61 protein-coding genes (1 of these 61 cut by a window edge) are annotated in these 57,671 nt (G+C 47.3%); 19 read left to right on the top strand and 42 right to left on the bottom strand.

Translation table 11 applies throughout. The features are described 5' to 3' along the window. Positions 1–85: 85 nt before the first annotated feature. The 20 genes from NKT06_RS06310 to NKT06_RS06215 all read right to left on the bottom strand — a co-directional run bounded on the left by NKT06_RS06310 (position 86) and on the right by NKT06_RS06215 (position 14,613). A complete protein-coding gene (locus NKT06_RS06310; RefSeq protein ID WP_017690162.1) occupies positions 86–544 on the bottom strand; it encodes a phage tail tube protein in 459 nt (152 codons plus the stop codon). Between the two features lies 1 nt (position 545). Beyond that, positions 546–1,862: a phage tail sheath family protein gene (locus tag NKT06_RS06305; RefSeq protein ID WP_253431457.1), complete on the bottom strand. Its 1,317-nt coding sequence runs from the start codon at positions 1,860–1,862 to the stop codon at positions 546–548. Beyond that, positions 1,862–2,071 (bottom strand): YqzN/YkzM domain-containing protein, encoded by a 210-nt coding sequence (locus tag NKT06_RS06300; protein ID WP_253431455.1) that lies wholly within the window; start codon positions 2,069–2,071, stop codon positions 1,862–1,864. Before NKT06_RS06300 ends, NKT06_RS06305 begins: the two co-directional genes overlap by 1 nt. A gap of 123 nt (positions 2,072–2,194) precedes the next feature. After that, entirely contained in the window at positions 2,195–2,614 is a 420-nt protein-coding gene (locus NKT06_RS06295) for a phage tail terminator family protein (RefSeq protein WP_253431452.1), read from the bottom strand. Between the two features lie 37 nt (positions 2,615–2,651). Further along, complete coding sequence (locus NKT06_RS06290; protein WP_253431449.1) at positions 2,652–2,936, bottom strand: hypothetical protein; 285 nt, start codon at positions 2,934–2,936, stop codon at positions 2,652–2,654. 17 nt (positions 2,937–2,953) lie between these two features. Further along, the gene (locus NKT06_RS06285) at positions 2,954–3,457 is read right to left on the bottom strand and encodes a hypothetical protein (RefSeq protein WP_253431446.1); all 504 of its coding nucleotides are present in this window, start codon (positions 3,455–3,457) and stop codon (positions 2,954–2,956) included. Then, positions 3,457–3,765, bottom strand: coding sequence for a hypothetical protein (locus NKT06_RS06280; RefSeq protein WP_253431443.1), 309 nt, complete (start codon positions 3,763–3,765; stop codon positions 3,457–3,459). Before NKT06_RS06280 ends, NKT06_RS06285 begins: the two co-directional genes overlap by 1 nt. Next, on the bottom strand, positions 3,766–4,080 hold the full coding sequence (locus tag NKT06_RS06275; protein ID WP_253431441.1) for a tail fiber protein: 315 nt from the start codon (positions 4,078–4,080) through the stop codon (positions 3,766–3,768). Beyond that, on the bottom strand, positions 4,080–4,670 hold the full coding sequence (locus tag NKT06_RS06270; RefSeq protein WP_253431438.1) for a YmfQ family protein: 591 nt from the start codon (positions 4,668–4,670) through the stop codon (positions 4,080–4,082). The genes NKT06_RS06275 and NKT06_RS06270 overlap by 1 nt, the downstream gene beginning before the upstream one ends. Positions 4,671–4,807: 137 nt before the next feature. After that, on the bottom strand, positions 4,808–5,947 hold the full coding sequence (locus NKT06_RS06265; protein ID WP_253431435.1) for a baseplate J/gp47 family protein: 1,140 nt from the start codon (positions 5,945–5,947) through the stop codon (positions 4,808–4,810). A 4-nt stretch (positions 5,948–5,951) separates the two neighbouring features. After that, positions 5,952–6,407 (bottom strand): DUF2634 domain-containing protein, encoded by a 456-nt coding sequence (locus NKT06_RS06260; protein WP_253431432.1) that lies wholly within the window; start codon positions 6,405–6,407, stop codon positions 5,952–5,954. Next, a complete protein-coding gene (locus tag NKT06_RS06255; RefSeq protein WP_253431429.1) occupies positions 6,400–6,810 on the bottom strand; it encodes a hypothetical protein in 411 nt (136 codons plus the stop codon). The genes NKT06_RS06260 and NKT06_RS06255 overlap by 8 nt, the downstream gene beginning before the upstream one ends. Continuing rightward, entirely contained in the window at positions 6,803–7,789 is a 987-nt protein-coding gene (locus NKT06_RS06250; RefSeq protein WP_253431426.1) for an XkdQ/YqbQ family protein, read from the bottom strand. Before NKT06_RS06250 ends, NKT06_RS06255 begins: the two co-directional genes overlap by 8 nt. Beyond that, positions 7,786–8,415 (bottom strand): LysM peptidoglycan-binding domain-containing protein, encoded by a 630-nt coding sequence (locus NKT06_RS06245; protein WP_253442419.1) that lies wholly within the window; start codon positions 8,413–8,415, stop codon positions 7,786–7,788. The genes NKT06_RS06250 and NKT06_RS06245 overlap by 4 nt, the downstream gene beginning before the upstream one ends. 54 nt (positions 8,416–8,469) lie before the next feature. Next, positions 8,470–10,221 (bottom strand): hypothetical protein, encoded by a 1,752-nt coding sequence (locus tag NKT06_RS06240; protein WP_253431424.1) that lies wholly within the window; start codon positions 10,219–10,221, stop codon positions 8,470–8,472. Between the two features lie 182 nt (positions 10,222–10,403). After that, complete coding sequence (locus tag NKT06_RS06235) at positions 10,404–10,838, bottom strand: phage tail assembly chaperone (protein ID WP_017690174.1); 435 nt, start codon at positions 10,836–10,838, stop codon at positions 10,404–10,406. A gap of 136 nt (positions 10,839–10,974) precedes the next feature. Continuing rightward, a complete protein-coding gene (locus NKT06_RS06230; protein ID WP_105600731.1) occupies positions 10,975–11,382 on the bottom strand; it encodes a phage tail tube protein in 408 nt (135 codons plus the stop codon). Positions 11,383–11,626: 244 nt separating this feature from the next. After that, positions 11,627–13,090, bottom strand: coding sequence for a phage tail sheath subtilisin-like domain-containing protein (locus NKT06_RS06225; RefSeq protein ID WP_253431420.1), 1,464 nt, complete (start codon positions 13,088–13,090; stop codon positions 11,627–11,629). Continuing rightward, positions 13,090–13,290 carry a YqzN/YkzM domain-containing protein gene (locus NKT06_RS06220; protein WP_017690177.1) on the bottom strand — a complete coding sequence of 67 codons (201 nt, stop codon included), beginning with the start codon at positions 13,288–13,290 and terminating at the stop codon, positions 13,090–13,092. The genes NKT06_RS06225 and NKT06_RS06220 overlap by 1 nt, the downstream gene beginning before the upstream one ends. A gap of 399 nt (positions 13,291–13,689) precedes the next feature. Beyond that, entirely contained in the window at positions 13,690–14,613 is a 924-nt protein-coding gene (locus tag NKT06_RS06215; protein ID WP_253431417.1) for a hypothetical protein, read from the bottom strand. Positions 14,614–15,051: 438 nt separating this feature from the next. Between NKT06_RS06215 and NKT06_RS06210 the strand changes: the two genes are divergently transcribed. Next, a complete protein-coding gene (locus NKT06_RS06210) occupies positions 15,052–15,396 on the top strand; it encodes a YfjL-like protein (RefSeq protein ID WP_253431414.1) in 345 nt (114 codons plus the stop codon). A gap of 4 nt (positions 15,397–15,400) precedes the next feature. Here NKT06_RS06210 and NKT06_RS06205 read toward each other — a convergent pair whose 3' ends face one another. Continuing rightward, the gene (locus NKT06_RS06205) at positions 15,401–17,251 is read right to left on the bottom strand and encodes a DUF4127 family protein (RefSeq protein ID WP_253431411.1); all 1,851 of its coding nucleotides are present in this window, start codon (positions 17,249–17,251) and stop codon (positions 15,401–15,403) included. Between the two features lie 345 nt (positions 17,252–17,596). Between NKT06_RS06205 and NKT06_RS06200 the strand changes: the two genes are divergently transcribed. Continuing rightward, on the top strand, positions 17,597–18,079 hold the full coding sequence (locus NKT06_RS06200; protein WP_253431408.1) for a hypothetical protein: 483 nt from the start codon (positions 17,597–17,599) through the stop codon (positions 18,077–18,079). Positions 18,080–18,174: 95 nt separating this feature from the next. On the opposite strand, the gene NKT06_RS06195 is transcribed toward NKT06_RS06200, so the two are convergent. The 7 genes from NKT06_RS06195 to NKT06_RS06165 form a co-directional block, all read right to left on the bottom strand. After that, a complete protein-coding gene (locus NKT06_RS06195; RefSeq protein WP_253431405.1) occupies positions 18,175–19,134 on the bottom strand; it encodes a hypothetical protein in 960 nt (319 codons plus the stop codon). A 296-nt stretch (positions 19,135–19,430) separates the two neighbouring features. Then, complete coding sequence (locus tag NKT06_RS06190; RefSeq protein WP_253431402.1) at positions 19,431–20,066, bottom strand: VOC family protein; 636 nt, start codon at positions 20,064–20,066, stop codon at positions 19,431–19,433. Beyond that, positions 20,063–20,524, bottom strand: coding sequence for a VOC family protein (locus tag NKT06_RS06185; RefSeq protein WP_253431399.1), 462 nt, complete (start codon positions 20,522–20,524; stop codon positions 20,063–20,065). Before NKT06_RS06185 ends, NKT06_RS06190 begins: the two co-directional genes overlap by 4 nt. 30 nt (positions 20,525–20,554) lie before the next feature. Further along, positions 20,555–21,130 carry an NADPH-dependent FMN reductase gene (locus NKT06_RS06180; protein ID WP_253431396.1) on the bottom strand — a complete coding sequence of 192 codons (576 nt, stop codon included), beginning with the start codon at positions 21,128–21,130 and terminating at the stop codon, positions 20,555–20,557. A 193-nt stretch (positions 21,131–21,323) separates the two neighbouring features. Next, positions 21,324–22,058: a response regulator gene (locus NKT06_RS06175; RefSeq protein ID WP_253431390.1), complete on the bottom strand. Its 735-nt coding sequence runs from the start codon at positions 22,056–22,058 to the stop codon at positions 21,324–21,326. An 18-nt stretch (positions 22,059–22,076) separates the two neighbouring features. Continuing rightward, positions 22,077–23,741: a GAF domain-containing sensor histidine kinase gene (locus NKT06_RS06170; RefSeq protein ID WP_253431387.1), complete on the bottom strand. Its 1,665-nt coding sequence runs from the start codon at positions 23,739–23,741 to the stop codon at positions 22,077–22,079. Between the two features lie 96 nt (positions 23,742–23,837). Continuing rightward, positions 23,838–24,320: an ArpU family phage packaging/lysis transcriptional regulator gene (locus NKT06_RS06165; RefSeq protein WP_253431384.1), complete on the bottom strand. Its 483-nt coding sequence runs from the start codon at positions 24,318–24,320 to the stop codon at positions 23,838–23,840. 704 nt (positions 24,321–25,024) lie between these two features. Here NKT06_RS06165 and NKT06_RS06160 point away from each other — a divergent pair. From NKT06_RS06160 to NKT06_RS06150, 3 genes are all read left to right on the top strand, one after another. Continuing rightward, positions 25,025–25,468, top strand: a complete 444-nt coding sequence (locus NKT06_RS06160; protein WP_253442417.1) for a helix-turn-helix domain-containing protein — start codon at positions 25,025–25,027, stop codon at positions 25,466–25,468. A 42-nt stretch (positions 25,469–25,510) separates the two neighbouring features. Then, positions 25,511–25,927 carry an ImmA/IrrE family metallo-endopeptidase gene (locus NKT06_RS06155; protein WP_253431381.1) on the top strand — a complete coding sequence of 139 codons (417 nt, stop codon included), beginning with the start codon at positions 25,511–25,513 and terminating at the stop codon, positions 25,925–25,927. Between the two features lie 172 nt (positions 25,928–26,099). Beyond that, on the top strand, positions 26,100–27,899 hold the full coding sequence (locus NKT06_RS06150; protein ID WP_253431378.1) for a 5'-nucleotidase C-terminal domain-containing protein: 1,800 nt from the start codon (positions 26,100–26,102) through the stop codon (positions 27,897–27,899). 600 nt (positions 27,900–28,499) lie between these two features. On the opposite strand, the gene NKT06_RS06145 is transcribed toward NKT06_RS06150, so the two are convergent. Continuing rightward, entirely contained in the window at positions 28,500–30,284 is a 1,785-nt protein-coding gene (locus NKT06_RS06145) for a proline--tRNA ligase (protein WP_253431374.1), read from the bottom strand. A 485-nt stretch (positions 30,285–30,769) separates the two neighbouring features. Between NKT06_RS06145 and NKT06_RS06140 the strand changes: the two genes are divergently transcribed. Then, on the top strand, positions 30,770–31,441 hold the full coding sequence (locus NKT06_RS06140; RefSeq protein WP_253431371.1) for a 3'-5' exonuclease: 672 nt from the start codon (positions 30,770–30,772) through the stop codon (positions 31,439–31,441). A gap of 57 nt (positions 31,442–31,498) precedes the next feature. Here NKT06_RS06140 and NKT06_RS06135 read toward each other — a convergent pair whose 3' ends face one another. From NKT06_RS06135 to NKT06_RS06125, 3 genes are all read right to left on the bottom strand, one after another. After that, on the bottom strand, positions 31,499–32,470 hold the full coding sequence (locus tag NKT06_RS06135; RefSeq protein ID WP_253431368.1) for a helix-turn-helix transcriptional regulator: 972 nt from the start codon (positions 32,468–32,470) through the stop codon (positions 31,499–31,501). Between the two features lie 164 nt (positions 32,471–32,634). Next, the gene (locus NKT06_RS06130; RefSeq protein WP_253431366.1) at positions 32,635–33,339 is read right to left on the bottom strand and encodes a hypothetical protein; all 705 of its coding nucleotides are present in this window, start codon (positions 33,337–33,339) and stop codon (positions 32,635–32,637) included. 207 nt (positions 33,340–33,546) lie between these two features. Then, entirely contained in the window at positions 33,547–33,714 is a 168-nt protein-coding gene (locus NKT06_RS06125; protein WP_253431364.1) for a hypothetical protein, read from the bottom strand. A gap of 331 nt (positions 33,715–34,045) precedes the next feature. Here NKT06_RS06125 and NKT06_RS06120 point away from each other — a divergent pair, with 331 nt between their 5' ends. From NKT06_RS06120 to queF, 6 genes are all read left to right on the top strand, one after another. After that, positions 34,046–34,501 (top strand): hypothetical protein, encoded by a 456-nt coding sequence (locus NKT06_RS06120; RefSeq protein ID WP_253431362.1) that lies wholly within the window; start codon positions 34,046–34,048, stop codon positions 34,499–34,501. 18 nt (positions 34,502–34,519) lie between these two features. Next, a complete protein-coding gene (locus tag NKT06_RS06115) occupies positions 34,520–35,224 on the top strand; it encodes an AIM24 family protein (RefSeq protein ID WP_253431360.1) in 705 nt (234 codons plus the stop codon). Positions 35,225–35,589: 365 nt separating this feature from the next. Further along, positions 35,590–36,270 carry a 7-cyano-7-deazaguanine synthase QueC gene (gene queC, locus NKT06_RS06110; protein ID WP_253442415.1) on the top strand — a complete coding sequence of 227 codons (681 nt, stop codon included), beginning with the start codon at positions 35,590–35,592 and terminating at the stop codon, positions 36,268–36,270. Then, entirely contained in the window at positions 36,267–36,758 is a 492-nt protein-coding gene (gene queD / locus NKT06_RS06105; RefSeq protein WP_253431357.1) for a 6-carboxytetrahydropterin synthase QueD, read from the top strand. Before queC ends, queD begins: the two co-directional genes overlap by 4 nt. Further along, positions 36,751–37,524, top strand: coding sequence for a 7-carboxy-7-deazaguanine synthase QueE (gene queE, locus NKT06_RS06100; protein ID WP_253431354.1), 774 nt, complete (start codon positions 36,751–36,753; stop codon positions 37,522–37,524). Before queD ends, queE begins: the two co-directional genes overlap by 8 nt. A 149-nt stretch (positions 37,525–37,673) precedes the next feature. Next, complete coding sequence (queF, locus tag NKT06_RS06095) at positions 37,674–38,165, top strand: preQ(1) synthase (protein ID WP_017690202.1); 492 nt, start codon at positions 37,674–37,676, stop codon at positions 38,163–38,165. A 136-nt stretch (positions 38,166–38,301) separates the two neighbouring features. On the opposite strand, the gene NKT06_RS06090 is transcribed toward queF, so the two are convergent. Further along, a complete protein-coding gene (locus NKT06_RS06090; protein ID WP_253431351.1) occupies positions 38,302–38,514 on the bottom strand; it encodes a hypothetical protein in 213 nt (70 codons plus the stop codon). A gap of 207 nt (positions 38,515–38,721) precedes the next feature. Here NKT06_RS06090 and NKT06_RS06085 point away from each other — a divergent pair, with 207 nt between their 5' ends. Then, positions 38,722–39,996 carry an MFS transporter gene (locus NKT06_RS06085; RefSeq protein WP_253431347.1) on the top strand — a complete coding sequence of 425 codons (1,275 nt, stop codon included), beginning with the start codon at positions 38,722–38,724 and terminating at the stop codon, positions 39,994–39,996. 423 nt (positions 39,997–40,419) lie between these two features. Here the strand turns inward: NKT06_RS06085 and NKT06_RS06080 are convergent, their stop codons facing one another. The 8 genes from NKT06_RS06080 to abnA all read right to left on the bottom strand — a co-directional run bounded on the left by NKT06_RS06080 (position 40,420) and on the right by abnA (position 50,183). Continuing rightward, complete coding sequence (locus tag NKT06_RS06080; RefSeq protein WP_253431344.1) at positions 40,420–40,908, bottom strand: prolyl-tRNA synthetase associated domain-containing protein; 489 nt, start codon at positions 40,906–40,908, stop codon at positions 40,420–40,422. A gap of 61 nt (positions 40,909–40,969) precedes the next feature. Beyond that, positions 40,970–41,815 (bottom strand): EcsC family protein, encoded by an 846-nt coding sequence (locus tag NKT06_RS06075; RefSeq protein WP_253431341.1) that lies wholly within the window; start codon positions 41,813–41,815, stop codon positions 40,970–40,972. A gap of 195 nt (positions 41,816–42,010) precedes the next feature. Then, positions 42,011–42,991, bottom strand: coding sequence for a glycoside hydrolase family 43 protein (locus NKT06_RS06070; protein ID WP_253431338.1), 981 nt, complete (start codon positions 42,989–42,991; stop codon positions 42,011–42,013). A gap of 1,353 nt (positions 42,992–44,344) precedes the next feature. After that, positions 44,345–45,766, bottom strand: coding sequence for an arabinan endo-1,5-alpha-L-arabinosidase (locus NKT06_RS06065; protein ID WP_253442413.1), 1,422 nt, complete (start codon positions 45,764–45,766; stop codon positions 44,345–44,347). 56 nt (positions 45,767–45,822) lie between these two features. After that, positions 45,823–46,665 carry a carbohydrate ABC transporter permease gene (locus NKT06_RS06060; protein WP_036611483.1) on the bottom strand — a complete coding sequence of 281 codons (843 nt, stop codon included), beginning with the start codon at positions 46,663–46,665 and terminating at the stop codon, positions 45,823–45,825. Between the two features lie 26 nt (positions 46,666–46,691). Further along, positions 46,692–47,582, bottom strand: coding sequence for a carbohydrate ABC transporter permease (locus NKT06_RS06055; RefSeq protein ID WP_036611613.1), 891 nt, complete (start codon positions 47,580–47,582; stop codon positions 46,692–46,694). A gap of 156 nt (positions 47,583–47,738) precedes the next feature. Then, entirely contained in the window at positions 47,739–49,082 is a 1,344-nt protein-coding gene (locus NKT06_RS06050; RefSeq protein ID WP_253431335.1) for an ABC transporter substrate-binding protein, read from the bottom strand. A 132-nt stretch (positions 49,083–49,214) separates the two neighbouring features. Then, positions 49,215–50,183, bottom strand: a complete 969-nt coding sequence (gene abnA, locus NKT06_RS06045) for an arabinan endo-1,5-alpha-L-arabinosidase AbnA (protein ID WP_483311610.1) — start codon at positions 50,181–50,183, stop codon at positions 49,215–49,217. A 338-nt stretch (positions 50,184–50,521) separates the two neighbouring features. Here abnA and NKT06_RS06040 point away from each other — a divergent pair, with 338 nt between their 5' ends. From NKT06_RS06040 to NKT06_RS06025, 4 genes are all read left to right on the top strand, one after another. Further along, positions 50,522–51,439, top strand: coding sequence for an ArsR/SmtB family transcription factor (locus NKT06_RS06040; protein WP_062832986.1), 918 nt, complete (start codon positions 50,522–50,524; stop codon positions 51,437–51,439). A 278-nt stretch (positions 51,440–51,717) separates the two neighbouring features. Further along, complete coding sequence (locus NKT06_RS06035) at positions 51,718–52,635, top strand: helix-turn-helix transcriptional regulator (RefSeq protein ID WP_253431332.1); 918 nt, start codon at positions 51,718–51,720, stop codon at positions 52,633–52,635. Positions 52,636–52,717: 82 nt separating this feature from the next. Next, positions 52,718–53,227, top strand: coding sequence for a DinB family protein (locus NKT06_RS06030; RefSeq protein ID WP_253431329.1), 510 nt, complete (start codon positions 52,718–52,720; stop codon positions 53,225–53,227). Between the two features lie 11 nt (positions 53,228–53,238). Beyond that, positions 53,239–53,808, top strand: a complete 570-nt coding sequence (locus NKT06_RS06025) for a YdeI/OmpD-associated family protein (protein WP_253431326.1) — start codon at positions 53,239–53,241, stop codon at positions 53,806–53,808. A 141-nt stretch (positions 53,809–53,949) separates the two neighbouring features. On the opposite strand, the gene NKT06_RS06020 is transcribed toward NKT06_RS06025, so the two are convergent. Next, positions 53,950–54,819 (bottom strand): helix-turn-helix domain-containing protein, encoded by an 870-nt coding sequence (locus NKT06_RS06020; RefSeq protein WP_483311563.1) that lies wholly within the window; start codon positions 54,817–54,819, stop codon positions 53,950–53,952. A gap of 173 nt (positions 54,820–54,992) precedes the next feature. Here NKT06_RS06020 and NKT06_RS06015 point away from each other — a divergent pair, with 173 nt between their 5' ends. Next, positions 54,993–56,507: a glycoside hydrolase family 43 protein gene (locus tag NKT06_RS06015; RefSeq protein ID WP_253442409.1), complete on the top strand. Its 1,515-nt coding sequence runs from the start codon at positions 54,993–54,995 to the stop codon at positions 56,505–56,507. A 315-nt stretch (positions 56,508–56,822) separates the two neighbouring features. Next, positions 56,823–57,671, top strand: the 5' end (the start) of a protein-coding gene (locus NKT06_RS06010; RefSeq protein ID WP_253431319.1) for a helix-turn-helix domain-containing protein. 1,452 nt of this gene lie beyond the right edge of the window; 849 of the gene's 2,301 nt are visible here — the first part of the coding sequence; it begins with the start codon at positions 56,823–56,825; its stop codon lies off the right edge, out of view.

Here is a 57,671-nt window from a genome sequence, read left to right as displayed (position 1 = left end):
GGCAAGTTGAACAGGTTTCTTTTACAAACCCGTTGCTAAGTTAAACTCTTGATAAATCTCAAATCACTATGCTTTCCACGCTACATTATTTCGGCAGATTGAACGAGACAGGCATATCGACATCTTCAAAGGTAAAGCTCACTTCTTCCTCCAACGCCTCCGCCTCGGTATCCAGAGATGCCATGATTACACTGTCGAGGTTGACACCTTTGAGGGTTACCGTCTGTTTGCCAATTGTAGAGGAAGGATCTTCGTTGGTCACTTCAATGTCGAAGTACGTGTCCACACCATTTTGCATGTACTGGAGCATCAGCTCACGGAAACGGGATGTGGTATAAAAAATCGTCATGGAACCCGAACCGGACCAACCGGTTGCTTTGTGCTGTACGCCGCGGCGACCCAACGTTTTGACTTCTGCTTTTTGTTTCTCCACCGTTGCTTCCAGTGTCTTCACATAAAACATTTCTTCCGTCTGTCCGTTAATCGTTGCGTATGCGCGGCCTTCCTGGCCGGAGATCGTGTCGCTTGCTTTCAAAAATGCCATCTTAAACCACCTTCACTTTCATATATACTTTTTCAACGGAATCCACAGGTTGGACCTGAATCTCAATCAGAATACTGTCGGTTTCATTGCCCGGAGCAACAGTGATATCTGTTTTGGAATCAAAATTTTGAATGGCACCGATATCCTGAAGTTGCTTCAGATAAGTGACACATTGGGAACGGAAAAGACTGCGCCCATCTTCGTTGTTATTCACTTTGCCGATGTAATAGGACTCAAAGATCCGTTTCATATCGTTAGCGATACCATCAAGTACACGGACAACACGGTTTTTGGCAAAATGACGTGCCTTATCCGGTGTAATGGAACGGAATGTGTTCACATCCTGCTCTACCACTGCACGGTTGCTACTCGCCGTAAACACAAACTCACCATTACGCAATGCTGCTTCTGTCTCACTATGCGTCAATCGTCCGTTCACATCCACGGCATCGTCATAGGCGCGGAACGTCAGGGATTCATTCAGGTTAGCTCCCGCTGTTGCGCCAGCAGTCCATGCTACGGTTTGTTTCGGCGTAAGAACGGTACCATCTGCGAGCACAACACCATTTTTGACACTGATAATGCCTTCATGATCTGCAGCCGGATAATCGGACAGAACCAGTTGCACTTTTTTGCCCTCGATATCACGCAAACGCTTGATGTAAGCTGTGTAGACTGACTTGAGTGTGGCATCGTCTGAGATCAGACCGACTGTATTAAAATCTAACACCTCTAGCTTGGTGAGGAAATCGGCATGCTCCTGGTTCGTTGCTGTACCATCCAATCCACCTGTTAGTGGAAGTGACGCTGTAGCTGTGAGTGCCCCTTCACCAGTAAATGTGACGTATGCGTTGGATTCCAGAGCTTCGATCGTGGATGAAGTTTGTTTGTCCACTTCTTTACCCGCAAGCAACGTGGAGACATCCAATTGTTCCGGGTCATTGATATTTGCTGAGATTACAACAGCCAGATCATTACCACGCACACCACCGTGTTGGGCTGTCACTGTCAGTTTGTCCAAGGTTGCCTTGGCTTTGGTCCCTGCATTGAGTCGGTAAAGAAGCAAGGTCTGCGCCCGTTTCAATGCCTCGCGGATCAGTAGCAATTGCGGCGCTGTCCAGTCATAGCCCAATTTGGCTTGCACATCTTCACCTGCTTGCACGGTCAGAATTGTACCTGCTTGTCCCCATGACAATGGAAGTGCCAACGCCACCGTTCCTCGCTCTCCTACCGTACCCGGCAATGAGCCCTCTGATGCAAAATTCATATATACGCCGGGGCGTACCTTGTTTTGTGTCGTCCATGTTCCTCCAGCCATTATTGTGCCTCCCCATTCATAAATTGTTGGATGTGTTGCTGTGCTTCTTGTAAGGTGTATGTTTCTTGTTCCAGCAGAACTGCTGCCAAAATGTCTTTCTCCATCCGGCTGAGTTGCCGGGATTCGGCGAACTGTGCTTTGCTGTATTTTTGGTTATTTTTCTGTTGAGCTTCCGTTTTTTTAGGGTCCGATTCTTTTTTCGTAAACATTGCCAATGCGCCTCCTATTCCTTTCATACTGATCCCCTCATTCGGTTAGTTAGGTTCAATAAAAAATAGCTATACTGACCACTCCAAGGACAGGATAACTATCGTTATGTTGAACTACTATAGTTATTCTCTTGTAGCCTTAAGTGCGGTAGGTCGCTGTTCCAGTTGTTGCATGGTAGTGGCGGACTCCGACACTTTGGTGGTTCGCATGGTATAGTACACCAGCATTCGCGGAGTATCGTTCTCCGTCTCCCAACGCAGTTCCGTTGCGCGATAGGGTGTACCCTCCACATTGATGGTTTCCAATGCTTCGAACAGTTCATCCGCTAGAGTTTCCGGGATATTATCTGCTTCTAGCCATCGGATTTCAAAGGCGTGAGATTGCACGAAGCGATCGCTGCGTTCCCGGGTGAGTTGGGCGGACAGCAGGCGGTAGGAGATGCCCGGGGTGGAACTAGTGCCCTTTGCCGGGTGGATCGGGATGTTTGGGAAGTGCTGTGAGAGTATATTAGCGATGGTAGTGGTTAGTTGATTTGTGGTCATGGTTCACCTCCTTATATTTAATTAAAAAAAACCTTATTTACATAACCATGGAGTAATGATTGAAATCTATTTTTGTGAAGCGAACAATATATTCGGTCAATCCATAATTTTCAATAATTGATCTTATAATCATTTCCTTTACAATATCTTCAAAACTATTTTCATCATCCAATCCCTTTTGAATAACATCTCCGAACATTTTCTCTACAAAAGGTTCCAAAATAGTACTCGCTCTATGATCCCAAACTATAGTTTCCTTATTTATGAATTCATCAAATCCTATATTAAAATGACTTCTTACAAAATTATAAACTTTCTCCATATTATAACTTAACCTCCTTATGATATACCCCCACGAGCATCAATATAAATGGTATTGTTAACACCGCCTGATTCAAAAAATCTAAACGTCTTTACAGATGCGTCATAATAGAATGAAATATAGTTTCCTAATTTCTGGTTGAATGCTTTCCTATAATAATCAGCACCACTATACCCATCTGCACGCATGCTGACAGCAACTATTTCACTGATACCAACTGGCAATGGCAAATCAACCATAGAATTTCCGGGTATGTAAATACTAGTGCTAGTATTATTAAATACATAATTAGCACTACTAGGCTGAACATTAAAAGACGGATAGATACCAGCGGGAAAATTCTGGACTACCTTGGAAGGAGTGATAGAGTTTGTTTTATGTTCAGCCAAAGTACCAGTTACGTTACCAGTATCCGTCTTTGCCGTTTTTCCCTCTCTGATGTCACCAGCTACAGCATTACCAGACATTCCTTCTCCATCCAACCTAAAATTATACAATGAGTAACTATCCAAGGTAGGCATTAAATATCAACCTCTCGTCCGCTAATATAATATGTTATATTTTGAGCAGAGCTAAAGGCAGAAATTGTCTCACCTGGCTCAATTATATGATCTATAAAGGGGATCGTCAGAGTGTCTCTCCCCTTTATAGCATGTTGATACATAAATAAAGTTCCTGCGAGAAATAAGGTTACTGTGGTCTCTGAAGTTGACGTATTACACAAAGATAATGCTTTTACAAAGACTCTTTTTCCAGATGGAACAGTATATAAAGGCTCAACTGTTGTTATTAATGCACCTTTACTTAATCTTTTTGCTATATCTGCCATTTATAAAGCCCCCCATCTGTTATTTAGATCCTTATATGCCATAATTTGCGAAATAACATCACTAACCGCCTTCTCCGTAGCAGCTACCGTCTCAGACGTGCCATCCGTCTTGCTCGACAACTGCACCTTCCCTTTCTGCGTCAAAGACGCATCGGGAATATCCATCTTGCTCACCGCTTCACGAAGCACATCCAAATCCGCTTGCGTTGCAACGCCTGCGTCAATCTTTTCAAAAATCTTGTTAATACTCTCTCGGGTCACATTCTCGTTCCCCAAGGGAAGAGGTAATTTCAGTCGATCTGTTTCTTTTGGCATTACGCCCACACCTCCAGTTCATTCCACGTCAGGGACGCGGCGTCCAGTTCATCCCAGGTCATTTGTTTGTCATCCAGATCGTCCCAGATCAGATAGCGATACTCATATTCCACGGTCATATGGGCCGGTTTCAATTCTTCAATCGCCCGTTTGAGATCATCGATATTGGGCGGGATGCCCATCGTATCCACAAAGCTCACCTTAAAACTCCACGCTTCCGGTTGAAAAGTTACATCCACTTTGCCCCCGGCGTAAGCCTCAGCTACATTTGCAACCAGCCTGCCAGAGAATTTCCCAGCACCACGCAGCTTCGATTCCACTACCGCACGCCGCTGCTCTACAGGTTTGAAACGATCTGTCTCAATGCCAAGCTCCTGTTCCCAGAAGTCCAACCCCCACGTCGCTGTACGGACAAAAAACTGTTCCAACGTCTCATCTAACGCCTGATACAACAGATCCATCTCGGTGCCCTTAGCCTGCATATCGGCCTGCATGACACGTGAAGTCTCATAATACCTTGGCAAATACGAGAACAACTCCCGCCCTTTCTCACTCGTCAATCCAACATCTACAATAGAAGGAGCACTCATGCCCTGTCCCCTCCCTTCCTTGCACATCATCCTGGAGCGTCTCGCTCACCAGCTTCAATCCGGATCCGCGTACTTCTCCCGATTTTCCTTGGTCTCCGCACTCCCCAATTACTTCCTCATGCACCATCTGCCCAACACTACTCATGCACATCCACCGTCCCCAGCACGGCCACCTGACTGGCGGTCATCTCGATATTCTGGTCACTCACACCGTTCACGGTAAGCTCCGAATAGTCGATAATCGGCGGAATATCCAGCAGAATCGCGGCAATGCGGGTGTAACGAACGAGTGGATCGGCAAAAGCCAACTGTTTCAAATACGCGGTCACCCCGCGTTCGATTAATGCTCGGACATCCGCCAGTGTCGCATCACTCGCCAGCGTCAGCTTTACCTCAATGTTCATGGGCACTTCCTCTGCTGGCATGACCGATACCACCGGGCCCGCCGGTGCAACGCCTTCCCCCTGTCCATCCTGCGTAGGATCTACGTACTTCTGCACGGCCGCCACCAGATCGGTGCCCGCAGCACGTTTGTCCGTGTCCAGCAGATATAATCCCACCGTGCCAGGCCCTTGCCATAACGGAATAACACGCGTTGCACCAACACCTGGCACTTCACTGGCCCATTGAACATATTGCGATTTGTTGCCGCTTGTCCCTTGGTTGCGGACTTTGGCATAAAAACGTTCCAGCAGCGCCGTATCTGCCTCAACATCCGCACCGCCTTTAATCACCTCAACGTTCGTGACTGAAGTCACACCAATTACAGGTGTAGACAGCACCGTTACCGTGCCCGCAGGCACATTGCTCTCTTTTCCGGCAACAAGTGCTCTCACACCTACCACCCCGAAGCCCTCTGCATCCAGTTCCAAACGTCCCACTGTCTCATATTCGAGCGAAGCTTCAGCAGATACTTCATCCGCGAGTGTAGCCACAACCGTACCCGCAGGAATCACCTTGCCCGGCGTACCCACGAATCTAACCGAACCTTGTGCAACTACCGCAGCTCGCCGTGTGATGCCGTGCTCTCCCGCCCGCAGATCCAGCTCTTCCGAACGAAAATTCGGATCACTGCTCGCAGCCGTACTTGCAAACCCGCGCCGCAGTAATTCCTGCGCCCACAACGCCGCCTCAGACAGCATAAACGCAACCGGAGCCTCCGCATCCCACAGGAACGAACCCTCCGACTTATCCAGATCCGCGGGCAGACGATCCAGCATGCGCTGCATAATCTGTTCCTCCGTCTGGTCCTCCAAATAACGCGGAATCTCAGCCATCCCGTCAGATCACCTCACTTTCCAGAATAAACATCTCTTCCTGCACACTCGCCACCCGGCACGAGAATATGCACTGCTCCCGATCCCAATCGAACGTAAACTGGTCTACCGAATCCGTGCGTGGATCAGCCAGCAACGTCTCCGTCACCATCCGGGTAATCTCACTTTCCATCACACCACGACTGTCACCCTGCCCCACCAAATCCTCCAGCTCCGAACCATAGTTCCGGGAGTAAATCACATGTCTGTATCTTGGTGTTTTCACCGCCTTAATGCACCACTGCACCCAGGCTTCATGTCCACCAGCCGAGGCTACTTTGCCACTCGGGGTCAGCACAAAGTCCCCTTCATCGTAATCGAATCGCCAGCTCCGTCCAAAGCGTACCTCTTCCGAAGCCGCCCCCGACAGGTCCTCCTCATCTCCCCAGACCACACCCGTTTCCGGGAACAAACTAGGCATGCGCACTCACCACCTTACACAGCACCACAATGTCGTTACCGCCATTCACCCGCATCGCCAGTACGCGATCTCCCGCCTTCAATCCTTTACCAAGAGACCACACCGCTTCTTCCACTTCCTCTTCTTGCAAAAGAAACCGTCCCGTGCCCGTCGTTCCGCCGTTTGCCACGTCAGGTATTCCGGAGATCGCGCCAACAGCCTCGCGCTCCGGCAGTCCAAGCGTGCCCGGCAACTCGGCCACGAGGTAATCCTGTACTTCGTGCTTGAAATCATCCAGTTTCACACCGGATGAAGTCATCGTACCCAATACCGCGCCCAGCCCGCTCACGGCCTGACGAGAATGGGTGCTCATCGCGCCCCGCATGACGTCGGCAAAATGCCCATACGGATCATCTTTATTCAAGGTAATACCTCCTTTTCACCAGCTCAGCCGTCCCCAGCTCTAACGTCATCGTTCCAGGTCCGGCAGACAGATCACGGCTGACCGACATGACGATTAGCTTCAGTCCCTTCAACAACACTGCGTCCCCGGCGCGAATCTTATTTACATCCGGTGCGGAGATCGTAAAGGTCTCCTGAATCCCCGTCAGATGACTTTTCGCCAGTTTCTTCGCCGCGGTTGTCGATTTCACCTGATCGTCCTCGATCAGCTTTTGCAAAGTGCCCAGTTCTTCCACACCATTCTGCTCAATCGCGAGCACTTTGGAAGGAACTTCTTTGCCATTGCCAGACTCCGACGCTGCCATCACTTTCACCTTCGTGACCGCTCCTTCGAGCGTACGCATCTGGGTCAGATCAATCAGTCGATCCAGCTCATACACCTTCGCATTACTTCCGACCTGAAAGAGTTGCAACCCGCCGGGTGTCATCCGTGGATGGTACATCTCCCCGCCGGCCTTCGCCGTTTCCTTCAGATCGGCAAACATCATCGAAAAAATCGTCTGTGATCGATACACGGCTTTGCCCAGCTTGGTCTTGGTTTCCGGCAGTGCAGCGTATGGAATCTTCCACTCTTTGGCGTAGGTTTTAAGTCGCTGCGTAGCAGTCTGGTCCTTCGGCAGCAGGAACTCGTCCTCTGATTTTTCCAGATAGATCATCCGGTCGTATACCGTGAGAGACAGCCGCTTGGTGCCGCTGTTCGAGCTTTCCACCTCCCAGATGACCGCAGGATGTAACAAGTGAACCATTGATTTTTCGCCAAAAGGAACCCCGCTAATCCGCACCGCCATGCCGGGTGAAATCGAAGGCAGACCCGAAGATGCAGACACCGCCAGTCGGATGTTGGCCTGATACGCAATCTGGTCGAGCGAGTCCTTCAGCGTAATGGTCTCCACCAGCTTGGTGATGTCATATTTGTCGTCGACAATGACCTTGTAGGTCATGGCATCACCAGCTTTTGCCCGGGTTTGATCCGGTTCGGATCAGTGCCGATGATCTTCTTGTTGAGCTTATAGATCTCGTTCCATTTGGAACTGCTGCCCAGCTCAAGCTTTGCTATTTTGGACAGAGAGTCACCGGATTTGACGGTGTAGGTCTTGCTAGACTTTTTCAAATCCGTACGAGAACCTGACTTGCTCCCAGATGCCGCAGAGCCGACCTTCTCCACCTTGGAATCCCGCCATGTGCGCAGGGTCAGGTCGAAGTAAATATCTCCGCTCTCGCCGCCCCGGAAGGTCGTATTGTGCGAGATCAGATATACCGGCACATTCACCCCCGTGTTGGTGATGATGAAGCGCAGCGGCTTTTTCGATATCAAAAACGTATTCAGCATATTCATCGCTGCCCGCGGATCAGGCAAATCTTCGTACATGCAATAGGACGCATCATACTCTTTGGGAAAAAAAGAAGAGAAGGTGATCTCCTTCACCTTCTCCCCCTGTGCAAAATCAAACTCGCCATGCTCCAGCATATTAATCGTTTCGTACCCTTTGGAACGTGAGATCGTCAATTCTTCCGGTTTCACTGGAAATTGAAACTGCGTTTTCCCATCGATCAGGGTAAATTCCATTCGGATCTCTTCCACTTTATCTTCAAATACAGACATACACGGCCTCCTTTCTACTTAGGCCATAATCGTTTTTCGGTTTTCCATCGCACGACGCACTTCCGCTACAATACGTTGTCCAACTTGACGTGATAGCCCAGCGTAGTCAATGGCATTTTCACGAACGGTCACCTGCACCGCACCTGGGGGAACATTCACCGCAATCTGATTGGTAGTTTCAGTTTTGAAATCCTTCAAGTAACCGGACAAACTACTCATCTGGTCTTCGGATATTTGTACCGTCATCGTGGACGATTTTCCACTCGTCTGCGCACCGTTACCAAGCGCCATCGCTTGGCTCTGCATCATGCTTGTTCCCATGAATCCAGCAGATGTAGGCTGACCGACTTTGCTGTTCATATAAGCCGTTGGGCCTGTCATGGTCAGTGCCGGTGGCATATAGGCAGGTGCCATCTGCGGGCCTGTTGCAACTGGAGACGGTGCAGCCACCGTTGCTGCCGAGACAGTCTTTTCTTCTTTTTTAGAACCAAACCCAAAGAAGCCGGATATGCCATCGGTGATTTTTTTTGTTTTCTCAGAGACATAATCGGCTGCACCCGACAAAGCATCCCCTACACCCTCGGTAGCACTAGACATAAAGTTTCCAATATCCTTCGCTTTATCTCCAATCCAGCCGCCTGCTGCACTTCCAGCCCAACCACCTACTGCACCACCAACCCATGTCCCGATGCCAGGCAAAAGAACGCTACCGATGGCGCTACCAATCGCAGTACCTGCTGTACCGCCAATCATCGAACCCACCGCTCGGCCACGCTCTTCCGGAGGTGCTGTCGCTACATTCGCTACATCAGCAAGCATGCTGATGGGTCCAAGCAACCTTTTTGCTCCTTTGGCAAAGCCACTACTTAAATTATCCATCAATCCATTACCAGCCAGCATGTCGGTTAAAGATCCCAATCCACCATCCGCAAATCCTAATCTACCGCTTCCTCGTATTCTTCTACCGCCTCCCCTATTACGATTGCGATCGGCCGGAGGAGTCGGAGTATCAGGTACAGGATTGGGTACTGGTGATGGGCCCCGGTTCGAACGATTACTAGACCTTCTACCACTTCGGTAATTTCGTCTTCCACGATCTGATCCACCACCATCCGCATTCGGTGAACGAACTCTACGGTTTTTGCCCATCTTTCCACCTGTGCAACAGCAGCATTTGGATGCTGGACTTCTGGTTGGATCAGATGCAGGACTTTCTTCTTTTTTCTTTTTGAACAAATTTATAAATTTACCAACTTTTTCAATGATGTTATCAATTGCATCGTTAATATTGTTAATGATTTCAGCTACACCAGAAACTTTTTCCCAAAAGCCTTTTGTTTCTTCTTCCTTCGTAGCATTAGTGATATTTTTATTATTTTGAATCACGACAGCCATAGTTGGACCCGAAGCCCCTCCTTTACCCATCGCCACTTCGATCTTCTGTCGAACCTCAAGCGATACTGTTCCCGAAGCCGTAACCATCTGGTCCCTGAAACTGTTCAGTTTCGCCCATGCGCGATCCAGTGCCGGACTCAGCTTATCAATCAACCCAATCGTTGGTGTGATTCGCAGCCTGCTGATTCGCACAGCCATACTATAAATATGCTCCAACCTGCGTCCGGTCGTTCTCAGTTCACTGTTCACCTTGATCAGACTCTGATAACGAACTCTGCCCAGACGTTCGGTTGAGCGTTGGATCTGATCCAGATAACGAAGGGTTGTCCGCATTTCCGCATTAGATTTAGACAAACCTACAATCATTTCTGCCATTTTTTCACCTCCTGGCTTATATTGTCATCGATTCATTTGTGAGGTGATCGCTGACATTTCCTCTTCTGAAAATGCAATCAACAGCGAGCGCTCCCCGCGTGGCAAAGACCAGAACTCTCCGGGCCGGAGATGATGACGCACCCACATGTGATACAGGAACGTGGTCATCCCGCCGGAGTGAATCAGTTTTTTAGGTCTTCAATCTCCACACCGAAGCCGGACAGCTCCAGCACTTTATCACCTACGGCATCCAGTTCACCTGCAAGCAGCATACGGCGAACCGCTTGTTCTCCACCAGACAGCTTCATCCGGCCGGTAATGCGTGTGTCTCCCCAGCCGGACAATTCCAGGCTGCGGACTTTTAATTTCACGGTTGCTTCCGAAATGAGCAACGCATTAAATGTTTCGGTATCCACCTTTTCTTCGGTGCGGCCTTTGGTCGTTTTTCGAATCGTACAGCGCTCACGAATGTGATCCACTTTGGAGGATGTCAGTCCACGCAAGGTCAACAGCAGATCCAGACGCTGAATCCGCACATTCTCCTCTGGCAAACGTTCTGCTGCTTCAAACAACTGATCCAAAATCTGTTCTTCCGACATATTTTCATTCATACTCATTGGGCGTTATCTCCTTCTTGTTTCACGAATGGGTTCATCTATGCCATCTTCCAAGCCTTGTAGAGACAACAAAGAGACCGAGATCATCTCGGCCCGCAATGAGCAAACCAGCTCAAACACGTGTCTATTTCAAAACTTAGTTCGCCACAATTGGATTCAGCAACTCAAATCCTTCAAACGTAAAGCCCGTTTCCTCCGGTACTTCCTCACCCGCTGTCCAGTTGGCAAGCTGGATTTTGTCCACCATGCAACCTTTCAGCAAAACACTCTCATGTCCATACGATTCAGGGTCGTTCAACTTCGAAATAATTTCGAATTTCGTGAAGCCGCGCAGAATCATATCCGAAGTGACCTTGTAGCCCGTCATCGTGCCGGTTCCTTTTTTTGCACCATTCTTGTGCACCTTCCAGTCGTTTCCGACCAGATTCAGCTCACGCTTTTCAATCTCCACACTCGCTTCCAGCTTGTTAATGTTTGTCTGCCACACACCATCGATATGCAGCTGACCATGGGTACCGAGAATTACTCTTGACGCATCCAACATATATTTTCCTCCTTGGGTTCGTTGAACTAATAAATATTACACGGTATAACTCCGCAGTCAGAACAATCTTCCGATCGCTGTTATCCCCAGATTTTTTTGATTCCTTTTCATAAAGGGAAAATCCGGGGATAAAGGCGAGCGCTTTTCTTCTTCAGAGTTTTTCTGCCCTCTCCGTTTTCGTGTAAACCATCAGCTCAACGTGTAGTAATTATTCTAGAAAACAGTTCTTTCCTTCCACACAACCTTATTGCACGTAAAATGTACCAAACAACTGCTCCATCACATCCGTCAGCTTCACATTCCATTGCAGGAATACTTGATCCGCTTCCGGTTTGAGAACTGGCGCAGCACCATAGTACGCCGGGTCAAGAATGACATCATAACCGTCAGCTTCAATCACATTGCTCTGTGCGAGCAACGCCAAATAGGCCTTCATGGCACTAATCAGTGCCTGACGACCCTCTTCGGTATTGTTTACTTTACCGATATACGTATCTTCCGCGGAGCGTTGCAAATCCGTGTTGATCGCGTCCAAAACACGAATGGAACGGATTTTTTTCCACGCATTATTCTGTCCAGCGGCTGGGGTTACAAGTGTGTTTACACCGCGAAGTGCTTTCACCTGACGACCATCATGGAAGAAAATAAATACGCCATTCTGTACTGCCTGCTCCTGTTCTGCACGCGTCCAGCGACGTGTCACATCATGGAACGGCGTAGCTGCATAGGTTGTGGATTGGTTTAGACGTTGTCCGGCGATCAGACCTGCAACATAGGCGGACGTTTCCGCCGAGCTGTAGAATGCATCTCCAAGGCGAACGCCTGTACCGACATTAATCACACCTTCATGGTTCAGTGCAAGCGAACGTGCTGCTGCCTTTTGCGCTGCTGTAGCAGAGGTATCATCTGCTACGGAACCGCCAAATACAGCCATCACCGGCTTGCCTTCACCACGCACACGCTTCACCCATGCCGCAAAACTCGCAAGCAGAGGTGCATCAGCCACCTGATCCAAAGCCAAGACGTCGAATTGCTCCCCTTCCAGCGCACCCTGTACAGCAATGTATTCCGCATTGGTTAGGTCATCATTGCCACTTACGCCGCCTTTGAATGCCGCACCCGCAACAGTCGCAACTACACCTGCACCATCACCAATCGCCTGCGCCGTTACCCAGACATTTTGTTCATCCGTGTTAATCTCTTTTGCCAGAGAAGCTGCTGAAATATCCGCTGTCAGGAGCGCATACAACATCCGATTGCCTTCAAAGAGGCGCACTTCATGTTTCGTATTATCAATCACACCCGGTTGGATGGTGACGTAGAACCCATTTGCACGATCCCCCGGATACTTCGCATCCAGTTGCAGCACATTGGCATCACTGCTGTCCTTCAAGGTAAGCGTAGCTGCTTTGGCCGCTGCACTTGCTACCCGATAAGCGAGCAACTTCTTCGGCCCACCCAACAGGGCGAGCTTCAAGGACGTATACGCCGTACCGTTATCCAGAACATTCGCCGCATAAATACGTTCAATCGCCGCTTCGCTTCCTACCTCAACAAAAGTCCCTACCGGACCCCAGTTGGCCTTGATTGGCACAACGACCGTCCCCCGCGTACCTGCTTGAATGGCCGAGGATGCTGCCGCCTGAAAATTCATATATAAGCCCGGAAGGACCGGACGATTCGTTTGCTCCCAAGTTCCACCTGCCATTATCCCTTCACCTTCGCTTTCATAAATTGGTTAATTCGTTCTTGCGTTTCTTCAATGGAAAACGTCTCTTGCGCCGCTTCGTACAGCGCACCGTACAGCACCTCTGCCTTAACGGCAAAGAGGGCTTCTGCATGATTCATCAGTTCTGCCCGTGTATACCGCGGGGCTGTCTGTTTGCTTTTTTTCACTGAGCTTGCCATGGCCATCTCACCTCATTGTTGGACTACTAATTTCGTGAATCGTTGATCTTTAAGCTAAATCTATGAATTTTTGATCCTATGAACCTATGAATTTGAAGCTATAATGTTGAAGCTACCTCTATCATCTTAAAGCTATAATCTGGAACCACCCTTAAAAGTGCATGTTCAAAAAGATCGGTTTTCAGTACCGAGAAGATGGGATGAAGTTAGAAATGGAGTAGCAGAGCGTAGGGAAAACTACGTGAGCAACTACATGTTTCCGAAGGAAACAATCATCGTAAGCATATGCTTTTTCGGCTGAATTCCATATTCGATGCTGATGATGCCGTTAGGCATCCTTTGTAATCAAAAGCGGGCTTTTTGAACAACCTCTAATAGAAGGTTCCTCTCGACTAACGTTTACTCCATACCTTTGCTATGGTGAATCTCACGGATGAAGGGCACATTCGTACCTGGACGACGAATCCGATGTTGCAGAGTCAGACGAATCTGACCATTCAGGTACGCATCCGCCTGCAGATCTGCGGTGACCTCATCCACCGTCACATACCGTGTTTTACCTTCGTACTCTTCGCCACCCGTTTCAGTGATGGCAAGACGAGATTGCACTGCAAGTTGCTCTACCAACCGGGTAACGGTCTGGCGTGTTAGTACCGAATGATCGGTGAGCACATGCCCAATCCACTGTTGTCGAACCTCCAATGCCGAAGTGCCCGCCACAGACGTGCTGCATCCGGCCAATCGCCATAATACAGACGGCGTATCGTATCCACCGGGCCAGACATCCCCATATACCGACCAGTCCGAGCCAATTTCCTGCTGTGTCCAGTTTTGAAGCGCAGCTAACCATCCATCTCCTGTTTCAGTGAGAGAAGGATCTGAGTCTTCGGGAATATACACCCCAAACCGCAGACTGCGCGTAATCATGCCAGACCCGGCATCCACCCGATCACTATCTGAAGAACCCAGATAGATACATGTGAATGCCACACCTGCTTCATCCACCAGCCTTACCTGGTGCAACCCATTGATTAGAAGGGCTGACCAAGCTTCCACTTGTTCAGCACCACCATCTTCCGGACGAGCGTATGGTGAGATTTTAATAATCCGTCGATATCCCGCCCAGGCAGACTTCGGCACCTCTTCGGCAAACGCAACCACGGCACAAGGCCCGGCCAACACTTCGCCTGACGCTGGTACATCCAGCACACGACCGTCCCACTCTGGAACAAGGACCGCGAGCTTCTGTTTTAGCGTTTTTTTAATGAGCGTACTCATTTTACCGGTGCTCATGATCGTGCTAATCTCATTGTTCATAGACACATTCATTTCGCCCCCTTTGGCTGCAAGTTTGAGATCTGCCCACACCGTGCAGCGACAATGCAGTAGCAGTAGACTCCCCCTTTGAACTCAGAGTCTGTATTCCGATCGAACCAGTACCGGGACTAATTCACCGCATCAAAAAGACCGGCCACCTGGCCGGTCTGTACATTAGCGTATGTGCTTTCGGTGTGTCCCTTGCTATTGATTCGATAATACAATCTTACACCCTTTCATCCCTAGCGCGGATGGTGTTCCGTACGACTTCGGTGCGATTAAGGGAGTCGTTCGGGTGGAAAAAAGACGATTCTGGAATCATCCTTAAAAGGATACCTAAGTAAGCATTAAAACCAAGATCAATGAATTGATAAATTTATCCAAATATATTAATATTTTATTATCAAATTCATAGTCGCTTACGTAAAAGAAGGAGAAATACCTATGAGTAAAACATTCAAGCTCACTTCACTTGTCATCTTAGCATTTATACTCGGGATATCCTGTTGGGCTTACTTCGGACTGCTTGGTAATCCGCTCAAGAAAAATGATGCTGAACAACAGGTAACCACTTACCTGATTGAACAGAAAGGTTACTCACCCGAACAGCTTATCGAAGTACAAGGTACTTACTCCTCAAAAAGTTCTGAAGCACCTTATGGTGCCTCAGTAACATTCGCGGATGAACTCGAAGCGAAGTATCAATATATCATTTTTAACAGTGGCGAGATTAATCAGTACAGTCATACCAGTGATCACCCTAAACACGAGGAGCCCATGGTGAGGTAACAGTTTAGTTCAGCGTAACTTTCGGGTTCAACGTAATCTCAAACGCACGGCCCCAGATGAAATCGGGATTCGCATATTCCAACAGTGCACTAGCATACGTCGCATAAGACAATTCGTCCTCACAGATCTGTTTAATCGCCACATTGCCTGTCTGGAAGGCTGTTTTATTCGCAAGCGCCGTGGTATACGTCTGCATCAGATCACGGAGCAATGTTTGCAGATGGGCATAGTCTTCCTCCGAGTTGAACAGCAACATATTCTGATCCGAAAGGGTAGCCACGTTGGTATACAACGCATGGGCTCGGGAATATGTGCGGATCTCTGCAATCGCTACCGCTTTGTAGTAATAATCCTTCAGGAAACGCTTAAACAACAGTGAGCCATGCGCGTTCATCGCTTCTCGCAATTTGTGCTCATGCTTCTCTGTTGTAATTAACGCGAACCTGGACTGCCCCATGCCAACAGCAATACCGATCTTGTTGCCCGGTGTATTCCACGCACTGTAACCCAGCACCCGTCCGGTATATGGACTGCTCAGCAACGCTTCAGCCACATCGACATTGGCTGGTCCTTTCCCCACAAAATCAATCAATATCGTAGGCAGACCTTGCTCCCCATTCAGCGTCAACTGCTCCAACGCAGCCTGCACCTGATCCAGAGCGGTAATCGCAATAATCTCGATGTCGATGCCTGTATTCTCTCCGGAATTTCCTGGGTGACCCTTCGTCATACGGTCCAGTTCGGAGGCCATGTCAAATGGAACAACTTGCTCGGCTGTTACAGCCACCAGCTGTTCATTTTCCACACTAGCCATCGGATTCGGCACCACCTCCGGTTCAGGATATGCCGAATCGGCCACAAGCACACCGCCCACAATATCCACGTGACGAACCACATTCTCGTGTACATCCATGTATTCATACGTGTTAATGATGGTATTTCCGTGAGGTCCAAAATATTTTACTGCGTAACGTGTCTTCGCCCCGCCTCGGAATAGCTGGTTAGCCATGCGAGCAACCAAAGCGTGTCCCAGACCATCCGCATCCGGCAGAATGATGGCACGATCCGGATTTTGTCCATTGGTTCCACCCAGCCATTCATTGATCCGCGCTTCCACATAGTTAATTTCATTAATCTGAACACCCTGCGTGTTGGCATCGTCGACACCAACGGCGAGGAAATCGATATAACCTGTGCGGGCCAGTTGATCTAAAATGTACAGATTTGTTTTGAATTTATGCTGTCTTGTATTGTAATACTGTTCTTTATCAAAATAGGTTGTTGTCCCATACTCCACTCCATCCGGAGAAAGGTTATAACCTTGAATGATATCCTCAAAATCAGTGTACGCCTGACGCGGTTGCTGCATCAACGCACGGGACTCATTATATGCATCCAGCGCCAAGCCATCTGCAAACGAAGTTGTAGCCAAACGCATGATGGTATCCATTACGAATACAGGTTTGCGTGGATATTTCTGCTTGATCACGCGGATCACATCCAGCAAACGCGTGGTTTCCTCATCGTACTCTGGATAGGAACCTCCCCCATCCTCGCGAAGCTGACGACTGCCAATCAGACCGCCATAGGCGAGCATATCAGATGAGATAATGAATCCATCAACTTTGGCAGCATGTTTCAGAATAAAGTCATAAATATTGGACGGTTTGCCATACACCGGCGTGGAGGTGCCGAGCAGCGTTGTGCCATCTACGGTTTTCTCCGAGTCCAGACGATTCTTAAGATCACTCAGGTTCGGTGTAACGATATGGATACCGGCTGCTTTCCCTTGCACAATCACATCATCCAGATTCGCTGGACGATCATCCAGTGGAACATACAATACTGTTTTCATATCACGTAGCCTCCTGTTATCTATTTAGTCTTATTACCCGATCAGGGCAAGGATGCAATCACCGAATTAAAAAACCGTCCCCATGGCCGGTCTGTACTTTAGCGTATGAGCTGTCAGTGTTGTCTGCCTTGCGGCTGATCCGATAATACCATCTTACCGCCTTTGCCCACTTATGCTGATGGTATTCGGGATGAATTACGCCTGAATGTAGTCGTCTCTATGGCGGTTAAATGCAGATTTTTCGAGAGAAACTCCTATCGATAATCCAACCAAACCCATCCTGATGATGTTTATATGACATAAGTAGCTTTCAAATCCTACGAACAATAAAGGATGGATACGACCATGAAGAAAAGGTATTTCTTCTATCTTTGGATTGCTGTCACCAGTTATATGGCGGGCCCTGCTATGTATGCATTGGCGATGTACATCTTATATCAGGAAACAGATGTTGTAACAACATCTCTCATTGGATGGACCGCGGCAACATTCTTATCCGTTGGTATCCTGTTTATCCTGATCACAGTCATCATGCTACGAGTGTTCAACATCTATTATTTCTGGCTGCAAACCCTGCTCTTCGAGTTGTTTTTCCTTGCCCTCGTCTATATGACCACTGTTCTTCTTGGGGTTGGCAACAGAGGACTGCCCAAGCTGTCCTTTCTATTTACGCCCGAAGGCATCTCCTTATGGATTTTCTGGGGGAGTATTGCACTTATGAGTTCCTGGGGAATATGGACGGCTCGTCAGCCCGTACGAAAGTCACCATACATGCTGGTGTCCAGAGTCATGCTGATCCTTTTTATCCTTGAAATTTGGCCCCGTTAGAAAGGTACAGGATGACCACAATTCGGTAGACCAGAATAATGCCTACAAGGGGTGTCCGTCATGACGGACACCCCTTCTGAAATGTATGTTTTATCTCACGCGATGATATAACGAAAGTTCTCCCATGTTTCCGGTACGGGCTCCCCGTTCTTGGCATGATGATAGAAGCTGAACGGGAATTTGAATACATGACCTCCGTACCAGTCACGCGAACGTCTATCGGTGAGCCAGTATTCCAGTTCATGAGGGAGCGCAACCGATCGTTCCGCCCGTTCTAGTGGCAGCAGATCTACGGGTGATTGCAATGTCGGCATCGCCTGTTCAATATCCACATCTCGGCTTAAGCGTAATGCCTTCACCATGGTAAGGAAAGGCGGAATGCCTTTGTAGAATAATGCCGGATAACCCAGTTCATATAATATGTTAAGCGCATGTCCATAGGTCAACATATGACCAATCAGGTCATGATGCGCTTCCGCATGATAGATGGTCTGGAACGCACCAAGTTCATCCAGAATCAGGCGTGACAACTGAACTGGATCCTCGATCTCGGGGAATCCATCAGTTTTTTCCGGCTTCAGACTACGAATTTCTTTCATCGTTGTATTCATCCAGGATCTTCCCGGGATGGTTCGATCGAATGAATCGATCAGTTCAACCAGCCGACCAATCTCATCCGCAGTGCCCCATCCATCCAGTTCGCGAATGGCTTTCAGACTGATTGCTCCGTAGATGGCCTGGTGTCCCACCCAGTGCAGCTCTCCAATTGTTCGATCCAATGCGTCCGTAATACGGGCTTCGGCATCTTCCCTGGGCATCATTTCACCAATCGGAGAGGTCTGATCAGGGCTGATCCCATGCTGGCGAAGCATGGCTTTTGCTTCGGCGGTAACACTGCCGGCGGCAAGGGCAGTGAGACGATTTTCCCGCACCCAAAAATATGCCGCAATCGCACCCGCCCCATAATGGGCGTGCCATAGATCTCCTGTACGCTCCCGACTGGAAACGATAATCGATAGTCCCTCTTCCAACAAACGTCGATCCAAGCTTGCCACCACCCTTCATCATCTGTAAGCCTGACAGAACAACCTTCCTACTCACTGTTATCCTCAGATTTTTTTCGATTCCCTTGCCTAAGGAAAATCCGGTGATACATGTGAGATTATGCTTACGAAGTAGCTTTCTTTCAGAAAGCTTTTAGCTTCCCTTTTGCAGGTTTTTTTCTGTCCTCTCCGTTATCGTCGTGTAAATTTAGTTCAACTTATATATCCTTATTAATAAATAAAGCGTTTACTTCTATAACATGATGGAATTGCTCGACATATGCCCGTTTTGCACCTGAATGCAAAGTTTAGCCAATTCGAAGCTTGCCCACGCCATGGATGGATACTTCCAGCGGATAGATCTGTGCTTTTTGTGTAGAGAAAAACCACGTCCGCTCCTTCTTCACCACAATAAATAAACCGTGTACATCTCCTACAGGAGCAAAGGTTTCACTAACCTCACCCCAGCGCGTGAGTCCCATCTGCTGAAGCTCATTCACCGTAGACAGAACATCATCCGACACCAGTCCAACCTCACACACCTGTACAATGTCTTTAGTGGAGAAGTCATGCGCGCTCTCGTTCTGAATACGATGATGAGCGATCAGCTCGATAATATTGCCTGCCGGATCTTCAAAATAGAGAGAGTGGGAATCCCAATTGGTGGAGTACGTCTCATCCCGACCCTCATCCCTGCTTAAGGTTACACGCGATGTAGCCCAACGCTTAGCTTGCTTGAATTGATTCGTCGGAATCATCCAGGCCACATGATAGAAGGGCTCATGCTCCGTCTCACACTGTTTGAATATCATCCTAGTCGATCCAACCTGCAGGCGGAAGGCCTGATCCGTCGCGTTGGACACCTCCATGCCTAACGTACCACTATAAAAATGCTTGAGCTCCTCCAGCCGATTTGTATATAACTGTACTTCTTCGATAATCATACGCTTTGCCTCTGTATCTTCTCCCACTCACTCCATGGCACCATGCCAAGTTCAGGCTTCGCTTCATCCGGGAGCATGGCGATGAATTCAAGCGAATGACCATCTGGATCAGTAAAATACACAGATACCGCAGGCATCCAGCCAAAGACGTACAGTTCACCGATATCATCATTCAGGAAGTTGTATGTCTGGATCCCTTTGTTCTCCAAGTGAGCCACCGCATGTTTCATATCCTCGAGAGATACATGAAAAGCAAAGTGCTGACGCTGCACCTCGGAAGGTTCCTTTTGCCACAATCCCAACATGGCATTGCCTTTTCCGCCTATCCAGTAGAAGGAGCTTCCGCGTTCTTTCTGCTCATAGGCATGGGGTAAACCCAAGACCGTTTCATAGAAATGATGGGATCTCTCCAGATCCGTCACGTTTAGATGTGTTTCAAATATGCCTTTAATCATCATGCTCAACCTCTTTCTTTTCCTTTCTTTTTCTTAACTCATGGAAGCATTCCGCGCATTCGTTAACGTCTGGGCCAGATTCAAAAACGATCCAATAACCCGCTTCACCCGGTCCTCTATATCCTGACTGCCTTCGTACTCTTCGTATCCGTCAAAGGTCGCTTCGAATCGTCTGCGCTGAGCACCCCCAATGGAGATCCACTCTTGGGCATTGATACCATGCAGATTGCGAACAATCGCTTGCAGTTGTAAAAGCGAACTTACCCCCACTGCTCCCCCAGAGGAGCTGATGGACAGGACGGGCTTGCCGCTGAAATGAGCCTGACTCAGGTGATCCAGTGCATTTTTGAGCACACCACTTATACTGCCATGATACTCTGGTGTAGACAGGATGATCGCATCTGCCGCGAGCATTCGCGTGTTCAGGTCTGACAGATGTTCGTGATCCGCCTGCTTTTCATCAGGTGCGTAGAATGGGAGCGGTGACGTATACAGATCAAACAGGCTAGCCTGATGTCCCTGACCCCGAATAATCTCCACCGCATACTCTCCCAATCGTGTACTGGTTGCATTATTCCGATTACTGCCTGCCAAAATAACGATATTCATCCATGTCACTCTCCTTGGTTTATTTATTGTTTCAGACTTTCACGTTCCTTCAACCGATCCGTCTTTGGCTATCTTTATCTTACCTTTCTTCCGCAGCCAATTCGTCAGCAGATAGACTTAACTTGAAATACCAAAAAACTCAACCTTTAGGTTGAGTTTATACGACTTAAGTATGAACATATGTCGGAATTGGTCAGATGACCCAGCCGTTTCTTACGGCGTGAAGCGCCGCTTGCGTCCGATCCGCCAGACCCAGTTTGTCGAGCAGATGACTGACATGGGTTTTGACCGTTTTTTCGGTAATGACCAATTGAACCGCAATTTCCTTGTTGCTAAGCCCTTGAGCAATCAGTCCCAAGACCTCTTGTTCACGGCGAGTGAGCATATCCGGACCACCAGGAGATGTCTCCGTTGGTTTCTCCACCTGCTTCAACTCTTGAAGTTGACTGTCTGCTGACTGATCTGCCGTTATATGCGTTGATAACTGTCCGCTCATCGACCAATCGGATGAAGCCATCACATGCATCAATTGACCTGCGGCGGCAGGATGTAATTCCACCTGACCCGCATGCACATTGCGAATGGCCACAGCCAGGTCCTCTGGTTCAATATCCTTGAGCAGATATCCTTTCACTCCAGCGCGCACAGCAGGAACCACATGATCCTGATCGGAAAACGAGGTGAGCACAATGATTCTCGTTGCTGGCATTAGTGTGCGCAACCGTCTGGCTGTTTCGATTCCATCCATGACCGGCATATGCAGATCCATTAATACCACGTCAGGTTTTAACGCTTCCGCTTGCGCCAGTGCTTCCTGCCCGTTCGATGCTTCACCAACAACCTCCATGTCTTGCTGTGTGGTCAAAAAAACATGCAGTCCTCGCCTCACCATCGCATGATCATCTGCGAGCAAAATCGTAATCGGCATCTCTTCTCCCCCCTGACTTTATACAGATTCGAACGGAAGTGGAATGACTGCCGTTACTGTTGTTCCCTTGCGGGAAGAACTAACTATTTCTAACCTGCCTCCAAGCGATTCAGCCCGTTCCTTCATAATGGACAGGCCAAGTGAACTTCCAGACGATACTTTTGGCCTGTTCGCACCACCTTTTCCCTGATCTGTGACGGTGAACACCACTTCATGATCACTTAACTTGAGGGTGACCTCAGCAGAAGGATCATCCGCGTGTTTCCGTACATTATTCAGCGCTTCCTGTCCGATTCTCCACAATGCTTCTTCTATATTACGCGGTAAAGACCGCATTCCCGTCCGATTCAACACCACTTGAAGACCCTGGCTGGTGCCGTATTCCTGTAACGCATGGAGCAGCCCTGCTTCCAGTCCCGCGGGACGGAGCTGCATAATTAATGCGCGCATTTCCTTGAGAGCTTCCTGAGACAAAGCCCGAATATCCTTCATCGCTTCCGCTGCCGGGTGCAACTGTTCCGAGCCGGATAACATACTTTCCGCGCCTTTAGCAGTTAACGATAGTGAAAATAGAATCTGATTAACCGAATCATGGAGATCGCGAGCCAACCGGTTTCTCTCTTCGAGTCGTGCCAGTTCGCGGCGATTCTCCGCCAACTTCAGACTCTCCCATGAGGTCGCAATATGCTCGGCCAAAGCTTCCAGCACTTCACGGTCTTCCTGCGCAGGACCTGCTGTTCCTATTCCGATCACCAGAATTCCCGTTTCCCCTGGTGTATGGTACGGAAGGGGAGCAGCAATTCCCGAGGCAATGGAATGCATAGTCTGGTCAGGCTCACACAGAGTAAAGATCTCAGCCATCTCTATTGTAGATAGAGATGTGGCACGGTGACTATGGATTACTCGGTTCATGTGGTTTGCCGCTGAAGATACCAGAACACTTGATAATGCTCGAACCTTATCATCTGCATAGGCTGCCTGCAAAACGAACATTCCGTTTTTCTGCTGGATCATTGCGGCAAAAGGCCAATCATAATGCTGACCAAGCAGCTGTACAACTTGTAACGAAAAAGCATCCGCATTGCTGCATCCGTTCACCGCAATACCCAAGGCCGCACTGAACTCCCCCAGCTTGGCATACAGATCAGCTCGTTGCTGCTCCGCACGATACAATCTCATTCGCTCCATCGCACTACCAATCTGGTACGCCACGCCCTGTAACAGTGCCAGTTCACTGTCGCTGAAATGTTCCTTGGCTGGTGCAGCCACGTTGAGCAAGCCCAACATCTTATCACCTGATCTTAACGGAACAGTCGCATGGTGGGTAATATCATGGGTATCTCCCCATTGGAATTCCACGGCATCCTCCAACCGTTTACAGTTAATGATGTTGACCGCATGATTGAGTTGACCATCCTTAAAGCGGTTTACACACCAGCAGGTACCCGTTCGCATGGGCTCTTTATCTTTACGCAGTAATGCCGGGGGCAGATTGTAATCCGAAACACAAGCATAGTCTCCACGTTCATTAATCAGAAACATCCAGCCTGCCGTTAATCCGGTCAACTCCAGTAATTTGCCGACCACGGTATCCAGCATGAAGTTCAGGTCATTGGACGTATTGAGCGTTTCCGCGATTGTCTTCAACGTGACCATTTCCTGCATTCCGACTTCTTCCGACATGGCAGACTTCTCTCCTTTGGCTGATGCCAACTGTGGTTTGTTCAACTATTGTAACCAATCCACTCTGGATATTAAAGGATCAACTTCTTCACTCACTCAACCCAGCTTCTGCCGCTCTTTCCGTGACACAGACAAAGGCTCCATATTAATCAGACCTCGATCTGACAGAGCCAGCGCCATTTTGTAGAAAGCACGCGTACGAATCTTCGTATACGTATCCTTGCTGACAGGTGGATCAAAGACATGGTTATACACTTTATAGTCAAACACATCATCGTCTTTCAGATATCGTTCGCATACGAGTACACGTTCCTTTTCACTCAGGCGGGACACCACAAAATCAATCGTATCGCAATATGCCTGACGCGCGCGTTGCACATCCACATTGTAGATCGCCGTTCTGGCCGTGGAATCCCCCGTCACATTGGTTGCACCGTGGAAACGCTCGGCATAACTTGCCGTCATCATAACCTCTCGTTCTTCAAATGCAATCGTTTTATAGATTCGATATTTCTCCAGCGCAGCTTCAACAGCCGTTTGCGTTTTGCGTCGATCCAATTCAGGCAGCATCAATTCCATATTTATCTTCCTCCTTCAGTATTCTTTACTCCATTCATATCTCTCACTCTATCGTTCACGTCATGTTGTTTTGCTATCGTTCTTTGCACGATGGCAAAACGCTCTTATTCATAGAGTTGTCCAGTTTCCTAAATAAATAACGACATGTCTTCAATTTCCCGCTGTTGCCTTTTGGAATCACTCCAAATCGGTATAATCCGGGGAATTTCCTTCTTCAAAGGGCGATTTCTTAAACTCCAACCTGTGTCAATGTTACATTTTGTTCGCATACTGTTCGTATTTCTATTTGAGGATACCACTTTCTGGAGATCGGAGTAAACCTTCATTTTGGTTCATTTTGACGATAAAATAAAACCTTCGCTCTCATTTCCTATGCCTTTTGGCATAATTGTTTCATATCTCTTTACCTAATGGTATATATACGTTATAGTACTGTTTAATTAATGAACTTCCGTATAAGTCATTTGATTTTTATAAGTTAAGATTTGGATTAGATATGCACGTTAACGGAGAGGACAGAAAGAACCTGAAGAAGCGAAGCGTTCGCCTTTATCACCGAAATTCCACCCATCAAGAAATACATTCAGGAAATTCGGGGATAACAGCGATCGGAAGGTTGTTCTGTCATCGGAGTGATCTGTGCAGCACAAGCTCTCTTAATTTATAATTTCAAGCACTTGTACGAATCAAAGGAGTTGGCATACATTGTGGAGCACGCTTTTGGTCCTTATATGAAACAACTGCGCGAGCAACAGGGATACAGCATCAATCAGCTCGCCGAAGCAGCCGGAATAAGCAACTCACAGATATCACGTATTGAAAATGGGGTCCGGGGTGTGCCGAAACCAGCGACCATCCGCAAGATTTCAGATGCACTCTCGGTGCCCTATACAGAGATGATGAAACAGGCTGGTTATATTGAACCAAGGAGCGCCACTGAACTTCAGGAAGTACCGGAATGGGCTACATACAAAGACCGTCGTGATTTCAAAAAGATGCTGGAGGACGATGATGATCTGATGTTTGACGGCATTCCACTCGATGAAGATGACAAGAAACGAATCAAGGATGTACTGACAGGTCTGTTCTGGGAAGCCAAACAGATGAACAAACGCAAAAAGACAGACGAATCGGACAATCGCCCATGAGGCACGACGAACTGAATTTAATGAAGCAGCAGGTGAGATCATATGGATGACATCGTAACAAAGCTGATTCGAAAACACCGGACCAACTGCCCTTTCAGCATTGCCCGCGCGGTTGGAATACAGATTCGTTTCACCAATTTGGGGAAGTCCACCAAGGGACTGTACTTTCGCAAGCTCCGGCGCAGGTTTATCGTCATACACAATGATTTGCCGCCAGAATGGCAAAGGTTCGTGTGCGCCCATGAGCTTGGCCATGACCGACTTCATAAAGGGATTAATCGATTTTTTCTGGAGGAGCATTCCTATTTTGCTCCAGGCAAGCTGGAAAGACAGGCTAACCGTTTTGCCATTCAGCTGCTAACCTCCGGAGTGATGCCTGAACCGGATGAATCCTTGGAGAAATTTTGTTTACGTACCGGACTGCCACGTGAAGTGCAGCATTTTTTTTACACCTTTTAAGAACATATGTTCTTTACGAAGATTATATTTTCCAATAGCAGATTTACATGTCACTTTCAGGTTACTTATTTTTACGTAATTCGCGAGATTTCCTAATAATAGTCTGTTAAAATACTATTTGAGCTGTGTAAACGCTCAAGTAGATTATTATTATGGGAGGTTTCGGATTCATATGAAAATCTGGAAGAACTACGTTTCACTTCTGCTAACGGTCTGTTTGCTGTTTGGCAGTGTAGGTATTGCCGCGGCTGCAACGGACACCACTCCGGGCACAGGCAAACACATTACCATTCTACATACGAATGATACGCATGCCCGTGCAGTTGAATCTTCACCTGCCATGGGTTTTGCCAAAGTAGCTGGAATCGCTGACAAATATCGTAGCGAAAACCCGAACACTCTCCTGCTTGATGCTGGAGATGCTGTGCATGGTACAACTTTTGCCACTCTCGTGAATGGTGAGAGCATCGTGAAAGTCATGAATGAAATGGGATACCAAGCCATCGTACCGGGTAACCACGAATTCAACTATGGTTCGGATCGCCTGATCGAACTGGCAGACATGATGAACTTCCCCATGCTGAGTGCCAACGTGAAGAAAAAAGACGGAACACGTCTCTTCGACCCTTACCTCATTAAAGAGGTGGATGGTGTGAAGATTGGTATCATCGCTTTGACTACACCGGAAACGTTGTACAAAACGAATCCGAAAAACGTAGAAGGTCTTGATATTACAGATCCATCTGCGGAAGCCAAAGTTCTGGTAAACGAAATCCGTAGCAAAGTAGATGTTGTTGTTGTACTGGGACACCTTGGCCAAGATGCGTCCAGCACGGATACCAGCTTTAAAGTCGTTAAAGAAGTTCCTGGCATCGATGTATTCATCGATGGTCACAGCCACACTGTACTGCAAGATGGCCTTGTATCCGATAATGGAACATTGATTGCAAGTGCAGGGGAATACACCAACTATGTAGGTGTCATCGATCTGTGGGTAGACGGTGGTAAAGTAACGAAGAAACAAGCAACTTTAATTGATGAAACGGAAGCAAAAGACATCAAACCGAATGAGAAAGTTGCAACTCTCGTAAATTCTATTCAAAAAGAACAAGAACCGATTTTGAAAGAAGAAGTAGCCAATACAGCTATTCTGCTGGATGGTAAACGTGAACAAGTACGTGCAGGTGAAACTAACCTGGGCGACCTGCTTGCAGACGCCATTCGTGATGTCAGCAAAGCCGACATTGCCCTGACTAACGGTGGTGGTATCCGTGCTTCCATTGAAAAAGGGATCGTAACCAAAGGTGATATCATCACAGTGCTTCCTTTTGGTAATCAAGTAGTAACTCTTGAAGTGAAAGGGTCCGATATTCTGGCAGCCCTTGAAGTCGGTGTAGCTTCCTATCCGGAACCAAGCGGTGGATTCCCGCAAGTATCTGGAATCAAGTTCAAAATCGACACTTCCGCTGCTGAGGGTAGCCGTGTACATTCCGTGACTGTTGGCGATAAAGCCCTTGATCCGGAAGCAACATACACACTGGCAACCAATGATTTCACAGCTGTTGGTGGTGACGAATACACCATGTTTGCCAAATACCCAACAACAGGTATGTATGGCGCGCTGGACGAAGCATTGATCAATTACATGCAGAAGCTTGGCGCAGTAAACATCAAAACAGATGGTCGGATCAGTGAAGCGAAAAAACCTGCAGTAGAGCCGGAAACTCCGGCAACAGAAACACCAGTTCCAACCAAGCCACAACCAGAAAAACCAAAACCGGAAAAACCGGTTAAACCAACACCAAGTAAACCAGCTCCAGCCAAACTGCATGTTGTGAAATCAGGAGATTCCTTGTACTCTATCTCCAAACAATACGGCACAACTTGGCAGGCATTGCAAAAGCTGAACAATATCAAAAATCCACACTGGATTTATCCAGGTCAACAATTGAAATTGCCTGCAGCTTCTTAAGCTCAGCAAAGTGTATATAGGCATGACCGCTTATATGGTGCAACCACCACATAACAAATCTATCTTGCCATAACAAAAAGGGTGTCCCCCAAGCCAGATTACTGGTTGAGGAACACCCTTTTTTGTATTCAAGTTTTTAAACATCAATCCATACCAGGTACTTGAACATTTCGCGCGGACATATAATGCTAATCTTGACAATCACCTGAGGCAAAAATAAATCCCAGCCCGGACTTTACGGACCAACTTTATCATGTGCCTTAGACACCGAACTATACTAAAACTCTCCGGAATTACCGTGTTCATGCGGTTATTGTACATTAAATTTCGACATCTCTGTCTTCTCAAAATTGCATACTTGCACATAAATCTGCCCTGAGCTTGATGCCTTGAATTCCTTAATCATAAAATCATTTGTATACTGAATACAACTATACAAATTTAGTTATTTCGTATGATATTACTCATAAAATTCTACCAATCTGTATGCCAATAGCCCTCTTTTTCATGCTCACAATGGAACTTTAGCAATCAAAAGCATCTACCGCATTATATTCGGTACTATTATATAAACTCATATAATTAGCGAATTTCTTAAATCTAGGAAGTGAGCTTTTCCTTCACATAACGTACAGCCTCCTGTGCCGTTAACCCGATTCGTTTTGATTCACCTGATGCTGCAAGTGCGTGTGATCCCAGTTCGACCTGCCCTTCTGCTGCTCCTCGGCCAATAACGATCTGCACAGGTAATCCGATTAGCTCCGCATCCTTGAATTTCACACCTGGTCGTTCATCCCGGTCATCGACCAATACCGAGTAACCGCCATCGATTAATTGTTGTTCCAGTTCCAGGGTGAGTTGACGCTGCTGCTCATCCTTCCAGCTTACCGGGATCAAATGCACATCATATGGCGCCACAGCGGCAGGCCATCTTACGCCTTCATCTCCTGCATACTGCTCAGCTATAGCGGCCATCAGGCGGGATACGCCAATGCCGTAACATCCCATGACAGGCGCACACTGGCGACCATTACGATCTAGGAATGAAGCGCCCATGGCATCACTATATTTCGTTCCCAATTTGAAAATGTGTCCAACCTCAATGCCTTTGGTAAAACCAAGTGGTGATCCACATGTCGGACAAGCATCCCCTTCAGCGGCAAAGCGAATTCGTTCTACTCGCTCCAATGCAAAATCAATGCCTGGGCGTACGCCGGAAACATGCATATCCACTTCATTGGCTCCTGTGATTGCACTCTTCATCACTGCCACGTCAGCGTCCACCACCATCGGCAGATTCAGTCCAATCGGACCCAAAAAACCTACCTTCAGATTCGGATGTGCCGCAATGGCCGCATCGTCTGCCAGGATCAGTTCCTCTGCACCCAACACCTGCTTCAATGCGATGTCATTCAATTCATGATCTCCACGTACAAGGGCAGCAACGAGCTGACCGTCTGCCAGATAAAGCAACGTTTTGATCATATGTTCAGCACCTTTACCCACAAAGGAGCTTAACTCTGCGATCGTACGAACGCCAGGTGTCGAGATGCGTATTACGTTTTCCGCTTCGGAATGCTCATCCGTTTGAAGAGCGGAGCCTGCACTCGCAGGGTCGGCTGGAACTTCCAAGCTTCCTTCTTTTTTCTCCGTATCTCCTGAAGTCTGATAGCCAGCTTTCTCCAGATTCGCAGCATATCCGCAATGTTTGCAAGTGACAATTGTGTCCTCACCCACATCAGCAAGAGCCATGAACTCGTGTGTTTCCCCTTGACCGCCAATCGTTCCTGCGTCCGCCTCAACACGGATGTAGTCCAGACCACAACGCTCCAAAATGCGACTATAAGCTGTGTTCATCGCCTGATAGGTACGGTCAAGCTCTTCCCAATCGGAAGCAAAGGAGTACGCATCTTTCATGATAAATTCACGACCGCGCAGCAATCCAAATCGAGGACGGCGTTCATCCCGGAACTTGGTTCCGATCTGGTACAGCGTGAATGGCAGCTTACGATACGAGCTCACCTCATCCCGCGCTAACGCAGTTACAACTTCTTCATGTGTTGGTCCAAGAGCAAATTCCCGTGCATGACGATCCTTCAGACGCATTAATTCAGGACCATACTGTGTGTACCTTCCGGACTCTTCCCACAGTTCGGCTGGCTGCATAATCGGCAGTAATACTTCCTGACAACCGGCACGATCCATCTCTTCTCGAACGATCCGTTCAACGTTCAACAATATGCGGCGTCCAAGAGGCAGGTAACTGTAGATCCCTGCTGCCAGTTGGCGAATCATACCGGAGCGCAGTAACCAGCGATGTCCTGCCGCATCTGCCTCCGCTGGCGCTTCACGTAATGTTGGAACAAGCATTTCACTTTGACGCATCTGACACACTCCCAATCTTCCTTATTATTATCAAAATACAGCGTGTAAACAGCAAAAAGACACATCCGTCAAGGGACGAATGTGTCGTGGTACCACCCTTGTTTAACTGCAAATTAATCCGTTCGCAACCTATGCGATCTGTAAAATGTAGTCCTACGGGGCATAACGGGCCCTGCCGGCGGATGTTGCAACCCTGAATGGGTATTCTCTTCCGCAGCTCGCGAGGTAGGAATTACGAAGCAGCTACAGGAACCTTACACCATACTGTCCCCTCTCTGTTGAAGCTGACTTGCACAATCATGTCCTCGTTATAACGCTGTTATCATTTTTGATCACATTAGTGCATTTACAAGTAATTGTCAACATACCGTGTTAACATAAAGTACAATGAATTCGGTAGCGATGGCTGACATGGCAGCACGTTCCCTGTAATATAGAGAAATAGAAATCTACCACAGGTATTAATCGATAAAGGAGCTTGTCCTATGCCATATATCATATATGATCTTGAATTCACGGTAAGCCGCAATACTCGCTATTCTTCTGAAATTATTGATATCGGTGCCGTCAAAGTTACGGAAAGTGCGGATGGATTGGCCGTAACGGATACGTTCCATACGTATGTTCGTCCTTCGAACAAGTCTGTTCTGTCCACTGACACGATTCAATTTACAGGTATCACGCAGAAAGATATTGATGCAGCCCCACTTTTTCCGGCAGCATTGAACCAATTCATTGCCTGGATGGGAAGCGACCCCTATTACATGTGTTCCTGGGGACCCGATGACCGCAGCAAATTGATCTCTCATTGTCGCACCCATCAACTTGATGTGGCCTGGATCACCAATCATAACGATCTCCAGCAACAATGGTCGCGCACCGTTCGCAAAGAAGGCAAGTTCCGTCAACTCGGTCTCGCGCAGGCTCTTGAAATCTGTGGCATTGAATTCGATGGTACCCAGCACCGCGCATTGGATGATGCAATAAATACAGCCAAGGTATTTATGCATCAATTCGACCGATTCACGCTGGAAAACAACTGTGCAGCCGATGATGAAGGCATTACATCCAAGGTTGTCTATTCCAGCTCTACAGAAGACGAAGAGAAAGAATCCCCATTCGGCAATCTGGCAAACCTTTTCAAAACCAAAGAGTAGTCGTCCACAGCACGGCATCTAATCGTGTTTTGCGTTAGGATAGATGGCATTCTAGTCTCAACTTCTATTGTACATTTGTTGCCAACGGTTCAGGCGTTCTTTCATCTTGATGCGGCAGATCTCAGGCTCGAGAATTTCCGCATCAGGTCCATATTTAGAAATCCATTCGAGAAATTCCTCAACATCAATTAATACGGCTTCATATAACAGGCTACCTTCCGGTTCTATGGTTAAGATGGGGCGTATATAGAATTGCTCCTGCATCACACGCTCCACAGCATGGGGTGCAAATCGAATTTTGAACGCAGTCCACTCCGTACTTCCCTCGTATGCCAAAGGAATACGGAAATGTGATTGTATCAGATAATCCTCTTTGCGAAACGTACGTGGTAATATCCGTATCCTTTGCAGCCGGCTTACTTGAAATACTCGGAGTTTCTCGGACAGGTGACAATACCCTAACAGCTCAAATCTGTATTCTTGCGGGATAAGACAGTAAGGATCTATGCGTACAATCCCTTTTTTACCTTGAGACAGATACTCCCCTTCAATGGTGTTCTGTGAAATGCCAGCCTGAAACAAGGCAATCAGGGATTGATTCTGTGAATCGTTGTTTTCATTGTGCCATGCGGGCAATCCCAATTTGAATAATCCACTAATTTGTTCCGACCATTCCACGCGTTCTGTTTTGTTTTTCTGACTCGCAGCAACCACTTTCTCATAGGCGCTCTCAAAAGCAGGTTTCAGCAAAGGACGAATATTCTCCATAACTTCAGCAAGATGCATGAAAGCCTGGGCTTCTTCATCAGACCAATTAAGCGGATACATGGCAAAATGGCTGATAAACATATACCCTTGTCCGTGACCCATATTGGCGATCGGGATATGCATTGCACTGAGGGCCTCCATGTCACGGTATATCGTCCTTTCCGTCGTCTCGCATCGCTGGGCAAGCTCACGAGCCAGAATGCCCGGTTTGGCTTGTACCAGCGTGATAATGCGCATTAATCGGATTAGTCGGTCTGTCATTTTGCCGGGCCCTCCACGATGTTGTTTCAATAAATTCAGTACAACTCCATCCATTTTTATGATTATGTGTTGTTTAGTACATTCGACTTATTGCTGAACTTCACCTTCATAATAAATATATGTAGAAACGTCCTCTCCCCTACCCTTACCACCAGAACTCAATCTTATTCACCTAACATAGTTTTTTCACGATTATGATACGCGGTCGTAAACGTGATTTCGTAATGATACCGTAGCTTCTCGACGATCTCGGCTTCTGTGTAATAATCCAGATCCTGCTTGCGCGCAGCTTCAATTAACAGAGCATCTGCATGGCGACGCAACATATGACTCCCCTCTTGAACCCGGCCTCTTTCATAAGCACGCAAGGCTTGCTTGATCAGTGGTACGGTTTCATTTAACTTGATGGTCTTTTCCACCTTCGGATCTTCCGGCTGTCGCAGCATGCCGAGATGACTGGTGTACTGAATATACAACTGCTCTCTCCGTAACAATACGCGTTGACTTTGCTTCAACTTCCTTGTACTCCAGTAGGCTGAACATACCGCTGCTTTTCCAGATACATGGGGTCCCATGACGAATTCAAGCAAAATTTGTTTGCTCTCCCCTTTGTACACATCACCAAGCCTAAGTAACCAACCAATATCCGTTTCTTTGGAGCGACATCCATAGATCCCTTTGAGTTGTACCCCATATTCCGGTTTGAGCAAAAGTTCCAAATCTCTTGATACAATTTTGGGTGCTATTTTCCTAAGTCTTTTGGCAGGGGCACCGTTACGCCACTCTACCATCATATATACGGGGTCGGCTCCCCCTGTCGGTATGGCCTCTTTATTCCACGAATAAGATACTTCAAAGACTGAGTTCACTGGTAGTCTCTCCCCCGATTTATGTGTATTATCTTCTAAGTTATCAGGGTGAATGGACACTATATTGTCACGGAACACATGTTCTTATTAAATTTTTCCAATATATTAGTTTCTCCTCCCCAAATCCGCCTGAATACGACAATAAACGACGAAAAAGCCTGGCGCTATGCCAAGCTTTTCAATCACTTATCTATGACAAGTCCCAAATTAAACAGTAGGACGACTAATTCCCATTTTGTGTAAATATTGTGTGCCATCCGCTTTGGTTACTGGAGCATAGGTGACACTGTCAATGACCAGCTTACGCCCTACTGGCTCTCCGTTAACAGTGATCATGATTGTTTTGGTTGATGGGTTCTGATCTGTTGTATACATATGTTTTTACTCCTTCATGTTCACGATCTTATATTCAATCGGATATATTGGTATCGTTCATTAAATTGCGTATTTGTGAATAGCATGCACCCGGAACTGAAGTAAAAGTTCTGTTAAAACGGTCCGGTGTGCTTGCCTATCGTTCTATTACCCCACAGATTTATATGCTAAACAGCCCTGGTCTTAAATCATTTTAAATATTTCGGGTAATAAAACGATATCATCTTGAACCCATCGTCCCGATTTTGACGTATAATGTAAGAGCCGTATTTCAACAATAGACGACGATTTCGGCGATTGATCGAACTAACCGAAGAAAGAGGTGTTAACGATGCCAAAATCCATTCAGGGTTATTTCATTCGGGTGTTATTCACCACATGCATTCTATTTACCGTTTCGATCGCTTCGACAGTAAGTGCAGCCAGTGCCAATATTTTTACGGATATATACAGCGGCTGGGAACGAGTCTCCGAACTGCCTGGAGAAGTGAACGCTCTGCAGGAAAGTTATAAGCAAACGATGGAGCAATTAAATCAAACGTCCGCTCAGTTGGGACAAGCCCAGGCGAATGTCGAAGCATTTAAGACCCAGAACGAACAGCTACTGGCTCAGAACCAGAAACTTACTGAAATGGTAAGTAAATTGCAAGATGACCAGAATGCCAAAGCGGCTGCCAGCAAACGAATTCAGACGATGATCATCACTGTCGTTTCTCTCATATTGGGTTACTTTGTTCTGATTCGTGTGATGCGCTGGGGAATGCGTCGCCGTTCAGGCCGAGTATAAAAGAACAGGAGCAACTGCATGAACATACACCTGAACAATGCTGAAGCAGGCGGAGCTGGACAAGTCGTCACATTTTCACTGATTAAAGATGACCGCCTTCATATCTTGCATCCGCAGCAAATAGTGGCCTTCCGCGGTCCAAGTGGGAGCCGCAATGATAAATTCATGAATATCACGGGCATATATCGCAAAAAAAAGCTGATTAAATCCGAAATTACCGGACCTTGCCAATTTGTAGCTGCCCTGCCTCCCGGATTCACGATGAAGGAAGTGGAGCTCACGGAGGACAGTGATCTGCTCTATGACTTCCGCCACCTGTTCTTCTACTCGGATGGTGTAACCATGCATACCAAAATTCAGAAAATCAAAAACATGCTGATCACCCGTGATGCAGTGAAGATGAAATTTTCCGGCAAAGGCAAAATCGGATTGCTCACTCAAGGCCAGGTCTGCCAACAGGAACTTCACCCAACAGCACCGCTGTATGTGGATGCCGGCAGCATCATTGCCTATCCCGAAAATGCACATCTGGAACTCACAGTATATGGTAACAACCTTGCAAGTCAGCATATGAATTATCATTGGAAGATGACAGGACATGGATCTGTACTCTTTCAGGCTGGACGTGAGAATCGCCGCTTGGAACAAGATCTTAACGATGAGGGACTGTTCAAACGAATTCTGAAAGAAGTTATCCCTTTTGGTAATGTACTGATTAAATAAACGGTTAGTTGATGTAGCCGACCTATTATCTGCCACTGTGCTCCAGTGGGGTGGTCACCACGCGGTTTCATGTTATAATGGTTCAGACAATTGAAGAAGAAAATCCATGCCTACGGCATGGGAGAGGTTCGCGAACTCCCTCTATAAGACTTGACCCTGTGGTGGTCAGTATAAGTCTTGCGTACACGTTACTTAACGTAATGTACGTAAAAAACTAAGGACACTTGCTCATGGCTGCTTTTTGAAGCGGTTATCGAGAAGGTGTGTTTTTTGATGGATGCCAGTTCATGAACTTCTCTGTTCTTCCGACACTCTATGCCTACGCGCATGGTTTGATCTCAAGAAGATAGAGAGGTTTTTTTATGTTGAACGAAGAAAAAGCAGTCGTTGTATTCAGCGGCGGTCAGGATAGTACCACGTGTCTGTTCTGGGCCAAACAACAGTTTGCCGAAGTCGAGGTCGTTACGTTTGATTACGGTCAGCGCCACAAGCTGGAAATTGAATGTGCATCCGAGATCGCTCGTGATCTGGGCGTACAGCAAACCGTACTCGATATGAGCCTGTTAAACCAGCTTGCACCCAATGCCCTCACTCGCACGGATGTGGAAATTACACATGAAGAAGGCGAACTGCCAAGTACATTTGTGGATGGACGAAATCTGCTGTTCCTCAGTTTTGCGGCCATCATGGCCAAACAAAAAGGAGCTCGTCACCTGGTTACAGGTGTATGCGAGACGGATTTCAGCGGATACCCGGATTGCCGGGATTCATTTGTAAAGTCGATGAATGTGACACTTAATCTGTCGATGGACTATCCATTTGTCATTCATACGCCGCTCATGTGGCTGGACAAAGCCCAAACGTGGAAGATGGCAGATGATCTCGGTGCCTTTGAATATGTTCGTGAGCGTACCCTGACCTGTTATAACGGCGTAATTGGCGATGGATGCGGAGAATGCCCTGCTTGCAAACTGCGCAAAGCCGGACTGGATCGTTATGTACAGCAACGTACTGCTGCTGAATCGGCGGGAGTGGATGTGCGATGAGAGAGCCGGGAACATTCCGTATTGTGGAGCATCTGCAACGCATCGGTGAAGATATTCTACCCACCCAGCTGCGCTACCACCGCAAACGTGTGCTTGTAAGCAAAGAATTCACCTTTGACGCGGCACATCATCTGCATTGTTATGAAGGCAAGTGCAAGAATCTGCACGGTCATACGTATAAAGTGATATTTGGCATCAGCGGTTATCCGGGTGAAACCGGGCTGACGGTTGATTTTGGACATATCAAAGATATATGGAAAACTCAGATTGAGGGCTATCTGGATCATCAGTACCTCAACGAGACACTTCCCTTAATGAATACAACGGCTGAAAATATGGTCGTGTGGCTGTTCGAACAGATGGAAAACGCGCTCCAGACGGAGCCCTATGCCGGGCTGACAGACGGCGGACGGACAGAGTTTGTAAGGCTCTTCGAGACACCGACCAGTTACGCGGAAGCGAGACGGGAGTGGATGATTGATGAGTAGTGTTGTAGAACATAGACAGTCACGCGAACGTAACCAAGAGGCTCGCATCCCTGTGATGGAGATTTTTGGCCCGACGGTTCAAGGCGAAGGCATGGTCATCGGGCAAAAAACGATGTTTGTTCGCACCGCGGGCTGCGATTATCGCTGCTCCTGGTGCGACTCGGCCTTTACCTGGGACGGCAGTGGCAAGGACCAGATTCAGATGATTACGCCGGAGGGCGTATGGGAAGAATTGCGCCGCGTTGGCGGCACACGTTTCTCCCATGTCACCATCTCTGGCGGTAATCCCGCCCTGCTCGCTTCGCTGGGCGGATTGGTTGCCCTGCTGCGGGAGAACGGCATCCGCACCGCGGTGGAGACGCAGGGCTCCCGCTGGCAGCCTTGGCTGACGGACATTGACGAAGTCACCGTCTCGCCCAAGCCACCCAGCTCCGGCATGGACACCGACTGGTCCGTGCTGGATGATCTGATCGAACGGCTGGCCGCTGGCCCGGCAGAACGAAGTCATAGTCTGAAGATCGTGATCTTCGATGAGACAGACCTGGACTATGCCCGCCGTGTGCATGCACGATATCCGGGCACGGATCTATTTTTACAAACCGGGAACCCGGATGTGACTTCCGCCGATACGCCAGATCTGGCGTCCTCGCTGCTTGCTCGTTATGAGTGGCTGATCGACCAAGTCAGTGCCTCTGATGACCTGAATGATGTTCGTGTGCTTCCACAGCTTCATACGTTGGTATGGGGCAACAAACGCGGCGTCTAATGGGCATTATGGGTGAAATGGGCGGCATGATGTAAGGATAAGAACGAAATGTCCTCAGACAATGAAGTGAATTCAACAGGCAAAATGGCCTATTCATATATACCGTGAAGCTTCGGGCTTTGACGGAAACAAGGAGCGTTTAATAACCGATGAGACAACCTGATGAGATGCAAGATGTGACGTTGCTGGGCAACCAGAACGTTAAATATACGTTTGAATATGATCCAGGCATTCTGGAGAGCTTTGATAACAAGCACCCGTACCGTGATTATTTTGTAAAATTCAACTGCCCGGAGTTCACCAGCCTGTGCCCGATTACGGGTCAGCCAGACTTTGCAACGATCTATATTAGCTACATTCCTGATATCAAAATGGTGGAGAGCAAATCACTCAAGTTGTACCTGTTCAGCTTCCGTAACCATGGTGATTTCCACGAGGATTGTGTGAATATCATCATGAACGACCTGATCAAGCTGATGGACCCGCGCTACATCGAAGTATGGGGCAAATTCACACCGCGTGGTGGTATTTCCATTGACCCTTATACAAACTATGGTAAGCCGGGAACCAAGTACGAGCAAATGGCTGACCACCGTATGATGAATCATGATATGTATCCGGAGACGATTGATAATCGTTAATTCGTCAGGTTCAAACATCCTGTATATAAAATAGAATCATAGAATGCCAAAAGCCGAACTCTTCCATCTGAAGAAGTTCGGCTTTTTAGTTTAATCCTGTAGAACCTCCGTCTCTACCCTAAGCTTGGAGTCACTTTCAAGTAGATTGACCTTTATTTAGTTCTTTGACTTTTCTAATGTAATGTCTCAACATCAGTACACCAATTGATTGAAAAATGATAAATATGACGATAGCAGCAGATAGAGATTTCGATGCAACATAGATAGCCTGAAACGTTATTACAGCCATATATACAATAGTCATCACCAGTTCACGCCGAGCTGATTCATAAGGCGATAAGGATTTCATTTCCATCCCTCTCCTTTCCTTTTCACGCTTAAATATGGGATTTCTTAATATAAAGGCTAAAGTAATACATTTCTTTTGTAAATGTACGTTTTCTCTTGTTCCCCTTGTCGACCCAATCAATCTATCCTATTATGTAACAATATGCTTACATGCATAGAATACATCAGGCGCTGATCCCTCGTGACCGCGACCAAAGGAGAATTGTACATGTCTACACAAAACTCATTAACCAAGGACGCCACAGCGCGTTCGAAAGCCCCACCCGGATTGGATGCACAAAGCACCGTTTACCGGATACTTATTGCGATTAGTCTGGTTCATCTGTTCAATGATTCGATCCAGTCGGTCATTCCAGCCATCTTCCCGATTCTGAAAGACTCGATGCATCTCACGTATACTCAGATCGGATGGATTTCTTTTGCGATCAACTTTACCGCATCCATTATGCAGCCTGTCGTAGGCTGGTTTGCTGATAAAAAACCGACACCATCTATCCTGCCCATTGGCATGGGTTTTACATTTACCGGCATGTTGCTGTTGGCCTTCGCAGACAGTTATATGACTGTCCTGATCTCTGTTATCTTTGTCGGTCTGGGTTCTGCCGCTTTCCATCCAGAAGGTTCACGGGTATCCCATATGGCTGCCGGTCAGCGCCGTGGGCTGGCACAGTCCATCTTCCAGGTCGGCGGTAACGCCGGGCAATCCCTTGCCCCATTGCTTACACGCTGGATCTTTATCCCGTTTGGACTGTTCGGTGCCATTGGATTTACAGGCATTGCTGCCATGGGAATTGCCGTTCAGATCTACATCGCCCGTTGGTATGGCCGCATGCTGCAATCTGGAGGATACCTGCGTAGACAGGCTGCTGCCCGTCGTGTACCCAATCCTGCTTTACGTAAAAAGATTACTGCAGCCATTACGCTATTGATCTTGCTTGTCTTTGTTCGTTCCTGGTATATCGCTTCCATTGGCAGCTTCTACGCGTTTAATCTGAAAGATACTTTTGCATTATCTACAGAGGACGCGCAGATCTATATCTTCCTATTCCTGGCTGCGGGAGCACTCGGTACGTTCTTCGGAGGCCCCTTGGCGGATCGCTTCGGCAAACGTAACCTGATCTTCCTGTCCATGGCCGGAGCTGCTCCGCTGGCGCTGTTGTTGCCTTATGCGAACCTGTTCTGGACAGGTGTACTGCTAACCATTATTGGTTTTATCATGTTATCCAGCTTCTCGGTTACGGTTGTATATGCGCAAATGCTGATTCCGGGCAAAATCGGAACGGTTTCCGGTCTGATCACAGGTCTGGCATTTGGTATGGGGGGCCTGGGTGCACTCGTGCTAGGGAACTGGATTGACGTTTTTGGTGTATCACCTGTGATGCAGATGTGCAGCTTCCTGCCCCTTCTCGGGATCTTCACATTTTTGCTTCCATCCGATAAATTACTGAATATCTGGGCCAAAGAAAACGGTAGCGAAGAATAAGGAATACATCAACAGGTGTCACTTTTTATTCTATATTAGATCCGATCCTTACGTGGCAGCATCGCCCTTATAAGACATTATCTTGCGCTAACGAATCTGACAGCACTTATTCAAACGAATACTGCGGGTTTCCCAATCTAAAGAATCTGAGCAACGCTATTCCCGAGAAAACGGCTGAAAACCTTGGGATGTGCGTGTGAAATGAGTAAATAACGTGTCTGAGATTCTTTAGCAATCGGAATTAGCGAAATATCGCCAAATAGCGTCTGCTGAGTTCGTTAGATATCACTTCGTCACCTACATTTGCAGTTGAATAAAAAATTTGAACCATAACAAAAGGGGTTCTTGCCGACTCTGTATGCACAGACTGGCAGGAACCCTTTTTCTATAATTGTTTTTCCCCCTCATTAAGCTTCAAACGTTCTATTCCACGTCACACATGACAACGCTACTACCTTGAGCTAAAATAAGTTCCTTCACATCTTCAAACTCAAGGAATACCGTCGCCGTATTTTCCATGGGATGAATTCCGATTTTCTGACCAACTAGATCCTTGTCAAAGACGACGGTTACGTTTTGCTGAGTATTATTGAGAACCCCCATAGGATTGACATGCCCTTTTTCCAGTCCGAGGCATTCCAATAAATCCTTTTCGCTGGCAAAACTTAGTTTGCGGCTAGGTATCTTCTCGCTTAAACTTCTCAAATCAACTGACTTCGTTCCAGCAATCGTCACCAGATAATAGTTGCGCTTCTTGTCATCACGCAGAAACAGATTTTTAACGATATGTTCTGTATGTGGAATCTGATAAGAGAATATTTCCTCCATCGTATATACTGCGGGATGTTCAACACTCTCGTAAACGATATTATTGCGATTTAATAGATCATAGAAACCCTGTTTGTTTAACATGTCAAATTCATCTCTTTCAATTAAATATTCTTCTGTAATAGTACTTCTTCTCTAATATTTATCACTTCAAGCGCTGAAGGATCAGACGTTTTTTGTACAGCATTTTACCTGCTTCAGCTACATCACGGATCGTATTCTTGTTACTCACGGAACCAAACACCATGCCAGCAATCGGCACGAGTTGGAACAGCTTCTTCCAGCCAAAAGATTCACTGTAGGAGTTAAATACTTCTCGCCAGCCCTGCATCTGTGATACCACTTCAATAGGCTTGTCCGGATCGTCGTAAGCGGCCAGTTCTTCAATGATCGCTTTCTTGCCTACAATATCGGCGGAAGAGAATTGCAGACATTTGACGATAAATATACGCTCCAGCGGTTCATCTGGATCATAGCCGTAACATAGTGCCATCTCTTGCAGTACTTTCAGAGAAAGCCCCATCACCATGGGAATATCTGCTGCAATAGTTACAATGCCACCAAACCCTGTAGCTGCTCCCTGCGCCGCAGCAAATTTGGTTCGGCTCTCGGTAATGTTATCAGCCACCTGGTCCAGCACCTGAAGCGGCAACTTTTCCACACTATGAATCTTCGTTGTGCCCTCGGTTTCAGCTTCCTGTTCTAAAGTATGGGTCGTATCCATCATGGAATAACCAGACTTCTCGGCTTCCTCTTGCAGCAGCTTGGCTACTTTTTTCTTCTGTACGAGGAACTTGCCCCCATGCTGGACATACTGCCCGACGTCATTAAGGGAATCACCGATTTTCTGTTTTAGCGCTTTAGGCATCACTTTATCCAACATTGCAAAGGGCAACCGCCCAATTTTATCCCATATAAACAAGTCTTTCTGTTCTTTTTCCCATTTCAAAATCTGTTCAAGTTCCTGGTCCAAGGTTTCGCGTGAATCCATATATAATCCTCCTAATAAGTTGTACATCGTAATCTGTATCTTTCTCATACGCAGAAATCATCGTTGTGGTTGCTTTGTTTTATATCCAACTATCGACACTCATAATGCTCTTTCCTATCGTTTACATACAAAAGAGCCCTTAATCAGCATCACTCGCTAACCAAGGGCTCTCGTATTGAAAAGACATACTACATCTTATTTCGTTTCTGCTACTGCTTTTCCATCTGGCACGGGAACACCAAAATCAGGCGTGCCATCTTCACGCCAATGAATCACTTGAGCTCTGGCATGGCGGTTCGGATCGTATAAGGGATCACCCTCGATATCTTTGTAATTACGTGCATGATAGATCAAGATATCCGTCTTGCCATCCGGTGACACCGTAAAGCTGTTATGGCCCGGACCATACTGTCCGTTCGCTTCACAGGTCTGGAACACCGGCTTGGGTGACTTCACCCAACTCGCCGGATCAAGCAGGTTAGCATCTTCATCTGCGGTGAGCAACCCCATACAATAATTGTAATCGGTCGCGCTCGCCGAGTACCCAATGAATAACCGTCCATTGCGATGCATCACCGCTGGGCCTTCGTTCACTTTAAAGCCGATGATTTCCCAATCATACTCCGGTGTAGAGATCATGACCTGTTCGCCGCGTAGCGTCCACGGGTTTTCCATTTCGGCAATGTACAGGTTCGAGTTACCAACAATATCGGGATCTTTCTGTGCCCACACCAGATAGCGGATTCCCTTATGTTCAAAGGTCGTTGCATCCAGTGCGAATGATTCCCACCGTGTGTAAATCTGGCCCTTTTCTACCCACTCTCCTTCGAGTGGATTCGCGGAATCGTTTTCCAGAACATACATCCGGTGATCGAACAGGCCTTCGTTGGTCTCACTGGTGTGAGCCGCAGCATAATGTATGTACCATTTGCCATCGATAAAATGAATCTCCGGTGCCCAGATGTTAGCACTCATCGGCCCCGTGTCACGCTTGGTCCAAGCCGTTACCGGCTCAGCATCTCTTAACTCTTCTATAGTCTCTGCTCGCCGAATCTCAATCCGATCGAAGGCTGGCACGGAAGCGGAAAAATAATAGTAACCGTCTGTATGACGGTATACCCACGGATCAGCGCGCTGCTCCAGAATGGGATTAGTAAAGGTAATAGAATCAGTCATGGGAATGCTCCCCTTTCAAAATGTGTGTGATGGCTCGAAGTTGGGGATGTGTGTGCGATGCAGAAAAGAGAAGAGCTATTTGAGTGCACAGCGGACGTTCGGGGGTGGTAGGGCCTTGGTGCTCTCTTGTCCTCCGATTTCTTTTCCCACCGCTCCTGGCGGTTGAAATCGGATGCCAAACTCGCTCCTGCGGCTCCTTCCTCCCCCTCACTGCTTGTGCACCTTTTGTTCAGCAGCTCGGCTCTTTTCGCCCTCGCTGAGTTACACAACCTCACTTCGAGCCTTATATTGGCTCGATCTAATGGGTTTGACCGCTTCGCAAGGTCAACTCTCCCCATGTATACAGAGCTGGCCGCAGAGCTATAGGCCAGTACAGATGGATCTTGAGTGTCTAAAGGTAGTAATACCTTGGCGTTAACGCCCCTTAACAAGAAAGCTTTGGCACACACAGCGGGCGTTCGGGGGCGGCAGGGCCTTGGTGCTCTCTTATCCTCCGATTTCTTCTTCCACCGCTCCTGGCGGTTGAAATCGGATGCCAAACTCGCTCCTGCGGCTCCTTCCTCCCCCTCACTGCTTGTGCACCTTTTGTTCAGCAGCTCGGCTCTTTTCGCCCTCGCTGAGTTACACAACCTCACTTCGAGCCTTATATTGGCTCGATCTAATGGGTTTGACCGCTTCGCAAGGTCAACTCTCCCTGTCTTAATGCAGGGCTGGCCGCAAAGCTATAGGCCAGTACAGATAATTCTTGAGTGTCTAAAGGCAGTAATACCTTGGCGTTAACGCACCTTAACAAGAAAGCTTTGGCACACACAGCGGGCGTTCGGGGGCGGCAGGGCCTTGGTGCTCTCTTGTCCTCCGATTTCTTTTCCCACCGCTCCTGGCGGTTGAAATCGGATGCCAAACTCGCTCCTGCGGCTCCTTCCTCCCCCTCACTGCTTGTGCACCTTTGGTTCAGCAGCTCGGCTCTTTTCGCCCTCGCTGAGTTACACAACCTCACTTCGAGCCTTATATTGGCTCGATCTAATGGGTTTGACCGCTTCGCAAGGTCAACTCTCCCTGTCTTAATGCAGGGCTGGCCGCAAAGCTATAGGCCAGTACAGATAATTCTTGAGTGTCTAAAGGCAGTAATACCTTGGCGTTAACGCACCTTAACAAGAAAGCTTTGGCACACACAGTGGACGTTCGGAGGTGGCAGGGCCTTGGTGCTCTCTTGTCCTCCGATTTCTTCTTCCACCGCTCCTGGCGGTTGAAATCGGATGCCAAACTCGCTTCTGCGGCTCCTTCCTCCCCCTCACTGCTTGTGCACCTTTGGTTCAGCAGCTCGGCTCTTTTCGCGTTCGCTATTCGCTCCCCTTATTCCTCCGCAGCGCTGATCTGCTTGCCCCAGACCGCTACGCCGTGGTCATTGAAGCCTGTTACCACCAGCGCGGGCTGGCTTCGCTCCCAGTCCCAGGACGGGAGCAGCTTCAGCTCTTCCGTGGAAGCTCCGCCCCAGGGGCTTTCTTTCCACTTCAACGTCAGTGTTTGTTTGCCATCAAATGTCCAGGTCCCTGAGCCATTTTCGCTTTGAATTTTACCGTTGCCCGTTAGGGTATAAGGCACCGCTTGAATCTGCCCGTCCACGGACGGATCAAGTGCCATCCCTTCCCACTCCCCGGCAATCATGGACTTCGGTATATCCTGTGCTATCTCACCGGCGTACCGTTCAGGTGAAACCACAGGCCAGCCGTCCTTCGTCCATAACATTTTACGTACATGCAGATATGGCCAGTTTTTATCCGTCTCACCCCGCGCATGATGCACGATATAATAATCGTCTCCGTCCTTCAGAACGGAGTTATGTCCGGGCGCTACCCAGCCCTCACCTTCTGTGAAGCGATAACCCCCCAGAATTTTGGTGCCGATCTCATATTGAGGCAGATGTTCCGTATCCAGCATGTTCATGCCATTCATGTCCGTGTACGGTCCTGTGATTGAATCGGCACGTGCAACCCGCACGTTATAATCTTCGAACAAGGAATCATAGGAGACGAACAGATAATACTTTTTGAACTCCGGATTATACACAATGTATGGACCTTCGACTGCACCCTCTTCGGTTGCACGATCCCGTGCAGCAATGCGGGTACCATAACCCTCGTCCTTGAATTTCCCGGTATCCGGATCGAGTGGGGCAATATAGATGCCATCAAAAAACGAACCATATACCATCCACGAATTGCCCTCGGCATCCACAATGGGATTGGCATCAATGGCATTCAGTTTATCCTGTTCATTCGCAAGGGTTTTCACAACCAGGCCTTCATCTGTCCATGGCCCTTCGGGAGATGACGATGTCTGAAGACCGATGGCCGACTGGGTACTACCGAAACTGGATGCCGAGTAGTACATCCGATAGGTGTCACCAGCCTGAATCACATCCGGTGCCCACAGGTTCACTGCACCTGTCCAATCCAGCGCTTCTTGCGGAATGCCTGGCAGAGCTTGGCCTACCCATGTCCAGTTAATCAGATCATCTGATTTGCGTACCATGACGCCGGGTTTCGCTTCTCCTGCTACACGAACGTCTGTGGAATAGACGTAATATCCCTGATCTGTTTTGATAATGGCCGGATCATGTGCATTGTTTACTGTCCAACGGGATTCGTCATCCAATATGGAGGTGTCATACAACAGCGTATCTAGAGGAGCTTCAGGAAAGACCGGACGGGACACCGTTTCTCCTGCGCCTTCTCCAGAACAACCCGTAGCTCCAACAATCATCATCAGCAACATGGAAGCAACCACCCCTCTCTTCGAAAATGTCCAACCCCGGAATCTCTTCCGCTGGTTCATCCCTTCACTCCCGAGATGGCAACCGATTCAATAATCTGTTTTTGGAAGATCAGGAAGATGATCAATACCGGTAACAGGGCTACAATCGATGCCGCCATAATGAGCGGGTAATCGGTTTGAATCGCATACGTGGCATTAAAGTTTGCGATAACGAGCTGTAACGTCTGCTTCTCCGGTGAATTCAGATAGATAATTGGTGCCAGATAATCATTCCAGATGCCCATGAACCAGAGAATTAACTGTGCAGCAATCGCCGGTTTGATCAGTGGAAACGTAATGCTGGAGTACAGCCGGAAATAGGAACTTCCATCGATTTTGGCTGCTTCGATAATGGCATCAGGTACACTAAGCAGGTATTGGCGCAGGAAGAAGATCATGATGACGTTACCAAACAGGCCAGGAACGATCAGTGGCAACAGCGTATCCACCCAACCAAGCTTTGCAAACATGATGAATTGCGGGATCATGACGGTCGGATAAGGAATCATCATGGATGCCAGCAACGCGAGAAACAGTTTGTTTTTGTGCGGGAATCTTAATTTGGCAAAAGCAAATGCAGCGATACTGGACGTAAACGTACCCACCACCGTTACACTCACCGCAACGATAAGGCTGTTTTTGATCCCGCTGAGCAGCGGTCCTGCTTCCCAGATTTCTTTGTACTTTCCAAATTGGAATACTTCAGGTATCCAGACAGGCGGAAGCGCGAACACATCCTGCTTCTCCTTCAATGACGTGGACAACATCCAGATCAGTGGTGCAATCATCGCAATCGCCCCAATCGCGAGTACGATAAAAATGATCGAGTTTGTTAATTTCCTCTTTTGACTGTAAGACATCTCCGGTTCACTCCTTTCCTTGACAATCAATCCCCATCATAGGCTGATTTTTCGTTCATTTTGAATTGCACCAGGGTAATGACAAAAATGAAAATACCCAGAATCATGGCCATCGCTGAGGCATAACCCATCTGCAAGTTACTGAAGGCTTTCTGCCAGATGTAGAAAACGATTGATGCCGAAGAATATTCAGGACCACCCGTAGGTGTCATAATGTTCATCTCGGTGAAGATCTGAGAACCGCCAATGATATTCGTAACGATCAGGAAAAAGGTAACCGGCTTCACCATCGGCCAGGTGATATTGCGGAAGATTTGGAACCCGTTCGCTCCATCCAGCTCTGCCGCCTCGTAATATGTACGTGATACACTTTGCAGTGCTGCCAGGTACAATAACATCGTGTATCCCAAGCCTTTCCACACCGTCATAATAATCAGAGCCGGTTTGACGGTGTCTTTGTTCGCAAGCCAGTTAGGACCTTTAATCCCAAACAGGTCAAGGAACTGGTTCACCAGACCGTAATCTCCGTTGTACGCCCAGTTCCACATGATGGACACGGCAGCGAGGGAGGAAATAACCGGAATGTAATAGATCACTCGGAATGTCGTTGTGCCCGGGATTTTACGATTTAGCCCCATTGCCAGCAATAGCGCCAACAACAGACCAATCGGGATACCAAGCATCAGGAAAAATGTGTTAAACATCGCTTTGTAAAAGAGGTCATCCGTGAGCAGATCCTTGAAGTTCGCCAAACCAATAAAATTCATCTGTCCCAGCCCGTCCCAATCCGTAAAGGAACCATATAGGGAGTAGAGGAACGGGAACATGACAAAGATCAGCAATCCAAGAATCGGAGGTAAAATAAACAGATATCCGTACAGCATCTCTTTGCGATACAAACTCGATTTCGTAATCACGGTGTTCACCCCTGTTTCTAGTATCAGCATGTGGCATTTTTCGATTGAACCTTACCCATCAACGAATGCCACATGCCCGTATGAATCCAATACGTTCCAATACGAATGATGCCAGCAGCATGATTGCAGGCTGCCGGCATCACCCTTTCCTATCTACTATTTCTGCGATTTCTTTTCCTGTTCAACTGCTTTGTCGAGCAGTTTTTGCATTTTCGGTTGTTGCTGCTTCACATAGTCCGCGGCTGTAATCTTGCCGTCCAATACCGGCTGAATGTCGGTGAAGAACAGATCATACCATTCCGCATTGTACGTGTAGTTACCTGGGAGAGCCCGGCCGTAATCCTCAACGATATCAATGAATTCCTGTTTGTTGGCTGGTTTCGTGGATGTATCTTTGGCCCACTCGTCTGCCATATCAAGCAAGTTTGGAATCTGTACCTTGGCATCCACCAGTTGCTGCATGCCTTCCTTGGAAGCTGTAAGGTAATTTACCAATGCAGCAGCTTCTTCCGGATGTTTCGTTTTCGCGGATACCCCGATTCCCAGAGATCCAATCCACGTTGCTGATTTGCCAGTAGATCCCGCAGGGAAAGGCAGCAAATCATATTCGAAAGGCAGTTTCTCAAATGTACTCATATCCCATGGTCCAACAGGGAAGAAAGCCATCTCACCTTTCATCCAGCGTTGGTACGTATCCAATGTTTGCGCTTCCTCAATGGAAGGTGTGATTTTGTATTTGTTTTGCATATCCGCGAAGAATTGCAGTGCTTCCGCGAATTTCGGATCATCAATCGTTACCTTAGTTTTGCTCTCATCCAGCCAATCGCCGCCATTGCTCCATACAAAGGATTGCAGTGCCCACTGTACGTTGAATCCGGTACCGTACACATCGGGTTTACCGTCCCCATTGGTATCCTTGGTTGCTTGCTGGTTTACTTTAATGAACTCTTCCCATGTATATGGTTTATCCTTGTCAGGGAATGGAATGCCCTCTTTTTCAAACAACGTTTTGTTGTAGCCCAGTGCAAATGGCCCCAGATCCTTCGGCATACCGTAGATGTCACCTTGCCCTGACATTTGTCCATCATAACGGTACAAGTCCACGCCGTATTTCCAGATATTATCAAGATCAACATCCGGGTTATTTTCAACATACGGTGTAAGATTCATCAGTACATTACTGTTCACATACGCTTTCACATCGCCCGGATTGATGTAGAATACATCAGGCAAGCTGTTGCCTGTAATTGCCGCTCTCAGCTTGGTTGCATATTGATCCGCAGCCGTTACAATGATTTTGACTTTCACACCCGGATGATCTTCTTCGAATTTCTTGACCACCGCTTGGTATGCTTTCTGCTCGTCCGTACCGCCGCGGAACATGAACGTTAACTCCTTGTCCCCACTTGAACCGCTACTTCCTCCTCCGCAGCCTGCAAGTACCAGTGCACTCACCAGCATTAGAAGCATAAATGTGACCCAATTCTTTTTCTTTACCATCTGAACCCCTCCTGATCTGGATTTGTAACCGTATTCAATTGGATGAAATAAGATTTCTGTTGTTAAATTTATCAAATCCAGATCACTTTAGTCAATACTTTTGTAAAACAATTTATGTTTATCTAAAACAAATCAGTACATGGGCCACCCATTCGCATCCCAAAGCAAGTCATTTATCAACAATTTCGGATTGCCATTATCCTCTGCATCATAGGCGTGTCGTGCTATGACATTGCCATTGTACACGTCCTGACCACCTGGACCTTTCCATTTCACATTGCCTGTATCCAATATCGTACCGCCACCATTCAGCATATTGACTCCGTTTTTGTCCACATAAGGGCCTGTTATGCTGGTCGAACGTCCATAGACCATTTTGTATGTGCTGTTCACTCCTTGGCAGCAAGAATCGATGGAAGCAAACAGGTAATAATAGCCGCCACGATATACAACACTTGGGCCTTCAATAGCACCTCCGTTGTTCGGGCGCGCAGCAATGGAAGTTATGCTGCCCGTCGGTTTCATCGTATTTTTGTCCAGCTTGACAATCTTCAGACCGCTCCAGAAAGAACCGAAGGCCAGCCATGGATTGCCTGAAGCATCAATGACCAGATTCGGATCAATAGCATTATAATTATTGGCGGTCGTTGTCTGAAGCACCAACCCTTCGTCCTTCCACTGCCCTGCACCGATACTGTTCGCGGATGCAAGACCTATCGCAGACCGATTAGAACCAAAGGTGGAGATTGAATAATAGAGCCACACTTTTCCGTTATACTGCTCTACGTCCGGTGCCCATACATCCAATCCGCTCTGTCCCGGAACGGCAGAAGCCCACCAGGATGGCTTACTTAAGAAGATTTGTGGAACCCGATACCAGGACGATCCGTTATCCGATTTCAATACCTGAATGCCCGGACCTGTTGAGAAGGTGTACCAGGAGCTGCCCTCTTTGATAATCGATGGATCATGAACAGCGATATCTCCGGTCAGATTCCAAAATGCCGCAAAAGCCCGTGATTGACCTGCAAGCAACAACACTACGACAAGCAATGCGGGTAATGCCCAACGTTTCCTTTTGAACTTTTGCACCGTCTTCAACTTATCCAAACCTAACTCCACCTTTCAAATGGTTAATTTGGTTCATGATGTATTGAATCAATTTAGGTATAATAGGATTATAAAAGCGGTTACATTACAATTCAATGGTATATTTCAAATATATATGAACTGATTAATACTTATTTTAACCGGAATAGTAAACAAAAAGTAGATTACATTTTCATATTTGCGCTATACAGAAGGGTTTTGGCTTCTATTTCTCTGCCCTTCCCTTCCATGAGGGAATGATTTATAATTATCTGAAATAAAACATATAAATGTGCAAATGTCTGCATTAAAAAGAGACTTTGTTCAGAACGGGGAAAGGAAATCCACCTATGATTTATATTAAAGATCTGATGTCGGGTGTGAATATTTTCAAAGCGCTCAGTTCGGAAATCCGGATTCAGATCATCGAGCTGCTGGCCAAGAACCAAAGTCTTAATCTCAATGATCTCGCAACCAAACTGGGGCTGAGCAATGGCGCTATCACAATGCATATCAAGAAGCTTGAGGAGAGCGGATTGATTGAAATCAACACCGCCGTTGGCAAACATGGCATTCAGAAGATTTGTTATCTCAATGAGGAAAAATTGATGGTTGATCTGCGTTCGCAGGAAATTAATAATCGTTACGAGGTTGAAATCCAGGTAGGCCATTACAGCGATTATCAAGCTGCACCTACATGCGGTCTCGCTACCCGGGACAGCATTGTTGGAGAGTTCGATGATCCGCGTTACTTTGCTGATCCACTGCGAATTGATGCGGAGATGATCTGGCTGGCTGAAGGTTACTTGGAGTATCGCATTCCCAACTATCTCAAGCCCAATCAGTCGTTTAGCGAAATTCAGCTATCCATGGAACTGGGGTCGGAGGCACCTGGTTTTTGCGACAATTACCCTTCGGATATTTATTTCTACATTAACGGTATTGAGATTGGCTGCTGGACGAGTCCAGGCGATTTCGGCAATACACGCGGTACCTTCAACCCGGAATGGTGGCCTCCCCATCTCAATCAATACGGCATGCTGAAGCTGATCCGAATTACGCAGGAAGGCAGCTATATCGACGGATGCCGCATATCGGACGTGACGCTGGACCAGATTGGGCTGGATTACAAAAGCGATATTCACTTCCGCATTGCGGTTACGGATGGGCCTTTGAACAAACGGGGCTTAACGATCTTTGGCAAAAACTTTGGTAACTACGGACAGAATCTGCTCGCTCGGGTTCTCTATAACGTGCAAGAAGAGTAGAGCCCCACTCTACTCTAAGCGCTGGAAATAATAGCCCAACCGAACTGCTAAATAACTGTTCCATACAACAACAACAACAACAAGTATGTGTCTTCGAAAAGGGTGCTATCCAGCACTCTTTTTTTCATCTTGCCTAAGAACTTATTCAACCAAGCTGGAATAAACACACTGGATGATATGACTTTTATGAACCCTTTGTATTCATCTATGTGGTTCATCATGTCATGATATAATATAGGCCTGTAATGACAAAATGGAATAACGGGCGGGGATATTTCTTGAAATTGGAGCGATTAATCTCAATCATATACAAACTGCTGAACCACGAAGTGCTGTCTGCTTCCACCTTGGCAGAAGAGTTTCAGGTATCCCCAAGAACGATCTATCGGGATATTGATGTGATCTGTGCAGCCGGCTTCCCCGTCATTTCCCATCAGGGACTCAAGGGCGGCTACGGCATGATGGACGGATATAAAATGGATAAGAGCTTGCTTGGTTCATATGATGTCGATTCTCTGATTACGGTTCTTAGCAGTCTCTCCACGGTCTTTGAGGATGCACGTGCACAGGGCACAATTGAACGACTGCAAACGATTGGACCGGAGCATCAGACCTCAAGTCTATCTGTGGATCTGGAGACTCGCCGAACGGAGCCAGATGCACTTCCTCATCTGCGTAAGGGTATTACGGAACATCAGGTTGTGCGTTTTGACTACATCAATACGAAAAATGAACATACCCCTCGCCATCTGGAACCGGTAAGACTCCATTTCAAATACCGTAATTGGTATGTTTATGGATTTTGCCAGACACGGCAGGATTATCGCGAATTCCGACTGTCCCGGATGATGAATGTGACCCTGACATCAGAACACTTTCACCCCCACCTTGAGCTTCCCCAAGAGAATGTTGTGTCAGATCCATCATGGCAAGATCAGGTAAGTGATGTTGTATTTCGAGTGAACCCGGAAGCGCTAGCGGAAGCCATGGATCATTTTCAACAGGCAGATAAGCAATTTCACGAGGATGGGAGTATGACGATGCGCATCTCGGTTCATCAACCGTTACAAGCCAAGTGGTTATGGTCGTTTCTGCTTAGTTTGGGAAGTGGCGCTGAGGTGCTTGAACCGATTGAACTACGAGGTATTCTGAAAGAACAGCTTCGAGACGCACTTAAACTCTATGAAGAAGTATGACACGCTGTTGTCATACTTCTTTTTTTATAATCATTTTAGGAAGTAACCACATTCCTCGCCAAATTAAAGGAGACGATCATTCATGAATCATCCGGAACAAATGTATAACTACAACGCATGGGCTAATCAAACCATCCTGAACAGAATCAAAGAACTCCCCTCTTCTGTGCTGAGTCAGGAAGTGAACAGTTCATTTCCAACTATCGCCCATGCCCTCAGCCATATCTATGCAGTGGATAAGATGTGGTATCTGGTGTTAACGGGCACCGGTATGCCCGAGGCACTCCAAGCATGCATGCCTCTCAATGGTGAAATTCACGGTTCAATAGATGAGTACATGCAAATGTTTGCCGATCTGTCGGCACAATCCAGTGAATGGCTCCAAGGCCAAACTAATCTGGAACAAACCGTGCTGCTCGATAATCCATTTGCCGGCGTCCGCGAAACCAGCTTATCGGAAATGGTATTCCATCTAGTCAATCACGGGACCTACCACCGAGGCAATGTGTCTACGATGCTGCGTCAATTGGGGCACGCCTCCATCATGAATGACTATTCTCTCTTCTGGTATCAAGAACCGGCTCAAGTCTAGACAACTCTGCGATGGAAAATGTACATTGTATCCCCGCGACATCGAGGGAAGAATTGAGAAGTTGGTTGCAGGAGCATGGAAAAGTCCAGAAATCTTGCTGGGTCATGGTTAGCTTGAAACCCACTCTGGATACTCTGCTGTATTTGGATGTGGTTGAGGAATCGCTGTGCTTTGGCTGGATCGATGGGGTCAAAAAGAAAATATCCGAGACTCAATTAGCACAGAGAATATCTCCCCGAAGCAAACGTAGCTCATGGACTGAATTGAACAAGGAACGCGTCCGTCGTCTTGAAAAGTTGGGCCTCATGCATGACGAAGGCAGAAAAGCGCTACCTGTGATGGACCCGAGTGCTTTCATTATGGATGGTGTAATCGAACAAAGGTTGAAAGAGAACCCGCAGGTTTATGCGAATTTCACGGCATTCCCTACCCTGTATCAGAAGGTCAGGATTGACACGATTCAAAGTGTTAAACAGCAGCCCGCCTTATTCCAGAGCAGATTGGATAAATTCATAAGCAACACCAAAGAGAATAAAATGTACGGTCAGTGGCATGATCACGGACGGCTTCTGGATTATTAAAAGGCCTTGAAAATACGAAAGCAGGACCTCCTCGTAGGATGGTCCTGCTTGTTTTTTTTTGGATTGATTTATACATTGGCGAATCTCGGCCCAGACTTTCTGTTCACCTCTCCCCGCTCACACATCATATTCATTCGGGTGTTAATGATTCTGCCTGTATGTTTTGGGAGACTTGCCAAAGGCTTTCTTGAACTGGCGGGTGAAATAATTACTGTCGTTAAATCCACATTCATACGAAATTTCCGTGATGGACAGATTCCCGTTTTTCAACAAATGACATGCCTTCTCCAGACGCAGCTTCTGCAGATAAGAGATCGGGGTCATCTGATAATAGGATCGAAAAATCCGATTCAGATGCCTTATGGAGATGTTCGACTTCCCCGCAATATCCTCCAACGACAGGGGCTCTAGATAATGATCTTCAATAAATGAAATGGCATTGGCCAGATGCATCAGATTATTACCTTCAATCCCTTTCTCCTGCGTATCATATTGTCTCGACAAATAAACAACCATCTCCGTGAGACGTGAGATCAACATCGTCTGATACCCTTGCTGTTTACTCTGATACTCCTCAATCATGAACGAGATCAGTGATTCCACATACTCCAGACTGGAAATGGATAACGCGAGTTTACTCGGAAAAGAGTGAATATTACGATAAAACGGTTCCAACACAAACAGCGCTTGGAAGCCGTTAGATTTTCTCAGATCAGGTCCAGCCGAAGCAAGCATCTCAGGACTGAACATAATGTTACAGATCCTAAAATCATGAGGGTCTTTGTACGCGTGATGGGTGTCGCCATTAATTACAAATACGTTCCCCTTTTTAATAAAAAACTCCTCGGTGTTTACCACATGGGTTGCATGACCACTCAGAACAATGACAAGTTCCGTAAAGTCCACATGATTGTGAAGCTCCATGTCTTGGTCGTGTCCACCATACTGAATGAAAAATGGAAACTGTTGATCTGAAGTAAACCATCTCAAATATGCATGACTCAAAAGCATTCCCCTCCGCAAACCATGTTGGGTTGAATGTCTATATCATGCTATTCGAGGACCGAAAAATCAAGGTTGGAAATGATTCAAGACGATATAATTCCCCTTAGTAGCAAGGATACATTTCATACGTTCACGTTCAGATCCATATTAAACTCTCGAAATGAATAGGAGCATAAATGATGAAATATACCAATCCGGTGATTCCGGGGTTTTATCCAGATCCGAGTATCTGCCGTGTAGATGAAAACTATTATCTGGTAACCAGTACCTTTGAATATTTCCCTGGTGTACCCATCTTCCATAGCAAGGACCTTGTGAACTGGAGACAGATCGGCCATGTCCTCACAACAACCGAGCAGCTCCCTTTAGCGAACGCAGGCAGCTCTGGCGGCATTTATGCCCCTACTCTCCGGTACCATGATGGCTGGTTCTATATGACAACAACCAATGTCAGCGGCGGTGGAAATTTTTATGTACGTAGTGCTAAGCCTGAGGGACCATGGTCTGCTCCGATTTTTGTTGATCAGGGGGGCATTGATCCCTCTTTTCTCTTCGATGAAGATGGACGTGTGTATTTTCAAACGGCCTGCAACGGCAATGAGGGCGAGGGCATCTATCAGTGCGAGATAGACCTTAAGAACGGAACGAGACTAACAGATAGCCAACTAATCTGGACCGGAACCGGAGGAGCAGCCCCCGAAGCTCCCCACATGTATAAAATAAACGGCCTCTACTATCTGATGATCGCCGAAGGCGGAACCGAGTATGGTCATATGGAGACCATTGCTCGAAGTACAGAGCCATACGGACCATTTGATCCATGTCCTCATAATCCGATTCTGTCCAATCGGAGCATGAAATCCAGCATCCACGCAACCGGTCATGCAGACCTTGTCCAGATTCAGGATGGAAGCTGGTGGGCCGTATCTCTTGGCATTCGTCCAGCAGGTTATCCCATGCGGCACCATCTGGGACGCGAAACGTTCCTGGCACCTGTCACTTGGACGGAAAACGGTTGGCCAATGATCGGTGTGCATGGACATATCGAGCAGGAGATGACTGGGCCTTTGTTGGCTGAGCATCTTTGGTCGCCTCAGGCTATCCGGGATGATTTTGACGAAGCATCATTAGGCTTGAACTGGATCTTCTTGCGTAACCCGGCTCCGGGTAGTTGGACGCTTACAGAAAATCCAGGGCGGCTCACCTTGCGTGGTCATTCGGTTTCACTTGATGAGGGTAGAAATCCAGCCTTTATTGGGCGTCGATTGAGCCATTTCTTATGCAATATGGCGACCGAGCTATATTATGAGCCGATTGCAAGTGGCGAGGAGGCTGGATTAACGGTATTTATGAATCATAAATATCATTATGATTTGGCTGTAACTCGGATTGACGGTCAGAAGAGAATCGTATTGCGGCGAACCGTCGGCTCCCTGCGAACCGAACAGGTGCTTGACTGTGACAAAGGGCCTGTTGTATTACAAATCAAGGCTGACCGTAATCACTTTACGTTCCTCTATCAGCAAGGTTCATCCGATGCCATTGAAGTGGGTTCAGGAGAAACACATCTGTTATCTACCGAAGTGGCGAGTGGTTTCACAGGTGTGATGATAGCCATGTACGCTTATGCTCCATCGGAGGAGTGTACACCTGCAAGTTTCGATTGGTTTGACTATGAACCTCTGGAAGAATAATCGTTTTAACTCCTATATTCAGTAATAGAAAATATAATATATGATCAGCTAAAGTTATCCCCTTAAAGTAGATACTCTTACCAAATCCTTATGTGGTAGCATAAGGAAATGAGTTAACTTTGAGGGGATTTTGCTATAGCTATATCTTTCTTACGGATTGCACTGGAATTTATAAAAGAACCATTGCTTTATTAGAGAAGTTCTCCTAGTATTTTTAGAAGGAACACCCCAGCCACTCCCATCACGGCAATACCTTCACTGCCCATATGAGAGCGCTATCGCTGCAGCACGAAAGAAAAACGGGAGGTTGCAGATATGAAATGGAATCACTTCAAGTCCAAGCTTCTGCTTAAGTACACACTATCCTATATCTCCATCTTCCTTATCCCTCTTGTTATATTAACCATCATTATTTATCACAATGCTGTGAACACGCTCCGTTCAGAGATTGAACAGACCAATGTTAATCAGCTCACTCAAGCCAAAACGGTCATTGATGATCGCATGAAGGAACTACAGGACATCGCGTTTCGCATCGCCTATGATGAGCAGTTAACGCGGTATTGGACCCACCATCCGTACTATAGCCGAGAATCCATTGGCGCATTGGTCAAATACAAAGCCACCAGTTCCATTATCGATGAGTTATTCCTGTTCTTCCGCGGAGATGATAATATCTATTCTTCTCAAGGCTCTGAGAATCTGAATGTATTCACTGGCCGCTACAAATTTAATACCTGGAACCAAGCAGACATGATCCGGGATTTGAATAACGTCCCGTTTCCCACGATACGACCAGCCGAGCAGGTCGTCCAAGGAACCCGAATCCCCAATTCCATGCTGGCCTACCTTGTACCGATTGCACCTAATAATACGCCCGCCCATGGAACCGTCATGTACCTGATTCACGAGTCCAATCTGACGGGCTTAATTGATTCGATCCTCAGCGACTATCACGGGATGACTTATATTTTCGATAATTACGGGCAAGTACTGGCAGCCAATTACAAAGGAGAAATCATATCCGAACAGGAAGTCAACGCTCTGTTTGCACTTGAACCGGGAACGCACAGCATCTCCTTAAATCAAGAACCCCACTCGGTTGTATCCGTTAAATCGGATGCGGGTTGGACTTATGTCACCGCTATGCCAAGCAACCAGTTT

The sequence above is a fragment of the Paenibacillus sp. 1781tsa1 genome (genome assembly GCF_024159265.1).
Lineage (GTDB): Bacteria > Bacillota > Bacilli > Paenibacillales > Paenibacillaceae > Paenibacillus.
The sequence above is the reverse complement of the archived record's forward strand: the minus strand, read 5'-3'. Positions and strand labels throughout refer to the sequence as shown.

Excerpts from the sequence above, each read along its gene's own strand:
- NKT06_RS06310 (WP_017690162.1), bottom strand. The coding sequence starts at position 544 with ATGGCATTTTTGAAAGCAAGCGACACGATCTCCGGCCAGGAAGGCCGC.
- NKT06_RS06305 (WP_253431457.1), bottom strand. The coding sequence starts at position 1,862 with ATGGCTGGAGGAACATGGACGACACAAAACAAGGTACGCCCCGGCGTA.
- NKT06_RS06300 (WP_253431455.1), bottom strand. The coding sequence starts at position 2,071 with ATGTTTACGAAAAAAGAATCGGACCCTAAAAAAACGGAAGCTCAACAG.
- NKT06_RS06295 (WP_253431452.1), bottom strand. The coding sequence starts at position 2,614 with ATGACCACAAATCAACTAACCACTACCATCGCTAATATACTCTCACAG.
- NKT06_RS06290 (WP_253431449.1), bottom strand. The coding sequence starts at position 2,936 with ATGGAGAAAGTTTATAATTTTGTAAGAAGTCATTTTAATATAGGATTT.
- NKT06_RS06285 (WP_253431446.1), bottom strand. The coding sequence starts at position 3,457 with ATGCCTACCTTGGATAGTTACTCATTGTATAATTTTAGGTTGGATGGA.
- NKT06_RS06280 (WP_253431443.1), bottom strand. The coding sequence starts at position 3,765 with ATGGCAGATATAGCAAAAAGATTAAGTAAAGGTGCATTAATAACAACA.
- NKT06_RS06275 (WP_253431441.1), bottom strand. The coding sequence starts at position 4,080 with ATGCCAAAAGAAACAGATCGACTGAAATTACCTCTTCCCTTGGGGAAC.
- NKT06_RS06270 (WP_253431438.1), bottom strand. The coding sequence starts at position 4,670 with ATGAGTGCTCCTTCTATTGTAGATGTTGGATTGACGAGTGAGAAAGGG.
- NKT06_RS06265 (WP_253431435.1), bottom strand. The coding sequence starts at position 5,947 with ATGGCTGAGATTCCGCGTTATTTGGAGGACCAGACGGAGGAACAGATT.
- NKT06_RS06260 (WP_253431432.1), bottom strand. The coding sequence starts at position 6,407 with ATGCCTAGTTTGTTCCCGGAAACGGGTGTGGTCTGGGGAGATGAGGAG.
- NKT06_RS06250 (WP_253431426.1), bottom strand. The coding sequence starts at position 7,789 with ATGACCTACAAGGTCATTGTCGACGACAAATATGACATCACCAAGCTG.
- NKT06_RS06245 (WP_253442419.1), bottom strand. The coding sequence starts at position 8,415 with ATGGAATTTACCCTGATCGATGGGAAAACGCAGTTTCAATTTCCAGTG.
- NKT06_RS06240 (WP_253431424.1), bottom strand. The coding sequence starts at position 10,221 with ATGGCAGAAATGATTGTAGGTTTGTCTAAATCTAATGCGGAAATGCGG.
- NKT06_RS06235 (WP_017690174.1), bottom strand. The coding sequence starts at position 10,838 with ATGAGTATGAATGAAAATATGTCGGAAGAACAGATTTTGGATCAGTTG.
- NKT06_RS06230 (WP_105600731.1), bottom strand. The coding sequence starts at position 11,382 with ATGTTGGATGCGTCAAGAGTAATTCTCGGTACCCATGGTCAGCTGCAT.
- NKT06_RS06225 (WP_253431420.1), bottom strand. The coding sequence starts at position 13,090 with ATGGCAGGTGGAACTTGGGAGCAAACGAATCGTCCGGTCCTTCCGGGC.
- NKT06_RS06220 (WP_017690177.1), bottom strand. The coding sequence starts at position 13,290 with ATGGCAAGCTCAGTGAAAAAAAGCAAACAGACAGCCCCGCGGTATACA.
- NKT06_RS06210 (WP_253431414.1), top strand. The coding sequence starts at position 15,052 with ATGAGTAAAACATTCAAGCTCACTTCACTTGTCATCTTAGCATTTATA.
- NKT06_RS06205 (WP_253431411.1), bottom strand. The coding sequence starts at position 17,251 with ATGAAAACAGTATTGTATGTTCCACTGGATGATCGTCCAGCGAATCTG.
- NKT06_RS06200 (WP_253431408.1), top strand. The coding sequence starts at position 17,597 with ATGAAGAAAAGGTATTTCTTCTATCTTTGGATTGCTGTCACCAGTTAT.
- NKT06_RS06190 (WP_253431402.1), bottom strand. The coding sequence starts at position 20,066 with ATGATTATCGAAGAAGTACAGTTATATACAAATCGGCTGGAGGAGCTC.
- NKT06_RS06185 (WP_253431399.1), bottom strand. The coding sequence starts at position 20,524 with ATGATGATTAAAGGCATATTTGAAACACATCTAAACGTGACGGATCTG.
- NKT06_RS06180 (WP_253431396.1), bottom strand. The coding sequence starts at position 21,130 with ATGAATATCGTTATTTTGGCAGGCAGTAATCGGAATAATGCAACCAGT.
- NKT06_RS06175 (WP_253431390.1), bottom strand. The coding sequence starts at position 22,058 with ATGCCGATTACGATTTTGCTCGCAGATGATCATGCGATGGTGAGGCGA.
- NKT06_RS06170 (WP_253431387.1), bottom strand. The coding sequence starts at position 23,741 with ATGTCGGAAGAAGTCGGAATGCAGGAAATGGTCACGTTGAAGACAATC.
- NKT06_RS06165 (WP_253431384.1), bottom strand. The coding sequence starts at position 24,320 with ATGGAATTGATGCTGCCTGAATTGGATCGACGCAAAACGCAAACGGCT.
- NKT06_RS06155 (WP_253431381.1), top strand. The coding sequence starts at position 25,511 with ATGGATGACATCGTAACAAAGCTGATTCGAAAACACCGGACCAACTGC.
- NKT06_RS06150 (WP_253431378.1), top strand. The coding sequence starts at position 26,100 with ATGAAAATCTGGAAGAACTACGTTTCACTTCTGCTAACGGTCTGTTTG.
- NKT06_RS06145 (WP_253431374.1), bottom strand. The coding sequence starts at position 30,284 with ATGCGTCAAAGTGAAATGCTTGTTCCAACATTACGTGAAGCGCCAGCG.
- NKT06_RS06140 (WP_253431371.1), top strand. The coding sequence starts at position 30,770 with ATGCCATATATCATATATGATCTTGAATTCACGGTAAGCCGCAATACT.
- NKT06_RS06135 (WP_253431368.1), bottom strand. The coding sequence starts at position 32,470 with ATGACAGACCGACTAATCCGATTAATGCGCATTATCACGCTGGTACAA.
- NKT06_RS06125 (WP_253431364.1), bottom strand. The coding sequence starts at position 33,714 with ATGTATACAACAGATCAGAACCCATCAACCAAAACAATCATGATCACT.
- NKT06_RS06120 (WP_253431362.1), top strand. The coding sequence starts at position 34,046 with ATGCCAAAATCCATTCAGGGTTATTTCATTCGGGTGTTATTCACCACA.
- NKT06_RS06115 (WP_253431360.1), top strand. The coding sequence starts at position 34,520 with ATGAACATACACCTGAACAATGCTGAAGCAGGCGGAGCTGGACAAGTC.
- queD (WP_253431357.1), top strand. The coding sequence starts at position 36,267 with ATGAGAGAGCCGGGAACATTCCGTATTGTGGAGCATCTGCAACGCATC.
- queE (WP_253431354.1), top strand. The coding sequence starts at position 36,751 with ATGAGTAGTGTTGTAGAACATAGACAGTCACGCGAACGTAACCAAGAG.
- queF (WP_017690202.1), top strand. The coding sequence starts at position 37,674 with ATGAGACAACCTGATGAGATGCAAGATGTGACGTTGCTGGGCAACCAG.
- NKT06_RS06090 (WP_253431351.1), bottom strand. The coding sequence starts at position 38,514 with ATGAAATCCTTATCGCCTTATGAATCAGCTCGGCGTGAACTGGTGATG.
- NKT06_RS06085 (WP_253431347.1), top strand. The coding sequence starts at position 38,722 with ATGTCTACACAAAACTCATTAACCAAGGACGCCACAGCGCGTTCGAAA.
- NKT06_RS06080 (WP_253431344.1), bottom strand. The coding sequence starts at position 40,908 with ATGTTAAACAAACAGGGTTTCTATGATCTATTAAATCGCAATAATATC.
- NKT06_RS06075 (WP_253431341.1), bottom strand. The coding sequence starts at position 41,815 with ATGGATTCACGCGAAACCTTGGACCAGGAACTTGAACAGATTTTGAAA.
- NKT06_RS06070 (WP_253431338.1), bottom strand. The coding sequence starts at position 42,991 with ATGACTGATTCTATTACCTTTACTAATCCCATTCTGGAGCAGCGCGCT.
- NKT06_RS06065 (WP_253442413.1), bottom strand. The coding sequence starts at position 45,766 with ATGTTGCTGATGATGATTGTTGGAGCTACGGGTTGTTCTGGAGAAGGC.
- NKT06_RS06060 (WP_036611483.1), bottom strand. The coding sequence starts at position 46,665 with ATGTCTTACAGTCAAAAGAGGAAATTAACAAACTCGATCATTTTTATC.
- NKT06_RS06050 (WP_253431335.1), bottom strand. The coding sequence starts at position 49,082 with ATGGTAAAGAAAAAGAATTGGGTCACATTTATGCTTCTAATGCTGGTG.
- NKT06_RS06040 (WP_062832986.1), top strand. The coding sequence starts at position 50,522 with ATGATTTATATTAAAGATCTGATGTCGGGTGTGAATATTTTCAAAGCG.
- NKT06_RS06030 (WP_253431329.1), top strand. The coding sequence starts at position 52,718 with ATGAATCATCCGGAACAAATGTATAACTACAACGCATGGGCTAATCAA.
- NKT06_RS06025 (WP_253431326.1), top strand. The coding sequence starts at position 53,239 with ATGGAAAATGTACATTGTATCCCCGCGACATCGAGGGAAGAATTGAGA.
- NKT06_RS06020 (WP_483311563.1), bottom strand. The coding sequence starts at position 54,819 with ATGCTTTTGAGTCATGCATATTTGAGATGGTTTACTTCAGATCAACAG.
- NKT06_RS06015 (WP_253442409.1), top strand. The coding sequence starts at position 54,993 with ATGAAATATACCAATCCGGTGATTCCGGGGTTTTATCCAGATCCGAGT.